General features: G+C 60.5%; 46 protein-coding genes and 1 pseudogene (1 of these 47 running past the window's edge). 33 read left to right on the top strand and 14 right to left on the bottom strand.

Annotated features, from left to right (window positions below; translation table 11 throughout):
• The 3 genes from HOC_RS13975 to HOC_RS13965 all read right to left on the bottom strand — a co-directional run.
• Window positions 1-503, bottom strand: the 5' portion of a protein-coding gene (locus HOC_RS13975) for an enoyl-CoA hydratase/isomerase family protein (protein WP_035539602.1). The gene continues 286 nt to the left of window position 1, outside the view; the window shows 503 of its 789 coding nt (coding positions 1-503); it begins with the start codon at window positions 501-503; its stop codon lies off the left edge, out of view.
• Between the two features lie 21 nt (window positions 504-524).
• The gene (locus HOC_RS13970) at window positions 525-1,763 is read right to left on the bottom strand and encodes an acetyl-CoA C-acetyltransferase (RefSeq protein ID WP_035539600.1); all 1,239 of its coding nucleotides are present in this window, start codon (window positions 1,761-1,763) and stop codon (window positions 525-527) included.
• Between the two features lie 90 nt (window positions 1,764-1,853).
• Complete coding sequence (locus HOC_RS13965) at window positions 1,854-2,648, bottom strand: enoyl-CoA hydratase/isomerase family protein (protein ID WP_035539599.1); 795 nt, start codon at window positions 2,646-2,648, stop codon at window positions 1,854-1,856.
• A gap of 126 nt (window positions 2,649-2,774) precedes the next feature.
• On the opposite strand from HOC_RS13965, the gene HOC_RS13960 reads away from it, so the two are divergent.
• The 7 genes from HOC_RS13960 to HOC_RS21360 all read left to right on the top strand — a co-directional run bounded on the left by HOC_RS13960 (window position 2,775) and on the right by HOC_RS21360 (window position 11,076).
• Window positions 2,775-3,887, top strand: coding sequence for an acyl-CoA dehydrogenase family protein (locus HOC_RS13960; RefSeq protein WP_035539597.1), 1,113 nt, complete (start codon window positions 2,775-2,777; stop codon window positions 3,885-3,887).
• Window positions 3,888-3,891: 4 nt separating this feature from the next.
• On the top strand, window positions 3,892-5,097 hold the full coding sequence (locus HOC_RS13955) for an acyl-CoA dehydrogenase family protein (protein ID WP_035539595.1): 1,206 nt from the start codon (window positions 3,892-3,894) through the stop codon (window positions 5,095-5,097).
• Window positions 5,098-5,190: 93 nt separating this feature from the next.
• Window positions 5,191-6,714: a class I adenylate-forming enzyme family protein gene (locus HOC_RS13950; protein ID WP_035539593.1), complete on the top strand. Its 1,524-nt coding sequence runs from the start codon at window positions 5,191-5,193 to the stop codon at window positions 6,712-6,714.
• A gap of 25 nt (window positions 6,715-6,739) precedes the next feature.
• On the top strand, window positions 6,740-8,023 hold the full coding sequence (locus HOC_RS13945) for an FAS1-like dehydratase domain-containing protein (protein ID WP_035539592.1): 1,284 nt from the start codon (window positions 6,740-6,742) through the stop codon (window positions 8,021-8,023).
• Entirely contained in the window at window positions 8,020-8,808 is a 789-nt protein-coding gene (locus tag HOC_RS13940; RefSeq protein WP_035539590.1) for an enoyl-CoA hydratase-related protein, read from the top strand. The genes HOC_RS13945 and HOC_RS13940 overlap by 4 nt, the downstream gene beginning before the upstream one ends.
• 4 nt (window positions 8,809-8,812) lie before the next feature.
• Window positions 8,813-10,009, top strand: a complete 1,197-nt coding sequence (locus HOC_RS13935; protein ID WP_035539589.1) for an acyl-CoA dehydrogenase family protein — start codon at window positions 8,813-8,815, stop codon at window positions 10,007-10,009.
• The gene (locus HOC_RS21360) at window positions 10,006-11,076 is read left to right on the top strand and encodes an acyl-CoA dehydrogenase family protein (protein WP_051624905.1); all 1,071 of its coding nucleotides are present in this window, start codon (window positions 10,006-10,008) and stop codon (window positions 11,074-11,076) included. The genes HOC_RS13935 and HOC_RS21360 overlap by 4 nt, the downstream gene beginning before the upstream one ends.
• Before the next feature lie 238 nt (window positions 11,077-11,314).
• On the opposite strand, the gene HOC_RS13925 is transcribed toward HOC_RS21360, so the two are convergent.
• Entirely contained in the window at window positions 11,315-12,286 is a 972-nt protein-coding gene (locus tag HOC_RS13925; protein WP_051624904.1) for an NAD(P)H-dependent flavin oxidoreductase, read from the bottom strand.
• A 51-nt stretch (window positions 12,287-12,337) separates the two neighbouring features.
• Between HOC_RS13925 and HOC_RS13920 the strand changes: the two genes are divergently transcribed.
• A complete protein-coding gene (locus HOC_RS13920) occupies window positions 12,338-13,324 on the top strand; it encodes an NAD(P)H-dependent flavin oxidoreductase (RefSeq protein WP_035539587.1) in 987 nt (328 codons plus the stop codon).
• A 165-nt stretch (window positions 13,325-13,489) separates the two neighbouring features.
• Complete coding sequence (locus HOC_RS13915; protein ID WP_035539586.1) at window positions 13,490-14,695, top strand: amidohydrolase family protein; 1,206 nt, start codon at window positions 13,490-13,492, stop codon at window positions 14,693-14,695.
• 71 nt (window positions 14,696-14,766) lie between these two features.
• Here the strand turns inward: HOC_RS13915 and HOC_RS13910 are convergent, their stop codons facing one another.
• Together HOC_RS13910 and HOC_RS13905 are read right to left on the bottom strand one after the other, a co-directional pair.
• Window positions 14,767-15,594, bottom strand: a complete 828-nt coding sequence (locus HOC_RS13910) for an SDR family NAD(P)-dependent oxidoreductase (RefSeq protein WP_035539584.1) — start codon at window positions 15,592-15,594, stop codon at window positions 14,767-14,769.
• 27 nt (window positions 15,595-15,621) lie between these two features.
• A complete protein-coding gene (locus HOC_RS13905) occupies window positions 15,622-17,169 on the bottom strand; it encodes an acyl-CoA synthetase (RefSeq protein WP_035539583.1) in 1,548 nt (515 codons plus the stop codon).
• 136 nt (window positions 17,170-17,305) lie between these two features.
• Between HOC_RS13905 and HOC_RS13900 the strand changes: the two genes are divergently transcribed.
• Window positions 17,306-18,118 carry a FadR/GntR family transcriptional regulator gene (locus tag HOC_RS13900; protein WP_051624903.1) on the top strand — a complete coding sequence of 271 codons (813 nt, stop codon included), beginning with the start codon at window positions 17,306-17,308 and terminating at the stop codon, window positions 18,116-18,118.
• Between the two features lie 14 nt (window positions 18,119-18,132).
• Here the strand turns inward: HOC_RS13900 and HOC_RS13895 are convergent, their stop codons facing one another.
• Together HOC_RS13895 and HOC_RS13890 are read right to left on the bottom strand one after the other, a co-directional pair.
• Window positions 18,133-19,473 (bottom strand): MFS transporter, encoded by a 1,341-nt coding sequence (locus HOC_RS13895; RefSeq protein WP_035539581.1) that lies wholly within the window; start codon window positions 19,471-19,473, stop codon window positions 18,133-18,135.
• 96 nt (window positions 19,474-19,569) lie between these two features.
• Window positions 19,570-21,852, bottom strand: a complete 2,283-nt coding sequence (locus tag HOC_RS13890; RefSeq protein ID WP_035539580.1) for a TonB-dependent receptor — start codon at window positions 21,850-21,852, stop codon at window positions 19,570-19,572.
• A gap of 209 nt (window positions 21,853-22,061) precedes the next feature.
• Between HOC_RS13890 and HOC_RS13885 the strand changes: the two genes are divergently transcribed.
• Window positions 22,062-23,585 (top strand): class I adenylate-forming enzyme family protein, encoded by a 1,524-nt coding sequence (locus HOC_RS13885; protein WP_051624902.1) that lies wholly within the window; start codon window positions 22,062-22,064, stop codon window positions 23,583-23,585.
• A gap of 78 nt (window positions 23,586-23,663) precedes the next feature.
• Entirely contained in the window at window positions 23,664-24,827 is a 1,164-nt protein-coding gene (locus HOC_RS13880) for an acyl-CoA dehydrogenase family protein (protein WP_035539578.1), read from the top strand.
• Here HOC_RS13880 and HOC_RS13875 read toward each other — a convergent pair.
• A complete protein-coding gene (locus HOC_RS13875) occupies window positions 24,824-25,297 on the bottom strand; it encodes a nuclear transport factor 2 family protein (protein WP_051624901.1) in 474 nt (157 codons plus the stop codon). The genes HOC_RS13880 and HOC_RS13875 overlap by 4 nt on opposite strands.
• Before the next feature lie 47 nt (window positions 25,298-25,344).
• Here HOC_RS13875 and HOC_RS13870 point away from each other — a divergent pair, with 47 nt between their 5' ends.
• Genes HOC_RS13870 through HOC_RS13855 form a run of 4 tightly spaced genes read left to right on the top strand, consistent with a single transcriptional unit; the run spans window position 25,345 to window position 28,316 of the window.
• Entirely contained in the window at window positions 25,345-26,226 is an 882-nt protein-coding gene (locus HOC_RS13870; RefSeq protein WP_051624900.1) for an SDR family oxidoreductase, read from the top strand.
• Window positions 26,223-26,849: an SDR family oxidoreductase gene (locus HOC_RS13865; protein WP_035539577.1), complete on the top strand. Its 627-nt coding sequence runs from the start codon at window positions 26,223-26,225 to the stop codon at window positions 26,847-26,849. Before HOC_RS13870 ends, HOC_RS13865 begins: the two co-directional genes overlap by 4 nt.
• A gap of 10 nt (window positions 26,850-26,859) precedes the next feature.
• A complete protein-coding gene (locus HOC_RS13860; protein WP_162174859.1) occupies window positions 26,860-27,705 on the top strand; it encodes an SDR family NAD(P)-dependent oxidoreductase in 846 nt (281 codons plus the stop codon).
• On the top strand, window positions 27,705-28,316 hold the full coding sequence (locus HOC_RS13855; RefSeq protein WP_035539575.1) for a cysteine hydrolase family protein: 612 nt from the start codon (window positions 27,705-27,707) through the stop codon (window positions 28,314-28,316). Before HOC_RS13860 ends, HOC_RS13855 begins: the two co-directional genes overlap by 1 nt.
• A 457-nt stretch (window positions 28,317-28,773) precedes the next feature.
• Here the strand turns inward: HOC_RS13855 and HOC_RS13845 are convergent, their stop codons facing one another.
• Genes HOC_RS13845 through HOC_RS13835 form a run of 3 tightly spaced genes read right to left on the bottom strand, consistent with a single transcriptional unit; the run spans window position 28,774 to window position 32,251 of the window.
• Window positions 28,774-29,559: an SDR family oxidoreductase gene (locus HOC_RS13845; protein WP_035539573.1), complete on the bottom strand. Its 786-nt coding sequence runs from the start codon at window positions 29,557-29,559 to the stop codon at window positions 28,774-28,776.
• 18 nt (window positions 29,560-29,577) lie between these two features.
• Complete coding sequence (locus HOC_RS13840) at window positions 29,578-31,032, bottom strand: aldehyde dehydrogenase family protein (protein WP_035539572.1); 1,455 nt, start codon at window positions 31,030-31,032, stop codon at window positions 29,578-29,580.
• Window positions 31,033-31,051: 19 nt separating this feature from the next.
• Window positions 31,052-32,251, bottom strand: coding sequence for a cytochrome P450 (locus HOC_RS13835; RefSeq protein ID WP_035539571.1), 1,200 nt, complete (start codon window positions 32,249-32,251; stop codon window positions 31,052-31,054).
• A gap of 75 nt (window positions 32,252-32,326) precedes the next feature.
• Here HOC_RS13835 and HOC_RS13830 point away from each other — a divergent pair, with 75 nt between their 5' ends.
• The 7 genes from HOC_RS13830 to HOC_RS13800 all read left to right on the top strand — a co-directional run bounded on the left by HOC_RS13830 (window position 32,327) and on the right by HOC_RS13800 (window position 41,355).
• Window positions 32,327-32,893: a TetR/AcrR family transcriptional regulator gene (locus HOC_RS13830; RefSeq protein ID WP_035539570.1), complete on the top strand. Its 567-nt coding sequence runs from the start codon at window positions 32,327-32,329 to the stop codon at window positions 32,891-32,893.
• Window positions 32,894-32,988: 95 nt separating this feature from the next.
• Complete coding sequence (locus HOC_RS13825) at window positions 32,989-34,494, top strand: class I adenylate-forming enzyme family protein (protein ID WP_035539569.1); 1,506 nt, start codon at window positions 32,989-32,991, stop codon at window positions 34,492-34,494.
• A gap of 28 nt (window positions 34,495-34,522) precedes the next feature.
• Window positions 34,523-35,305 (top strand): SDR family NAD(P)-dependent oxidoreductase, encoded by a 783-nt coding sequence (locus tag HOC_RS13820; RefSeq protein ID WP_035539568.1) that lies wholly within the window; start codon window positions 34,523-34,525, stop codon window positions 35,303-35,305.
• A 13-nt stretch (window positions 35,306-35,318) separates the two neighbouring features.
• On the top strand, window positions 35,319-36,329 hold the full coding sequence (locus HOC_RS13815) for a DUF2889 domain-containing protein (RefSeq protein ID WP_035539566.1): 1,011 nt from the start codon (window positions 35,319-35,321) through the stop codon (window positions 36,327-36,329).
• A 104-nt stretch (window positions 36,330-36,433) separates the two neighbouring features.
• The gene (locus HOC_RS13810; protein WP_035539565.1) at window positions 36,434-38,797 is read left to right on the top strand and encodes a TonB-dependent receptor; all 2,364 of its coding nucleotides are present in this window, start codon (window positions 36,434-36,436) and stop codon (window positions 38,795-38,797) included.
• A gap of 78 nt (window positions 38,798-38,875) precedes the next feature.
• Window positions 38,876-40,069 (top strand): phosphotransferase, encoded by a 1,194-nt coding sequence (locus HOC_RS13805; RefSeq protein WP_051624898.1) that lies wholly within the window; start codon window positions 38,876-38,878, stop codon window positions 40,067-40,069.
• On the top strand, window positions 40,066-41,355 hold the full coding sequence (locus tag HOC_RS13800; RefSeq protein WP_162174858.1) for an MFS transporter: 1,290 nt from the start codon (window positions 40,066-40,068) through the stop codon (window positions 41,353-41,355). Before HOC_RS13805 ends, HOC_RS13800 begins: the two co-directional genes overlap by 4 nt.
• A gap of 35 nt (window positions 41,356-41,390) precedes the next feature.
• Here the strand turns inward: HOC_RS13800 and HOC_RS13795 are convergent, their stop codons facing one another.
• A complete protein-coding gene (locus tag HOC_RS13795; RefSeq protein ID WP_035539563.1) occupies window positions 41,391-42,497 on the bottom strand; it encodes an amidohydrolase family protein in 1,107 nt (368 codons plus the stop codon).
• Window positions 42,498-42,632: 135 nt separating this feature from the next.
• On the opposite strand from HOC_RS13795, the gene HOC_RS21355 reads away from it, so the two are divergent.
• The 7 genes from HOC_RS21355 to HOC_RS21350 all read left to right on the top strand — a co-directional run bounded on the left by HOC_RS21355 (window position 42,633) and on the right by HOC_RS21350 (window position 49,926).
• Window positions 42,633-43,349, top strand: coding sequence for a FadR/GntR family transcriptional regulator (locus HOC_RS21355; protein ID WP_051624897.1), 717 nt, complete (start codon window positions 42,633-42,635; stop codon window positions 43,347-43,349).
• A 23-nt stretch (window positions 43,350-43,372) separates the two neighbouring features.
• Window positions 43,373-44,599 carry an alpha/beta fold hydrolase gene (locus HOC_RS13785; protein WP_035539562.1) on the top strand — a complete coding sequence of 409 codons (1,227 nt, stop codon included), beginning with the start codon at window positions 43,373-43,375 and terminating at the stop codon, window positions 44,597-44,599.
• Window positions 44,600-44,711: 112 nt separating this feature from the next.
• Entirely contained in the window at window positions 44,712-45,908 is a 1,197-nt protein-coding gene (locus HOC_RS13780) for a thiolase C-terminal domain-containing protein (protein ID WP_035539561.1), read from the top strand.
• Complete coding sequence (locus HOC_RS13775) at window positions 45,908-46,348, top strand: Zn-ribbon domain-containing OB-fold protein (protein WP_035539560.1); 441 nt, start codon at window positions 45,908-45,910, stop codon at window positions 46,346-46,348. The genes HOC_RS13780 and HOC_RS13775 overlap by 1 nt, the downstream gene beginning before the upstream one ends.
• Before the next feature lie 4 nt (window positions 46,349-46,352).
• Window positions 46,353-47,909 (top strand): AMP-binding protein, encoded by a 1,557-nt coding sequence (locus tag HOC_RS13770; protein ID WP_051624896.1) that lies wholly within the window; start codon window positions 46,353-46,355, stop codon window positions 47,907-47,909.
• 29 nt (window positions 47,910-47,938) lie between these two features.
• The gene (locus HOC_RS13765) at window positions 47,939-49,255 is read left to right on the top strand and encodes a phenylacetate--CoA ligase family protein (protein ID WP_051624895.1); all 1,317 of its coding nucleotides are present in this window, start codon (window positions 47,939-47,941) and stop codon (window positions 49,253-49,255) included.
• Window positions 49,252-49,926, top strand: a complete 675-nt coding sequence (locus HOC_RS21350) for a hypothetical protein (RefSeq protein WP_051624894.1) — start codon at window positions 49,252-49,254, stop codon at window positions 49,924-49,926. The genes HOC_RS13765 and HOC_RS21350 overlap by 4 nt, the downstream gene beginning before the upstream one ends.
• A gap of 477 nt (window positions 49,927-50,403) precedes the next feature.
• On the opposite strand, the gene HOC_RS13755 is transcribed toward HOC_RS21350, so the two are convergent.
• Complete coding sequence (locus HOC_RS13755; protein WP_162174857.1) at window positions 50,404-54,660, bottom strand: trypsin-like serine peptidase; 4,257 nt, start codon at window positions 54,658-54,660, stop codon at window positions 50,404-50,406.
• A 274-nt stretch (window positions 54,661-54,934) separates the two neighbouring features.
• Here HOC_RS13755 and HOC_RS13750 point away from each other — a divergent pair, with 274 nt between their 5' ends.
• The 3 genes and pseudogenes from HOC_RS13750 to HOC_RS22715 form a co-directional block, all read left to right on the top strand.
• The gene (locus HOC_RS13750; RefSeq protein ID WP_156950492.1) at window positions 54,935-56,224 is read left to right on the top strand and encodes a S1 family peptidase; all 1,290 of its coding nucleotides are present in this window, start codon (window positions 54,935-54,937) and stop codon (window positions 56,222-56,224) included.
• A 22-nt stretch (window positions 56,225-56,246) separates the two neighbouring features.
• The gene (locus tag HOC_RS13745) at window positions 56,247-57,233 is read left to right on the top strand and encodes a trypsin-like serine peptidase (RefSeq protein WP_035539557.1); all 987 of its coding nucleotides are present in this window, start codon (window positions 56,247-56,249) and stop codon (window positions 57,231-57,233) included.
• 311 nt (window positions 57,234-57,544) lie between these two features.
• Window positions 57,545-57,671 (top strand): annotated as a pseudogene (locus tag HOC_RS22715) (IS3 family transposase); the annotation flags it as partial.

Here is a 57,671-nt window from a genome sequence, read left to right as displayed (position 1 = left end):
CGGTTGGTGAGCATCAGCTCGCGCGTGCGGGCGGGGCCAATGCGGCGAGGCAAGGCCCAGGTGCTGGACCCGTCAGGCGAGAGGCCGGCAGCCGTATAGGCAATTGTGAAGTTGGCCGTGTCCGCCGCGATGACATGGTCGCAGGCCGCAGCGAGCGCCATGCCCGCGCCAGCAGCGGGGCCATTGACGGCGGCGATGACCGGCTGGCGCATGCGGGCGATGCGGGAGACAGCGGCATGCAGGTGAAACGTCAGCTGCTTCAGGAGGAAGGACAGGCGGTCAAGGTCGCCTGCAAAGGCGGCAAGGTCTCCGCCAGCGGAAAAGAAGCGGCCATTTCCGGTGAGGATCACCGCACGCACGTCGGGCGACTCGTCGCACTCGAGAAGCGCCTCTGCGAGTTCCCGGAGCAGGTCCAGGTTCATCGCATTGGCCGCATCCGGCCGGTTCAGGGTGAGGTGGGCCACGCCGCCGGACATATCGAGCAGCACATTTTCATACGGCATGGCCGGACTCTCTTTTCAGAATTACATGCGTTCAATGATGATGGCCGGGGCCATACCACCTGCTGCGCACATGGTCACGAGGCCGTAGCGACCACCGGTCCGCTCGAGCTCGTCGAGGGCCGTGCCGATCAGCATGGCTCCGGTGGCGCCGATCGGGTGGCCGAGGGCCATGGCGCCGCCATTCACGTTGACCTTCTCGCGATCGAGATTGAGGTCGCGGATGAACTTCTCGGCGACAACGGCGAAGGCCTCGTTGATTTCCCAGACGTCGATATCGGCCGTTGTGAGGCCGGCCTTCTCGAGCACTTTCTTCGCGGCGGGAACGGGTGCGTTGAGCATCAGGGTCGGGCAGTCGCCCATGTTGGCGACGGCGACGATCCGGGCGCGTGGCTTCCAGCCCTGCTTCTTCGCATATTCGGGAGAGGCGAGCAGGATGGCAGCGGAGCCGTCGACCACGCCGGAGGAATTGCCGGCATGGTGGATGTGCTCGATCTTGACGTCCGGGTAGACCTTGTTGACCAGCGAGCGGTAGGTGATGCCGTCTTCATTGATGGGCAGGTCGGCCAGCATGGCGAAGGAGGGCTTCAGCGCTGCGAGGCTTTCGGCTGTGGTCTGGGGGCGCGGGAATTCCTCATGGTCGAGCGCGACCGTTCCGTCCTCGTTATAGACTGTCACGAGCGACTTCGAGAACCGGCCTTCAGAGATGGCGCGAGCGGCGCGGCGCTGGCTCTCGACGGCGAGGGCTTCTGTGGCCTCGCGGGATATACCTTCGATTGAGGCGATGGCGTCGGCGCACACGCCCTGGTTCGATTGCGGGTGGATTTCGCGCAGGGCCGGGTTGTCGCGGTCCATGAGGGGCAGTGTCTTGCCGTCGCCGAGCGTGGACGTGTAGCTCATCATGTCCGTTCCGCCGGCAATCACCAGGTCTTCCATGCCGGACATGATCTGGCCCGCAGCGAAAGCGGTGGTGGTGATGCCGGAGCCGCAGAAGCGGTCGAGCGTCACGCCGGACGCCTTGACGTCATAGCCTGCCAGGAGGGCCGACATGCGGCCAAGGTCGGCGCCCTGCTTGCCTGCCTGCGTGGCGCAGCCCCAGATGATGTCGTCGACTTCCCCGGTCTTGATATTGTTGCGCTCCTGCAGGGCGCGCAGGACGGTTGCACCGAGGTGCTGGGGATGGAGGTGGGCAAGGGCGCCCTTGCCGACCTTGCCGATGCCGCGGGGCGTGCGAACGGTGTCGATGATATAGGCGTCAGCCATTCTGTATCTCCTGATGTAAAAGGGGACGGCCGCGCGCAGCGGCGTAATTATATCACCTAGTTACATAAGTTAGCGCTTTTCGCAAGCGCCCTACCGGACGGTGTAGCCCTGCTTCGTGCCCATGAGCGCGGCACGATCGACCTGTGCGGTACCGACGGGATTGCCGATCTGGCAATATTTGAGGGCCGTCCGCAGGGCGACGGAGCGTGGCATGTCGAGGGATTCCCAGATCGCCTTGACCGTGCCGGCTGTTGCGGCGGGCGGCTTGGCGGCGACGATTTCGGCCAGGGCCTGGGCCCGGTCCCAAAGGGCCTCGTTGGGGGTGATCTCGGTGACAAGGCCAAGGCGCAGGGCGGTCATCGCGGAAATGCGTTCGTCATTGCCTAGCAGGGCCATACGCAGCACGTCGCCGAGGGGCATGCGGTAGGTGGCGCCGATGGGCTCAAGGGCAGCGGTCATGCCATAGGTGACGTGGGGGTCGAAGAAGGTGGCGTCCTCGGAACAGATCACGATGTCGGCTTCATTGATCCAGTAGAAAGCCCCGCCGGCGGCCATCCCGTTCACGGCGCAGATCACGGGCTTCCAGCAGCGATTCGACTTGGGGCCCAGCTTTTCGCCCGGATCTTCGGCCGTCCAGATATTGTCATGCATGACCGAGCCGCCCGGCTGCATGGCGGCCTTCACGTCAACACCGGTCGAGAAGGCCCGGCCCGGAGCCGCGCGGAGGACGGCGCAATGGATATCGTCGGTCTCAGCGATGTGGCGCCAGGCGTGCGCGCATTCGTCCATCATCTTCCGTGTGAAGGAGTTCATGGCGTCGGGGCGGTTCAATGTGATCGTCGCTATATGGCCCGAGATGTCGAGGGTGATGGTCTCGTATGTCATGGGTTTCCTTCCGGGTGGTGCTAGTGTTTCGGGCATCCTACTTGGCGCAACGGCATGTCACCAGTGCTAATTGACCTAGTTATATAAGTAGATATTGTGGACAAAAGAAATACGGGCGAGGAATTCATGAATTTCGATCTTTCTGACGAGCAGAAAATGCTGGCCGAACAGGCGCGGGGCCTGCTGGCCGAGCGCGCACCCTACGACCGGTTGCGCGAACTTGTCGATGCAGGGGCCGAATGGGACGAACCATTGTGGCGCGAGCTGGCGGAAATGGGATTCCTTGGAGCACGCATTCCGGAAGCATATGGCGGACTGGGACTGGCCGATCTCGACCTTGGCGTCATCAGTGAGGAGCTTGGCCGGGCGAATTGCGCCTTGCCGTTCTTCTCGTCGATCGTGTGCGCTGCCGATGCGCTGGCAGTTGCGGGGAGCGAGGCGCAAAAGGCGGTATGGCTGCCTTTGCTGGCCAGCGGTGAGGTTGTTGCTGCGTTTGCCAACGCGGAAGGAAAAACGGGCTGGCGACCGGCGAAGCCGGGCGTGCGGTTTGCCGGTGGCGAGCTGATCGGGACGAAGACGCCGGTGGCGGATGCGGGGATTGCGGGCGTCGCCATTGTCGTGTGCGCACACAACGGGCGCGAGACGCTGGCGCTGGTCAAGCTGGACCAGGCAGGGGTGACGCGGACCAGGCTCGACAGTTTTGATGCGTTGCGCGCGCATTACCGGATCGATTTTGACGGCGCCAAGGCCGAACTGCTGGACGGCGCGGACAGCGACGTGATTGACGGCGTGCTGAACCGCGCGGCCGTGCAGGCAGCGTTCGAGGCGGTGGGTGCGGCAGAGGCGTGTGTCCACATGGGCCGGGATTATACCATGGAGCGCCAGATGTTTGGCAGGCCGCTCGCAAGCTACCAGGCCATCAAGCACAAGCTGGCGGATATCCTGATGGCAACGGAGCTCGCCCGGTCGAATGCCTATTATGCGGGCTGGGCCGCAAATGAGGCGCCGGACGACCTGCCGCTGGCCGCAGCGGCGGCGCGGCTGAGTTCGCTTGAGGCCTTCGGTGCAGCGGCGCGGGAGAACCTGCAGGTGCATGGCGGCATCGGTTACACGTTCGAGGCCAATTGCCATTTTTACTACCGGCGCGAACGGACGCTGGCGCTGACCCTTGGGCCGAAAGGCTATTGGGCGGACCAGCTGGTCACTGCGGTGCGGGCACAAGACGGCGAGGCGGCTTAGGATCATGGATTTCAACGACACCAAAGACGAAGCGGCCTTCCGCGCCGAAGTGAGAGCCTGGCTGGCGGCGCAAGCGCCGAAACATGCCATCGCGCCGGGGCAGGTATTGTCCGATGCTGAACAGGTTGCGCGCGGCAAGGCGTGGCAGCGCGAGAAATATGATGGCGGCTATGCCGGGATCACGCTGCCCAAGACGCTTGGCGGGCGTGGCGGCACGATCATCGAGGCGGTCGTCTTCGACGAGGAAGAGGGCCGCTACCACTTGCCGAAAGGGCCTTATATCGGGATCGGGTTGGGCATGGCGCTGCCGGTGATCGGCAAGCATGGTACGCCGAAACAGATCGAAAGGTTCGTGGATGCCACCCTCAAGGGCGAGCTGACCTGGTGCCAACTGTTCTCCGAACCCTCGGCAGGCTCCGACCTTGCGGCTGTGCGGACGCGGGCGGTGAAGGATGGCGACGACTGGGTGGTCAACGGGCAGAAGGTCTGGTCGAGTTGGGCGCATCATTCCGACTGGGGCATCCTCGTGGTGCGCACCGATCCGGGCGTGGTGAAGCACAAGGGGCTGACCTTCTTCGTGGTCGACATGAAGTCGCCCGGCATAGAGGTGCGGCCGATCCGGCAGATTTCCGGCGCGTCGGATTTCAACGAGACATTCCTGACCGACGTGCGCATTCCCGAAACCGACATGATCGGCGGCGTCGGCGAGGGCTGGGCCTGTTGCATGACCGTGCTGATGGGGGAGCGCTTGAATCAGGGCGAAGAGGGCAAGATCGCGAGCCTGATGGACTATGCCGCCGACACGCCGGCAGGTGCGGGAACGCAGCTGGACGATGCGTCGGTCAAGCTGGCGCTGGCGACAGCCTATGCCGAGGAGCAGGCGCAGAACTACCTGCAGGCGCGGCTGCGGACCATGGTGTCGCGCGGGGAGAGTCCCGGCGCACTCGCAGCGATGATGAAGCTGTCCTATGCGAGCCGCCTTCAGAAGACATCTGCCCTGGCGATGGAGATCCGCGGCGCCGGCGCGCTGGCGATCGAAGCCGATGATTCCGTCACAGGCGAGATCTGGCACGATTATATCTGGGCGTCCGCCTTACGGATCGCCGGGGGCGCCGACGAGGTGTTGCGCAACCAGATCGCCGAGCGCGTGCTGGGCATGCCGGGTGAAATGCGGGCCGACAAGGGCGTGCCTTTCAGCGAACTGAAGTAGGCAAATCGCGCATCCGCTCTTTCCAGATATACAACTTAGTTGTATAAGATAGAAAATTGCAGCGACGCGCTGCAGCTGCAGGGAGCCTTACGCATGTCCTTTCTCTCCGACCTTCTGAACGGTGTGCTGGAAATCGATCCATCGGCTGATGTGATCGATTTTCATGACACATGGTCGACATGGGGGGATTTGAAGCGGTCCATCGACGCCATAAAGGCCGCCCTGACGGAGCTTGGCCTGGGTGAAGGGGCGCGGATAGGCGTCATGATCCGCAACCATCCGGACGTGGTCGCGGCAATTCTGAGCGCGGTGAGCGTCGATGGCACAATGGTGTCGATCAATCATATGCTGCCGGAAGACAAGCTGCGCGCCGACCTTGAACGGCTCGACCTGCCAGTCGTGATCGGAATCGACGAGGATTTCGCGCGGCCCGGCCTGCTCGACACGTTGAAGGCAGCCGGCACGGCGGTTATCGAGACGCAGCCGGTATTGAAGGGCGCGCGCCTGCGTCCCGGCTTCGAGAAAATCACCGGTGCAAACATTCGCCGCGAGCAGCCGGGCGTCATCATCGAGATGCTGACCAGCGGTACGACGGGTACGCCGAAGCGTATTCCGCTGCAGCGCGACGCTTTCCTGCAGAGCTTCAAGTCGGCGATGTCCTATGAATCCGACCGCAGCCCGGACGATCCGCCGCGCCTGCGCAGCGGCGTGCAATTGCTGGGCGGGCCCATGGCCCATATCGGCGGACTCTGGCATGCGCTGTCGACCATCCTGGCGGGTCGCAAGGCGTGCATTATCGAGAAGTTTTCAGTCGACGTCTGGCGCGATGCGATCGTGCGCCACCGGCCGAAAGTAGCCGGGGCGGTGCCGACAGGCCTGCGCATGATCCTCGACGCGAATTTGCCACGTGAAGACCTGGCGAGCCTCGTGGCCCTGCGGACCGGGGCCCAGCCGCTGGACCCGGCGATCACGCAGGAATTCCTCGACCGCTATGACCTGCCGGTTCTGCAGAACTATGGCGCAACGGAGTTTTCCGGAGCGGTGGCAGGATGGTCGCTTGGAGATTTCCGCAAATACTATGCGTCCAAGCCTGGCAGCGTCGGCAAGTTCCAGACGGGCGTAAAAGGCCGTGTCGTCAATGCAGAGACCGGGGAAGAACTGCCGCGCGGCGAAGAGGGCGTTCTGGAAATGCAGGCGCGCCAGTTCGGCAATGAGGGTGCTTGGTTGCGGACGACCGACCGGGCAGTGATTGATGAGGACGACTTCCTGTTCATCAAGGGGCGGGCGGACAATGCCATCCTGCGCGGCGGGTTCAAGGTTCATCCGGATGATGTCAACAAGGTGCTGGAAGGCCATCCGGCCGTGCGTGAAGCGGTCGTGGTTGGCATTCCCGATCGACGCCTCGGCGCGGTGCCTGTCGCGGCGATCATGTTGAAGAGCGGCGTTGCGAAGCCGGATGCCGGCGAACTCAAAGCCTATGCGCGCGAGCATCTCATTGCCTACCAGGTGCCCGTGAAGTTCATGTTTGTCGACGACGTGCCGCGCACCCCGTCGCTGAAACCGGCGCTCGCCGATGTGCGCGCCCTGTTCGAAGACCCAATTCAAGCCACCGCCTGAGCGCGGATCCAAAGGAGAGCACATTATGGCCGAGGCCAAGGACGACATTCTCGAGAGCGACGAGTGGAAGAAAGCAGTCGACTACGCCATTACGGACGAAGACATCGAACGGCAGATGAAGCTGCTGGGGCATATGTCGCCGTCCAAGCATCGCGAATACAACCAGACTGCAACCGAGGACAATATCCGCAACTGGTCGCACGGCTGCGGTGACGATAATCCGCTGTTCTGCGATCCGGATTATGCCGCTGGCACCCGCTGGGGCGGCGTGATTGCCCCCGGTATGATGATCGGCTCCGTCAATTCGCCGATGCTGGGCGATCCGACGCCTGACGAGATCAAGAAGCTGCGCAAATCGCTGTTCCGCGGGATCCATGTGTTCGTGTCGGGATCGACCTGGGACTTCTACCGTCCGATGCGTCCGGGCGACACGATCTATTCTTATAATGGCGACGAGACCTGCGACGTGAAATCGTCCGAGTTTGGTGGCCGGTCCGTGATCTGCACCCGCAAGGACGTCAAGGTGAACCAGCGCGGCGAAGTGGTCGCCGTCTACCGCATCCTGCGCATCCTGACCGAGCGCAAGACCGCCGCCAAGAAGGGCAAGTATTCTGCCATCCAGCCGGCGACCTATACAGACGAGGAATTTGAAAAGATTGAGGCGGTATATGCTGCCGAGACCGTGCGCGGCGCCGAGACGCGCTATTTCGACGACGTCAAGGTCGGCGAGTCGCTGGGTAACATGGCCAAGGGGCCGCTGACGGTCACCGACGTGATCTGTTTCCATTCGGGCGGTTATGGTTTTGTGCCCTATGCGCCGACCGTGGGGCGCCTGGCGCACAAGAACCGCAAGCGCATTGCGCCCTTCTACGTGAAGAACGAGCAGGGCATTCCGGACGTTGCGCAACGCCTTCACTGGGACCCGAAATGGGCCCAGGCCATCGGCAACCCAATGGCCTATGATTATGGGGTAATGCGCGAAAATTACCTGTTCCACTACCTGCAGGACTGGGCCGGCGATGACGGCATCGTCACCCACGTGCATGATGAAATCCGCAAGTTCAACTATATGGGCGACACCCAGTTCGTGACCGGCGAAGTAGTCGCCAAGCGCGAGGAGAACGGCCAGTACCTGGTCGATGTCATGGTCCAGTTCATGAACCAGCGCGATGAAGTGACGGTGAAAGGGACGGCGACCATAGCCCTGCCGAAAAAGGGGCGTTTGGCGATGTATCCCGAAGTGCCGGCTGAGCTCGCCGAGGAAGCAGCGCGCATGATGGCGCGTCACTGGGAACTCTCGAAGAAATGAGCGAGGAAGCGACCGTCCTTGTCGAGGATACAGGTGGTGTCCGGATCATCACGCTGAACCGGCCGGACCGGCTGAATGCCCTCAATGATTCCATCATGGCACCGCTCGCGGTGGCCGTGGCGGATGCGGCGAAGGATGCGACGGTCGGCTGCGTCGTCGTGACGGGCGCGGGCCGGGGTTTCTGCTCTGGCGGTGACCTGAAAGGCAATCGCGCCCCCGCAGAGGTAACGCCGGAAGTGGGCGGACCGACCGAGCAGGGTCATGTGCGGCTCAGGTCTCACATGGAAACAGCGCGTCTGTTGCACGAGATGGGCAAGCCGACCATAGCGATGGTCAACGGGCCGGTGGCAGGTGCGGGCATTGGTATTGCCGGGGCATGCGACCTGCGGCTGGCTGGCGAATCCGCAACCTTCCTGTCGGCCTTTGACCGGATTGGCGGCAGCGGTGATTTCGGGTCGACCTGGTTCTGGACGAAAATCCTCGGCACGGCCAAGGCGCGCGAATTGTTCTTCATGGGCGAAAAGCTGGATGCGGAAGCAGCGCTGGCGTTCGGGCTGTATACGCGCCTGTTCCCTGACGAGACATTGCGGGACGAGACGCTGAAAGTGGCGAAACGCCTCGCGGCGGGGCCGCGCATGGGCTGGCGCTACATGAAAGCCAATCTCAACAATGCCGAGGATGGAATGTTCGAACAGCACCTCGACCAGGAGAGCCTTTACATGGGCCTATCCACGCAGGCCGCAGGCCGCATCTACAAGGCGACGAAAGAAATGGGCGAGGGCTGAGCGGATGGACCTGACTTATGGCGCAGAGGCGGAAGCCTTCCGCAAGCATGTGCGGGCCTTCCTGAAAGAGAACTGGGCGCCGAAGGGCGTCGAACGCGGAGCCATGGGGGCCTATGTCTCGGCATTCCGTCTGAAGGCGACTGAAGCGGGCTATCTCTATCGCGGTATCCCGAAGGAATTCGGCGGTTCGGAGCAGGCGCCAGACGTGATCACGGCGCAGGTGATCCGCGAGGAATTCGCCCGCGCCTATGCGCCGATGGAAGTGGCTGGCAATGGCATGAACATGCTGGTGCCGACCCTGCTGGAGCGCGGGACACAGAAGCAGAAAGACCTGTTCATCCGGCCGACCATGGCGGGTGAATATGTCTGGGGGCAGGGTTATTCCGAACCAGGTACGGGCTCTGACCTCGCTTCGGTGCGCACCAGGGGCGAACTGGTTGACGGCAAGTGGATCATTAACGGCCAGAAGATCTGGACGAGCCAGGGCGGCAAGGCGACGCACATGTTCGCTCTGATCCGCACCGAGCCGGACGCCGGCAAGCATGACGGTATTTCCTACCTGCTGATCGACCTGGACCAGCCGGGAATCACGCGCCGCCCGATCCGCCAGATGACGGGTGAGAGCGGCTTCTTCGAATTCTTCTTCGACAATGCCGAAACGCCGGCCGACTGGATTGTCGGTGAACGCGGCGAAGGCTGGAATGTCTCGCGCACGACGCTGAAGCATGAGCGGGCGAGCATCGGTTCGGCCGCAGGACTCGGCAGCCAGTTCGAAAAACTGGTCGAACTGGCCAGGGACGTTCAGCGCAATGGCAGGCCGGCCATCGAAGACCCGCTGATCCGTGAGGCGCTCGGCAAGATCGAGGGCTGGGTGATGGCGCACCGCTATTCCAGTTACCGGATCATGTCGAATGCCATTGCGGGGGAATCGCCGGGAATGATCAGCCTCATGATGAAGTTGCTGCTGACTGAAATTGGTCATGACATGGCCCTGACGGCGCAGGATATTCTCGGCGACGAGGCGCTGGTCGAGCCGGCCCCGGCAGGCACGCGTGGGCGCGGGCCCGAGAAATGGCTGGACCAGATCATGGGCTCGCTTGGCAATTCGATCGCTGGGGGTACGACGAATATCCAGCGCAATATCATTGCGGAACGGGGCCTTGGCCTGCCGCGCGACCTGGCCATGGAGAAGGGCAAATGAGGTTCCATCTCGATAGCGACCAGATTGCCATTCAGGATACCGTGCAGGGCGCGCTGCAGGCTGCATTGCCGCGCGAGGCGTTGATGGCCTTCCTGGATGATGAAAGCGATTTCGAGCCGAAGAGCTGGAACGCCCTGATGGAGCTTGGCCTGGCCGGGCTTATGCTCGACGAGGAAGCCGGAGGCAGCGGTCTTGGCCTTCTGGAAGCGGCGATTTCGGTCGAGGCTCTCGGGCGCGGTGCAGCGCCGGGACCGGTGATCGGGCAGATGCTGACGGCGCTGGCCCTGTCGAAGACAGGCAATATGGCGGCGCGCGAGGCGCTGCTGCCGGGCGTGGCGAGCGGTGAGACGGTGGCGAGCTTTGCCTTTGGTGGCGACTGGCTGCCGGAGAGCTGGACAGTCGAAATCAAGGACGGAAAAGCCAATGGTGAGGTTCGGTTCGCGCCGTCTGCGGGGAGTGTGGGAGCGCTTCTCGTTGGTTTGAAAGGCGGCGCGCTGGCGCTGGTGCAACCTGGCGACGGGGTGGAGGTGACTCCAATTGCCTCCACCGACCGGACACGTCCGGCCTCCAGCGTCCTGTTCAAGGACGCGAAAGCGGACATCCTGTTCGAGGCAGAAGACCCGATGGTGCAGCGCATCTTCGATGCGGCGCTTGTACTGGTCGCAGCCGATGCCCTGGGCGGGGCGCAGTATTGTACCGACCTGTCGGTCGCCTATGCGCAGGAGCGCCAGCAATTCGGCCAGCAGATCGCAAGGTTCCAGGCGCTGAAGCACCAGCTGGCGACGATGGCATTGAGTGTGGAGCCGTCGCGCGGCCTGCTGTGGTATGCGGCCTATGCGTGGGACAGCGAACTACCGGACGCTTCGCGGGCCGCAGCGATCGCCAAGGCGCATATCTGCGACCGGTTCACGCAAGTTGCGCGCGATGCGATCGCGGCCCATGGCGGTATTGGGTATACGTGGGAGTACGGATTGAACATCTGGTTCCGACGGTCGGTGTTCGATCGCGCCGTACTGGGCAGCCCGGCGGTACACCGTGCACGGGCAGCTGACATGGGCGGCTGGTAGGTGTGCTGTATCCGGATTTCGGGATGAACGACATTTTCCAGCATCAAAATCCGCAAAAGTGGAGCCTGTCGGCTGTTGCGAGATCTGATTTGAAGAGCGCCTGTACAGTGCCTCTCCTGCGATATCTTCAATGAGGCTCAAGTGATCACAGGCTAGCCTGAGGGGCCTCGTGGGGAGTGCGCGCCCGCCGATCCAGTCGAAGACGCCTGTACCCATGGCGGCCACGCGGAAGGCAAGTTTATCGCGTCCGGCTTTGCCGGGCGGACAGATAGCCCCGTTCCAGCTCTTCCACGAGCGCGACGACAGTCGGAATGGTGTCGATGAGTGCGGCGCTGTGTCCGCCGGACCAGACCATGCTCCAGGGTTTTACGCCGGGGGGCAGAGTGGGGCGGCCGGTGTGGGAGAGGGGTGGAAGGTGGTCGGGGTCGAGCTGATTGGCGGCGATGGAGGGGCGCAGGAAATTGGCACTGATGCCGCAGATGGCGTCGGTCCAGAGCACATCGCTCATCGACACTTCCGTGAGCATTCGCTTGTGGCCGGGGACCACGCCTGACTCCTCGGTGGCGATGAATCGGGTGCCCATGCAGACCATGTCGGCGCCGAGCAATTCAGCCGCCGCGATGCCTTCGCCAGTGGCGACGCCGCCCGCGAGCTGGATGATGCCGTCAAAGAAGCGACGCACCCTGGGCACGAAGGCGAAGGGGCTGAGCAGGCCGCCGAGACCACCGGCGCCGGCGCAGACCAGCATAAGGCCATCGACCCCGGCGGCGACGGCCTTCTCTGCCTGCTCGACGGTGGTGGCGTCATGTATGACCAGGCCGCCCCAGTCGTGAACCTGTTTGACGAGTTCCGAAGGATCGCCGGCATTTGTCGTGATGAGGGGGAGGCGCGCGGCGCGACAGGCGGCGATTTCGCCCGCCAGGGATTCCGCCGGCTTGTGGCGGGAGACGTTGATGTTGACGGCGAAGGGGGCCGGGTCGCCGCCGTGATCGGCGTGCTTGTGGCGGGCGGTCTCGATCCGGTCGATCCAGCTGGCGAGCCCGCCATCACGGGCGGCATTATGGGTGGGGAAGCAGCCGATGATGCCGGCGCGGGAGCAGGCGCTGACGAGGGCCACGTTCGAGGCGATGGACATGGGCGCCGCCATGAGGGGCAGCCGGAGGCTGAAACGGTCGATCCTGGTTGACAAGGGCTCGCCTCTCTCGCACATCAAGTATATAACCTAGTATAATAACTAGTCCGGACGAAAAGGGAAGCGACCATGGCCTTCAAGACACGTATCACCGAATTGCTGGATATCGAGCATCCGATCGTTCAGGGCGGCATGCAGAGCGTTGGCGTTGCCGAGCTGGCCTCGGCTGTGTCGAATGCAGGCGGCCTCGGCCTGCTGACGGCCCTGACGCAGCCCTCGCCGCAGGCGCTGCGCGAGGAGATCGAGCGCTGCCGCAGCATGACGGACAAGCCGTTCGGCGTGAACCTGACCGTGTTCCCGACCATGAATTCGCCGGACTATGCCGGATATGTCAAAGCGATCATCGATGGCGGCATCACGATTGTCGAAACGGCCGGAACGTCGGCCGTGGCCGAATTCTGGGAGATGATGAAGCCGCACGGCATTCGCATCCTGCACAAGTGCACTTCGGTGCGCCATTCTGTGTCGGCCGAGCGCAAGGGCGTCGATGCGATCTCGATTGACGGGTTCGAATGCGCTGGACACCCGGGCGAGGACGACGTTCCGGGACTGGTCCTTATCCCTTGCGCGGCGGACCAGGTGAAGATTCCGATGATTGCCTCGGGCGGCTTCGGTGACGGGCGCGGCCTTGTTGCGGCGCTGGCGCTGGGCGCGGAGGGCATCAATATGGGCACGCGCTTCTGCGCCACGCAGGAAGCGCAGATCCACCCCAATGTGAAACAGGCCTATGTCGACAATGACGAGCGCGGCACGCACCTGATCTTCCGCAATTTCAAGAATACGGCGCGGGTGGGCAAGAGCGAGGTCTCCGACGAGGTCGCGCGGCGGCTGGCCCAGCCGGACGCGAAGTTCAGGGACGTGGCAGAGCTGGTGGCGGGCACGGCGGGACGCGAATTGCTGCAGACGGGCGACCTGACCAAGGGTGTGTTCTGGGCCAGCATGGTGCAGGGCCTGATCCACGATATTCCGACTGTGAAGGAACTGATCGACCGGATCATCGGCGAAGCCGACGCGATCCTCGACAAGCGGCTGGCGGGTATGCACAGGAATGCATAAAGGGTTCCTGTTAAAAGATTAAAATGCTCAAAACAGCAGATATTATCTGACGTTACTCATTATAAAGGTATCTATTAAGTAGTCTTCCGGATAGTTTTAGCAGGTTCCCACCTGTAGCGTCATGCTTGGATAGACATCCATCAGGACGCATTCAGGGAGCACACAATGAAACCATTTCTCTTCAGCTGCGACGCCCATATCGCGGAACCCGCAGACCTTTTTTTCAAGAACATGCCGGAGCATCTCAGCCAGTTCGTCATTCATGGTGAAAAGGACGGCGACTACCGGATCACGCGGATCGGCGACCAGGTGATCCTGAAGGTAAAGGCCAATTTCCATGCGCACAAGACAGGGCAGAAGGATGCATCCTTCTCGGCTCAATCGGAGACGGCGGACGACAGATCCTGCACGGACGCCAGGGACAATTTCGTGAGCGATTGCGCGGTGGATACGCGGCGCCTTGGCGCGCGCGACCTTGCGCTGCGCTTCCAGGACATGGACCGCGACGGTGTGGACGCCGAACTCGTCTTCCCGTCGCTGGGCCTGATGCTGCCGCGCATTGCCGATCGTGAAGGCCAGCGCGTGGCCTGCCAGATTTATAACGACTGGGCGTGGGACTATTGCAAAGCGTCCGAGGGGCGCCTGGTGCCCGCAGCCATGATCCCCTGTATCGATTTCGAGGATGCGCTGGCCGAGTGCAAGCGGACGGCAGCGATGGGCTATGCGGCCTTCTGCCTGTGGGAAGGGCTCAACAATTACAATGACGAACGCTGGGACCCGATCTTTGCCTTTGCGGGCGAAAACAATATCCCGCTCGTGTTCCATACAGGCGTCGGCGACGTGAACATTCGCGCCCTGAAGGGGCCGGGCTCGGGCATGTTCAACTATACCCGTCAGATGAACGATGCGGTGGACATCATCACGCAGCTGGTCGGCGGCGGCGTTCTGGACCGCAATCCGAAGGCGCACATCCTGTTTGCCGAACATTCGGCCGGCTGGCTGTGGGGGCTCGCCGAGCGGATGGACGAGATTTATCATGGCCATGCGCCGGTTATCCACCCTAAGCTGTCACGCCTGCCGAGCCAGATCGTCCGCGATCAGGTTCACTGTGCCCTGCAGAATGACGTCGGCTCTGTTGCCACGCGCAAGGGTGTGGGCATCGGCGCGCTGTTGTTTGCGACGGACTATCCGCACTCGGAAGGGACGTTCCCGTTCTCGGGCAAGGTGGTGGACCGTATGATGGCAGAGAATGCCGATGCCACGATGGAAGATTTCATCGCGGTGCTCGGCGGGAATGCGGCGAAGCTGTTCAAGCGCGCGAACCTCGAGGCGAAGGTGGCCGAACGGGCGCGCGCGCTGGTTGACGCCTGAGGAACAAGCCCAACACAGATATCAGGATACGCCACGCCCGCCACTTGTGCGGGCGTGTGCGTTTGGGGCAGTCAGTCCACCATGAAGGCGTCGAACGCATCCTTATAGTCCGGGTGCCAGCGTGACAGGGCGGGGCGGTTCTCTATGATGTCGCCGGCGTTCCAGAGGATGCGTTTCTCGTCTGTTTCGCGCGGCGTGTCATTGTCGGGGCAGAGGATGTAGAAGTCGCCGCGGTCAAGCGATTGCATCATGAAATCAACGACTTGCTCCGAAGACCACGCGCCGGGCGGCTGGGTGGGGATGTGCCGGGCGATCATGCCCGTATAAGTGAAGCCGGGGATCAGGAGGTGAGCAGTGATGCGGCTGCCGGTCTTGTCCCGCAGCGTGTGGGCGAGGCCCTCGGTCAGGGCTTTCACGCCGGACTTGCTGACATTGTAGGCGGTGTTGCCGGGCGGCTGGGTAATGCCCTGCTTGGAGCCTGTGTTGATGATGAGGCCGGGTTGGTCGCCCGCCAGCATGGCCGGCAGGAACGCCTTCAGGCCATAGACCATGCCCATGAGATTGGTGGCGATGACGGCCTCCCACGCATCGATGTCTGCGAGTATGTCGCCGCCGCCGCCGATGCCGGCATTGTTCATCAGGACGGCGGGCGGGCCATGTTCCGCAATGAGGGATGCCGCGAGCGCGCTGACGGATCGCGCGTCTGAAATGTCCTGTTCGTGGACGATGAAACCGTGCCCTTCGATGTCGAGGGACGAGAGATTGCGATCGAGGATACAGACCGTGAGGCCAAGATCCTTGAACCGGTGGGCGGCGGGAAGGCCGATGCCGCTGGCGCCGCCGGTAACGATTGCCAAGCGGCCTGCGGTGAGGGCGGGGTGGATGGGTGTGTCTGTCATGGGCGTGTGTCTCCTGAGGTCAGGGTATCAGGTGTCGGTACGGGCTGGCCAGTAGCGGTCACGGATCTGGCGCTTGTAGAGCTTGCCATTGTCGCCGCGAGGCAAGTCCGGGTCGAAGTCCACGCTTTTGGGGCATTTGACTGGCGAGAGCTTTGCCCGGCACCAGGCCATGAGTTCGGCGGCAAATTCGGGTGTGGCATCCTTTGGGTCGACCGGCTGGACGACGGCCTTGACCTGTTCACCCATTTCCGGGTCGGGCACACCTATCACGGCGGCATCCATAACTGCAGGGTGCGAGACGAGTGCGTTCTCGGCCTCCTGGGGGTAGATGTTCACGCCGCCGGAAATGATCATGAAGCTCTTGCGGTCTGTGAGAAAGAGATAACCGTCCGTATCAAGATAACCGATATCTCCGAGCGTTGACCAGTTGGCGTGATCCGGATGGCGGGACTTGCGCGTCTTTTCAGGATCATTGTGGTAGTGGAAATCGGAAGCGCCCTCGAAATAGACAATACCTGGTTTGCCCGGGGTGAGCTCGCGGCCGTCTTCATCGCAGATATGCAGGATGCCGACGCTGGCGCGGCCGACGGAGCCCGGCTTCTCCAGCCATTCTTCGGATGTGATATTAGTGGCGCCATTTCCTTCCGAGCCGCCGTAATATTCAAGCAGGATGGGACCGAGCCAGTCGATCATCTGGTGCTTGATATCGACCGGGCAGGGCGCGGCGGCATGGATCAGGGTTTTCAGGCTCGAGATGTCATAACCGAGGCGTATGACCTCCGGCAGGCGGAGGAGCCGCACGAACATGGTGGGGACCATCTGGCTGATCGTGACTTTGTACGTCTCGATGGTCTTCAGGGCGCGTTGGGGATCAAACTTCTGCATCATCACGACGGTGGCGCCGAGGCGGTGGCATGAGGTCGAGAAGGCGAGGGGCGCGGTATGGTAGAGGGGCGCCGGGGAGAGGTAGACGCTGGTCTCGTCCATGCCGTAGGCGGCGCGCATGCGCTCGGCGAGGGGATGGGGATCTGTCGCCGCGCCGGTGGCGAGCGGCTGGCGGATGCCCTTGGGCCGCCCGGTCGTGCCGGAAGAATAGACCATGTGGAAGCCGGGTGCCTCGTCAGCGATGTGTGTGGCGGGTTCTTGTGCGATGGCCGTGTTCCAGTCGGCGAGACCTGCCAGGCCCGCGCCAAGCTGATAGGCATGCGCGACGGAGGACGGAAGGTGGCTGGCCAGAAGGTCGGCTGCGCCCTTAACGGCCTCATGCGTGACCAGGAGCTGTGCGCCGCTGTCGGAGAGGATATAGGCGGCCTCCTCGGCGGTGAGCGCGGTTGCCACGGGGGCGATGTAGAGCCCTGCGCGCTGGGCGGCCCAGTAGAGGGTGAAGTAGGCCGGGATGTTCGGCAGCCAGAGGGCGATCGTATCGCCTGACTGCAGCCCGAGACGGCGCAGGAGATGGGCGCCCTGGTTTGCCGAGCGTTCCAAATCGCCATAAGAGAGAAATTCGCCGGTTTCGGCGACGATCACAGCGGGCTTGTCCGGCGCGACACTTGCATGGAGTCTTGGGTGAGACATTTGTAATTCCGTCAATATTGTACAGGATTGGTTGATCTGGCAGAGTTTTGCCTGAGATGTTACACTAGGTAAACTATTATAGGTTACTGGGCGATACAAAGCGCCTGGTTCAGGGCGCGACAGAAAGTTGGACGAAATGACAACGAAATCGACGATGACACGTGAAGACCTGCGGCCGAACGGTGGTGCGCAACAGCGTATCCGGACGCCAAAAACCTCCGAAGTCGTTGCCGACAAGATCCGTGGCCAGATCGTACGCGGCGAGTTGACTGAGGGCGACACGCTGCCGCCGGAAGGTCAGCTGATGGAAACACTCGGTGTCTCGCGCCCGACCCTGCGTGAAGCCTATCGCATCCTCGAAGCCGAGAACCTTATCTCCGTGACACGCGGATCGCGCTCCGGGGCGCAGGTGCACCGCCCACGCGCCGAAGTGGCGTCCCGCTATGCCGGGTATGTCCTGCAATCGCAGGGAACGACGATTGCCGATCTGTATGCGTCGCAGATGGCGCTTGAGCCATACGTCGTGCGCACACTGTGCCAGATGCGCAACAACACGGATGCGGTAGCGGCCCTGAGCGAGCATCTTGAGTACCTATTGTCGCTTGTCGACGGGTCGCGCATCGAGGCTTTCACCCGCGGCGTTGCAGATTTCCACCTGCTGCTGGTCAAGCTGGCCGGCAACCAGACGCTTACCTTCATCAACCAGATGCTCCTGGACCTGATGGCCAATCACAAGACTGACGTCATGCGCCGCGATCCGATCGATCCCGAGACCCGAAAGAAACGTCTCCTGGGTGGTATGAAGTCGTATCGCAAGCTGATTCAGCTGATCGAAGCGCACGAAGAAGAAGCTGCCGTTGCGCACTGGCGCTTGCACCTCAAGAACGCCCATGCGCGTTGGGCGGGTCCCGGCGAAGGTGAGCGGGTTGTCGACGCGCTGAACGTTTAGTTCGACGCCCGGAGTCATCGCGCCGTTTCAACCGGCGTGAAGCTCCGGAACGGTTTCATCCCGAAAAAAAAGAACGCCGCGCCAAGTGGTGCGAACACGATATAAGTCGCTGCGAGAGATTTCTTCACGGCCAGTTGATCTTGAAATACGAAGTCTGTCAGGAATGCTGGAAATGACGGACCGATCGTCAGCCCGGCAATCGAGATCGATGCGATAAATACAGCCGACATGCGACCGCGCAACTCTGCGGGAGTTGCGATCTGTAGCGCTGCAGCAGACACGCCGATGAAGTTGCCCAAAATCTTGACGGGCGCCATGGCAAGCAGGAAACCCAATGCGCCAAAAGGCATAATGAGAATGACTGGTGCTGCGAATGCGATGATTCCCATGCCATAGACATAGTAACGCAGGTGCGCATCACGAACGCCCCGCGTGTAAAGCAAGTCCACCAATGCCCCATTCATCAGCAAGCCAAATACACCGAGCACGGCGGACCAGGCCCCGAGCGACATGCCGACTGTTGCGATCGACCAGCCGTAGACGCGGTGAAGGATGACGGCGGTCCAGGACATTCCGGCATAGGCACACACCATCATGCAGGCAGAGCCGCCGATCAGGCAGATGATGAAGCGGGCATGAGCCCCCATGAAAGCGAACACGGCCTTTAGCGGCGCCGCTTCTGCCGCCAACAGGTGTCGGCGCTTCGGTTCCGGCATGGCAAAGACGAGAAAAGCAATCAGAATGCCCGGAAAGCCCGTTACCACGAAGGCAATCTGCCATATTTCAAGATCCGGCAAGAGCGGCAAGGTGCCGCCATGGGCAGCCCAGGTAACAACCGCGCCACCAATCGCATAAGCAACCGATGCTCCGAGCAGCGACCCGATCGAGTAGACCGAGAGTGCCAGCGCGAGGCGTTTTTTCGGGAACAGGTCACTCAGTATCGAATAGGCCGCTGGCCCTAGCGCGGCCTCGCCCAATCCAACCCCTATCCGTGCTGCGAGCAATGTGCCGTACGTTTCTGAAAGCCCGCAGAGCATGGCACATATCGACCAGGCCATCACGCCCCAAAAAATGACCCAGCGACGGGAATATCGATCAACAGCGTACCCAAGCGGCAATCCTGCCGTTGCATATAAAATTCCGAATGCCAGACCCTGCAGCAAGCTTACCTGGAAATCGGAAACCCCTAGGTCCAACTTGATGGAGTCCACCAGGAGCGCGATTATCTGACGGTCCAGAAACGCCATGAGTCCCATGATGAGCAGGACTGCAACGCTGAGCCATGCCAGCGTTGCGGGAGGAAAAGCGTACTCAGTCTGTTCGTCTGTATTCCGGACATGCGTCTTTTCGACCATATCTGCCTCCATCCAAGATCTGGTGTACGGGCCACCTACCGCGCAACCACCTGATTATTGTGGCGCGCGGTGATGACATACCTGCGATTATCGGGTTCAGAACTTGTAGCCGAGCCGCACGCCCCAGGTCCGGGGAAGGTTTCGCTGGGCAAAGACCACATCGAAAAGGCCAGGCGAATAGAACTTGTTCGTGTAGTATGTTTCGTCCGTCAGGTTCTCGAGAAATACTTGGCCGTTGAGTCCGCCATCAGACGATGTCCACATAAGTCTCAGATTGGCGATTCCGTAGGCACCCTGAATTTCGTAAGGGTTAGCGTCGATATTCAGGCTTGTTTCCGTCTGATACCGTCCATCGAGTTGCAGGTCGAACTCGCCAACACTGGTGCGCGGGAGGGTGTAACGAATCAAGGCGTTCGCATTCAATTCTGGAGCGCCTGGCAGGCTGTTGCCGTTCACCACGCTGCCGTCAAAAATAAGATCTGACTTGATCTCGGAATCAAGCAGTCCAACGCCCAATGAGAGATACAGGGAGTCAGTGGGAACCGCCGTGATCTCCAATTCCGCACCGGTAACCGTGGCATCACCGGCATTGAGGAAGTCGACGACAATATTTCCCTGTTGATCAGACGTGCCGGCATTCGCCTGTAGGCCTTCGAAATCATACAGGAAGACCGCTCCGTTTATGCGCAACCGGTCGCCGAACAGGTCCGACTTGAGTCCCGCCTCCCAGGCCGTGAGATTCTCCGCCGTAGCCGGACCACGGGCGGCCAGACTGGTGGCGTTTGCGGCGAAGCCACCGCTCTTGAATCCGCGAGACAGTTTGGCATAGGTCAGGATATTGTCGCTGGGCTTGTAGTTGAGGGTGATGTCGCCGGAGAAATTGCTGAACGATGTTGATTCCGGAGCCGCGATCGAATCGCCGCCGCGTGTCATCATTTCCTCGAGTGTCCGCTCTTCATCGGTGTAGCGTCCGCCGACAACCAGTGACAATTTTTCAGTCAATTCGTTATCAACCTGGGCGAATACAGCCCAGGCATTGGTATCGACCTGACCATTGCCGCTGCCAAGGCTCAGCTCGTTGCCCGGAAAATTCGATGACACGAATGCCGTCGTGTTCTCAATCTTGCGTTCGTCCTTGTAGGCATATGCACCCACGACCCATTTGGCATTTTCGTTTGCACCATTGAGCCTGAATTCCTGACTGAGCGCTTCTGTGTCGGCAGTGAAGAATGGCGCAAGATAGGAGGCCCCTCCGGTTGAGAGATAGGCACCTGGAGTTGTGGCGTAACGCGTTACGGTGTCGTATTGTTCATAGCTCGTGATGGACGTGAAATCCGCCCATCCGAAATCCCAGCGCACCCGCGCGGAAACGCCGGATTTGTTGTAATTCATCGGCAGCGGGAATTCGGCATACGCATCTTCGAAGTCTTGAGTGGGAATCTGCAATCCAAGCCGGGTGTAGCAGTTGCCTGCCTCAACATTGCCGACGGCACAATTCGTGACGCCATCCTGCTCGAGGATTCCGAAGAAGACGGGGCTTGTGGTGGTGCCGCGTGATTGCGTGTGATTGGCGCGGATCGTAAGATCCGCATCTGGCGTCAGATCTGCCATGAGGGTACCGCGAAGGGCGATAACTTCCGACTCGCCGAATCCTCCCTGTCCTGTGATCGGATTGGTCTGCAGTTCCCCATTTTCGCTATAACGGGCAGACAGGCGCATTTTCAGTCCGTCCGTGACGGGGCCGCCGATGGCGCCTTCAAGAACGCGCTTGTCAAATTCACCGACCTCGGCACTGACATACCCATTGAGTGTGTCGCCCGGGTCGCGCGAGATGAAGTGGACCAGACCCGCAGTCGTATTGCGGCCGAACAGGGTTCCCTGCGGACCCTTCAGGACCTCAACCCTCTCCACGTCGAATAGTTGGCTCAGTGCGGCGCCCTGCGCGGGCTGGAAAACTTCGTCGATATACAGCGCGACGGGTCCATCATTGACGTTCGAGAAGTCAACGAAGCTGATACCGCGGAGGCTGAGCCAAGCATTCGTCGATCCGCCTCCACCTTCACCCTGAAGCCCGGTGACCGTAAAATTCGGAGTCTGCCATGCGACCTGATTGATCTGATCAAAACCAAGCTTCTCGATTGAGTCGGCGGAGAAGGCTGTTACGGCGATTGGAACGTCCTGAAGGTTTTCCTCGCGTTTTTGCGCGGTAATCACAATCGTGCCAAGGCGATTGACCCGGTCTGTCGTTTCATCAATCGGCGCAAGGACCTCCTCCGCTGTATCTTGAGCGTTCGCCGCAGATATGGCGATAGCCGATGCCGTGCCGAGCATGATCAAAAACCGCGATGCGGATGCGACAGTCCTATGGCCACGTAACATGTTTTGTTTCTCCCCTGTGAATATTCGGGACACCCGGAATTCCGAGCGACCCGCCGTCAATTTTTAGTTGTTAAACCTAGTGTACTAACTAAACATAGTATAGCAAGTCCTGTCGACGATCTATTTTGAGGTCAAGATGGATTCATCAGGCTTGTCCGGGCTCGCGCATTGTGAAACGCCTGCGACTGAAAATTCGATCGGGAGACGACATGGCATTTCATTCAAGTTTGCATGATGCGTTTGTGCTGGCGGCCAGAGCACAGCCGGAGGCGCGCCTTGTCGTGCATTCCGATGTGCGTCCTGAAATCACAACGCTGGCCGATTTGTTTCAGCGTGGCGAGGCGGTAGGTGCGCGTTTCCGGGAATTGGGCATTGGCAAAGGCGATGTCGTGGCGGTCATGCTGCCGGCCTGGGCCGAATGGCTGACAGCGCTGGTCGGTGCGGCCTATGCGGGCGCCGTATTCCTGCCGATCGTGACAATCTACAAGGCGAAGGATCTGGCTTTCGTGCTGCGCCAGTCGCGCGCAAAAGCGATCGTCACGCCGGATGAATTTCGGGGCACGGATTATGCGGCGTTGCTGGCGGCGTGTGGCGACCTGCCGGACCTGAAACATCACTTTGTTGCGGGCGACAGCTATGCCGTGCTCGAAGCCGGTGAACCAGGCGGCGACCCTGCGCGCGTGGCGCCGGAAGCTTTTTCCTTCCTGGTCTATACGTCTGGCACGACGGCGGATCCGAAAGGCGTGATGCATTCCGGCGCGACGCTGCTGGCGGAGCTGGATTCGCAGGCGGAGGCGCGCGGTCCGGTAGAGGAGGAGACTTTCCTGTCACCCTGGCCGCCGGGACATGTCGCGGGGGCATTGCAGTTGCTGCGCTTTGTGGCGCACGGTACGCCGGTTGTGGCGATGGACCAGTGGAATGCACAAGAGGCGGCGCGGCTAGTGGACACGTACAAGATCACCGCATCGTCCGGCACGCCGTTTCACATGAGCGGCCTGCTGGATGCGGCGGCCGAAGACGGGCGCGACCTGTCGAGCCTGCAGAATTATGTGCTCGGAGCCGCGCCAGTGCCGGCTGCGCTGGTGCAGCGTTGCGTCGATCTCGGGATCAGTGTCGTGCACGCGTATGGCTCGAGCGAGCATCCGACGGTGACGATGGGCAAGGCGGAGGATTCGCTGGAGTCGCGGCTGAATACCGAAGGACGTGTGATGCCGGGGTCGGAAATCCTGATCGTGGATGAAGACGACAAGGTGCTGGAGACGGGTGACGGTGAGATCGTGACGCGCGGACCGGAACTGTTTCTCGGCTACTTTGACACGCGCCTGAACCAGAAAGCGTTCCTGCCGGGTGGATGGTATCGCACTGGCGATGTCGGGCATGTGGATGCTGACGGGTACCTGCACATCACCGACCGAAAGAAGGACATCATCATCCGCGGCGGTGAGAACATTTCCTCGCGCGAAGTGGAAGATGCGATGCGGCGCATGTCAGGCATTGTTGACGCAGCCGCGGTGGCCATGCCGGACGAGCGGCTGGGTGAGCGGGTGAAAGTCTATGTGGAAATGACCGATGGCGCTGCCCCCTCGCTCGAAGACGTGAAGGCGCATTTCGCGGCGCTCGGCATCGCGAAGCAGAAGACGCCGGAAGTGGTAGAGCTGATTGCGGCGTTGCCACGCAACGCGACAGGCAAGGTATTGAAGGCGGACTTGAGGACGCGTGCCGCCGGGCATTGAGTTATATAACTAGGTGTGCTTTTAAGGATCATGGCCCGCCTGCGGGCATTGACCCTTTGACCGCGAGGTTTGCCGCCCATGTCCACGCTCACGCTGCCCCTACCCGACTTCATGCAGGACGAGGAATTGCGCATGTTCGCCGATGCGGCGCAGCGCTTCTTTTCACGGGCCGCGCCGCCCGAACGGATTCAGAAATGGGTCGATGACGGGCAGGTCGAGCGCGAGTTCTGGACCGAAGTTGGCGAGGCCGGATTCCTGGGCGTCAGCCTGCCGGAGGAATATGGCGGGCCGGGCGGGGATTTCCGGCACGATATCGTCCTGTGCGAGACGTGCGCGCGGCTGGGTCTCGACGGCTTTGCCATCACGCTGCACAATGTGATCGTGTCGCCCTATATCCAGCTGCACGGCACCGAGGAACAGAAGCAGCGCTGGCTGCCGAAACTGGTATCGGGCGAACGTGTGTGCGCGATTGCGATGAGCGAGCCGGGCGCAGGGTCCGACCTGCAGGCGATCCGCACGACGGCGCTGAAGGATGGTGATGGCTATCGCATCAACGGGTCGAAGACATTCATCTCCAACGGACAGATTGCCGACTTTATTGTCGTCGTCGCTAAGACCGATCCGAGCAAGGGCGCGCGGGGCGTGTCGCTTCTGGTCGTGGAGACAGACAAGGTCGAGGGCTTCCGGCGGGGAAACAAGCTCGACAAGATCGGGCACGAGGCGCAGGACACGTCGGAACTCTTCTTCGATGACGTCTATATCCCGGCTGAGAACCTGCTGGGCGGCGTCGAGGGAAAGGGCTTCTTCCAGCTGATGGCGGAGCTGCCGCGCGAGCGCCTGATCATCGCAGTCAATTCCGTGATCGCGATGGAGAAGGCGATCAACTGGACGCTCGATTATACCAAGGACCGCAAGGCGTTCGGCCAGTCAGTCTTCGAATTCCAGAACACGCAGTTCCAGCTCGCCGCCTGCAAGGCGAAAGCCGTCGTGGCGCGTACGTTCGTCAATGACTGTATCGAGAAGGCCTGCAATGGCACGCTGGATAATGACACATCAGCGATCGCCAAGATGTGGGTGACCGACACCGAATGGGAGATCATGGACGCCTGCCTGCAATTGCATGGCGGCTATGGCTACGTGAACGAGTTCCCGATTGCCAAGCAGTGGAAGAACTCGCGGATCCAGCGGATCTATGGCGGGTCGAACGAGATCATGAAAGTGCTGATCGCACGGGGGCTCTAGTGGCGCGTCTCGAACTTTCGGAACAGGGAGTCCGGCGACTGCCAGTCGATGCGGACCTGGCGGTGGTGGAAATACCAGCCCCCGGGGAGGCGGACGAAACGATCGACATAGACACCGGCATGGTCCAGGCCGATATTCGAAAAGACCTGGAAATAGGTGCGGCCTGTGGCGCCGGACGACCCGCCGAGTTCGACCAGGGACGACGTGAGATGGTGGCGTACGAGGCTGAGGGCGGGATCACGTGTGCCGCTGGTAAGCGCCTTGACAATGTTATCCGGGCCTTCGGCGCGCGCACCCGGGAATTCCAGCACGCCGTCGTGTGCAAAACAGGCGGCGAGGCCTTTGACGTCGCCCCGGTCGCCGTTGATCGTGTAGCGCGCCATGAGCTGGGTAATGGCGGCCCGTTCAGCTTGTTCGGAGTGGGGCATGGATGTGGTCGCTTCGATTACCAGGTTACAGATCAATGGCATGATGTCCACAGACGGCGCAAGATACGTAAAATCGAGGGAGGCGCCTGATGGCGACCAAGAGACCTAACCGGATCGTGGAGCCGCCCTTTGCGGAGCGATCCTTCCTGCCGGAGGCGGTGTTCTCCGAGGATGTCGTGATGGTGACTGGCGGCAGCTCAGGCATGGGGCGTGGCATGGCGCTGGCCTTTGCGCAGGGTGGTGCCAAGCTGGCGATTGTCGGCCGAGACCTTGAAAAGGCGCAAGCCGTGGTGGCCGAGATCGAGGCCATGGGTGAGACGGCGCTGGCGGTGAGCGCTGATGTGCGTGACCCGGTAGCGGTGAGCGCGGCGTTCGATACGGCGGAAGCGGCGCTGGGGCCGGTGAGCATCCTGGCGAACAATGCGGGCGGGAATTTCCCCGCGCTGGCAGAGGCCCTGTCGACGAATGCGTGGAACGCGATCACGCGGATCGCGATTGATGGCACCTTCCTGTGCTCGACGGAGTTTGCCCGGCGGCGCTTGGCGCTGGGTGCGCGGGGCGCGATCGTCAACAATAGCGCGCAATATATCTGGACCGGGTTTCCGGGTGATGCGCACTCGGCTGCGGCGAAGACGGCCGTGGCGACGATGACACGAGCCTTCGCGAGGGATTGGAAGGACAGCGGTATCCGCGTGAACTGCGTGGCGGCGGGCTTCTTCCCGCATGGCGCCTCAACGAATGGCGATGACCCGGACGTGGTGGAAAACCTCGGTCGGATGATCCCGGCCGGGCGCACGGGGCGGATGCAGGAATTCGGCTGGGCGGCGGCTTTCCTCTGTTCGCCGTTTGCATCGGCCATAACGGGGCAGGTGATGATGATTGACGGGGGCGAGAGCCTGAGGCGGGCGCTGATGTCGCCGGACTTTGTGCCGCCGAACCAGCGATCGAATGTCTGGGGGTATACCGCATGAGCCGCACAGTGCCGAGCTGGCTAGAAGACCCGGTGGCGATTGTCATTGGTGAGGGCGAGGGCGTGGAAGCCGTGGCGCATGAACTAGCGGCGGCCGGCGCGACGATTGCGCGTGGGCCGGTAGCGGGCAGCCATGCGGTGGCGGCTGAAGCGATAGTGGCGGCAAGCGCAGCGGCGCGCGACCCGGTGACTCTGCTGGTGCATGCGGGCGGGCCGGTGTCGACTATGCGTGCGGAGAAGCTTGACCTTGCAGCGTGGCGCGCGGGCATGCAAGCCGGGCTGGACAGCCGGTTCTTCTATGCGGCGGAGCTGGCGAAAAGCCTGATCGCGCAGGGGCTGACGGGATCGATCCTGTTCCTTGACCTGCCCGAAGACGGCGGCGGGACGGTGCAGGCGGCCGCGTCCGGCGGTTTGGGCAACCTGACCAAGACGCTGGCGGTGGAATGGGCGCGGGACGGCATTCGCGTGAACACGATTGCCAGCCGTGTCGTTGGCGGAGGTACGAAGCAGGAGTTGCGTTCACTCGGCGCGCTGGCGTCCTATCTCGTCAGCGATTTTGCGGCCTATGTGACCGGTAGCATTACCGGTATCGACGTCGATGACTTCCTCCTGCCCGGCGCATGAGGCGCGCAAAGTGAGCCTCTTCGATCTTACAGGCAAGACAGCCGTGGTAACAGGGTCGACCCAGGGGATCGGCCGTGGCATTGCGGAACAGCTGGTCAGGCAGGGTGCCAATGTGATCGTGTCGAGCCGTAATGCGGAACGCTGCGAAGACGCCGCCGAGGCGATCAACCGGACACCGGGCCGACCAGGCGAGAGGGTTGCCAGGGCCGTGCCGTTCGACCTCGATGACCGGGCTGGGATCAATCAGTTTGCCGAGAAAGCAACGGCCTGTTTTGGTAGGGTGGATATCCTTGTCTGCAATGCGGCGGCCCTGTCTTTCATCGGGCCGGCAGCGAGCACACCGCCGGAGCGCTTCGACCGGCTGCTGCAGACCAATATTCACAACAATTTCCGGCTCTGCCAGGCCTTCAGGCCGGTGATCGCGAAACAGGGGGGTGGCAGCATGATCCTCATCGGCTCGCTGGCGGGACATTCGGTCAATGCCGGGATGCTGGCCTATTCGGTCTCGAAGGCGGGTGTCGCGCACATGAGCCGGATACTGGCCGATGAGTTCGCGGTCGACGGCATTCGCGTGAACTGTGTCTCGCCGGGCTTCATCCGGAGCAAGTCGTCTAGACCTGTCTTCGATCGGCCTGAAGCGCTGGCGCAGATCGTGAGCGGCATTCCCCTGCAGCGGCCGGGTGAGCCGGAGGATGTGGCGGGGGCGGTGGTGTTCCTCGCATCCCGGGCGGGGTCCTATGTGACAGGCGAGACGATCCTGGTGGATGGCGGGCGGGTAAACCTCAACCCGCCGCGACCCAGAGGCGAGAACCCAAATGCGGCGCTGAGGTCAGTTGTGGAAGAGGACAAGGGGTGATGGGCGTTCGGGGACTGGAACCGGGCAGGCGGCCAGCGCTGCTCATTTCGGAAATCCAGAATGGCATCGCGAATGGGGCCTATACCCAGTCGCCGCTTGTGGAGCAGGTGGCCGAACGTGGGATCGTACCGAGGATCAACGCTCTCGCTGACGGCTTCCGGATAGCCGGCCATCCGGTCATACATTGCATCGTGACGATGCGGCCGCAGGGTTTGGGATGGAACCGCAATTGCGTGCTGGCCGCGCGCATCGAGAAGGGCGGTTACCTGATGAAGGGCACACCATCGGCGGCCATTCATGAGGATGTGCGTGTTGGTGCGGGCGATATTGTCAGCGAACGCCACCATGGCATGACCGCTTTTACCGGGACGGACCTGGACGCGACATTGCGCGGGCTCGATGTGGACACAGTCGTATTCGCGGGCGTCTCGACAAATGTCGCCTTGATGGGCGGATCGTGCGAAGCGGTCGGGAACGGGTATCATGTGGTGATCGCTGAAGACTGTACGGCTGGCGGGACGGCGGAGACGCACAGGATTCAGGTGACGATGCACCTGCCGCTCGTCGCCACGATGAGCGACAGCGCGTCTGTGCTTGGATCGATCGCCTGACCGAGTCGCTTCAGCGAGGTGATATGGGTCGAGAGACACCATCCCATCACCAGCCAGCCGGCGCCGAAGACAGCAAAGCCAGTCCGGGATCCGAAGGGCCGGACTCAGGTCACAGGAGCGCCAACGCGACGGTGAAATTGAACACGCCCCCGATTGCGTTCAACCATGCGGGCGAAATGACGCGCCCGGGTGGTTTGCGAAAGATGTCGGGAATGCTTTCCCGGCCAGCCCATGCCTGTATGCGGAAGGCCCCCGCGAAGAACCAGGCGATGTATATGGACCGGTGTATGGAAACCTCGTGGAACTGCCCTTCTCATGCTGCTGATCGGCGCGGTCCCGGAAGGCGTTTTGCAGCGCCGAGACCGGTAACCTCCCGGACGCTGACGAAGACCATGGCAGGCCAGGCGGCCAGCAGGACGGCGCGGAGGATCCATATCGTCCTGGTGTTCCTTGAGGACTAAGGCCGGATAATCCAGCCGCCATCGACATGGAGAACCTGTCCGGTCATCCAGGCGCCTGCCGGCGAGCAGAGGAGGAGGAGCGGGCCGACCAGTTCGTCAGGTTCGCCGCGCATGCGCATGGCGATGCTTGCTTCGAGTGCCTTGATGAAAGGCGAGTCAGGCGGTGTCAGCATGGCGCCGGCATCGGACATCGTGTTGCCGGGGGCGATGGCGTTGACGTTAATGTTCTGGCTGCCGAGCTCGCGGGCGAGCGTGGTGGTCAGGCCGACAAGGGCGATCTTAGTTATGCCGTAGACGGTGGAGGGCGGATAGGCGCCGCCGGAGACCTGGTTGATGATCTTGCCGCCGCCACGCTTGGCCATCAGCGGCACGACGGCCTGCGAACAGTTCAGGGCGCCGGTGACGTTGACCGCGAAGGCACGGTTCCATTGCTCGGTCGTGTGCTGGATGGCGGGGGTAGCCACGATCTCGACCATCAGGGCCGCATTGTTGACGAGGATGTCGACACCGCCGAACGCCTTCTCGGCTGCAGCGACCATGGCAGCGACTGAGGCCGGGTCCGTGATGTCGGTGCGCACGCCGAGCGCCTTGCCGCCTGCGGCGGTGATTTCTGTGGCGACGGCCTTGGCGCCCTCTTCATTGATGTCGGCAACGACGACGGAGGCGCCAGCGGCCGCTAGGCCCATGGCGTAGGCGCGACCGATGGAATTGCCGCGCCCACCGGCGCCGGTGACGATGGCCACTTTGCCGTCAAGGCGGAACTGGTCGATTGAGAATGTCATGTCATGTGTCCTTGAAGCTTAAGCGATCGCGACGGTCTTATAGCGCAGGAATTCGTCGATGCCGGCGCGGCCGCCCTCCTTGCCGAAGCCGGAGAGACCAAGGCCGCCAAACGGCGTGTGCGGATTGATCTGGACGGCGCCATTGACGTAGACGCCGCCTGCTTTCAGGCGCTCGGCCACGCGGTGGATGCGTTTGATGTCGTTCGACTGGATATAGGCGGCGAGGCCGTATTCCGTGTCATTGGCGAGGGCGACGGCTTCGTCTTCGGTTTCGAACTTGAAGACAAGGAGGACGGGGCCGAAGATTTCGATCTGGGCGATCTCGCTCCTGGGATCGACGTCGGCGATGATCGTCGGCTCGACGAAATTGCCATTGGCGAGCTTGCCGCCGCAATGATTGCCGCCCATCAGGATGCGGCCTGACTTTTCAGCCTTGGCGCGGTCGAGCATGCCGACAATCCGGTCGCAGGCGGCGCGGTTAATGACCGGGCCGACGGTAACGCCTTCCTCGAACGGATCGCCGACCTTGTATTGCGAGGCGATGGCGACGAGCTTTTCGCAGACTTCCGCATAGATGTCCTTGTGGACGAGAAGGCGGGTCGGCAGGGCACACCCCTGACCGGCCATGACGCCGATGCTCCACTGGATGGCGCGGGCGCAAGCGGCGTCGATGTCGGCGTCGGGGAACATGAGGCTGGCCGACTTGCCGCCGAGTTCCATGACGGAGGGTTTGATGTTCTCGGCGCAGGCGGCCATGATCTTGCGGGCCGCGATGGGACCGCCGGTGAAGCTGAGCTTCTCGATCTTCGGGTGCGTGACGAGGGCTTCGCCGGCTTCAATGCCACCGGGGATGATCGAGAGGACTCCATCCGGAATGCCGGCCTTTTTTGCGAGGCGGGCATAGAGGTCCGGCGCGAAGGGCGTGATCTCGGCAGGCTTCACGACGACGCAATTACCGGCTGCGAGCGCGGGAGCGACCTTCATTGAAAGCGAGATGAGCGGGCCGTTCCAGGTGATGATGATGCCGACGACGCCGAGCGGCTCGGGCACCGAATAGGCGAACTCGCCGCGCGTATCATAGGTGGAATAGAGATCGCCATCGAGCTTGTCGCACCAGCCGGCATAATACTTGGTCCACTGCACCGAGAGCATGGCCATGCCCATGCCGCCCATCAGGGGTGTGCCGCCATCCTTGGCAGCAAGGGCGGCGAACTCGTCCTTGTGCTGGTCGATCAGTTCGGCAAACTTGTTGAGGATGTCGCGGCGTTGCTCGGGCCGGGTCATGCGCCAGGTCTTGAACGCTTCAGCAGCCGTTTCGACGGCCTGGTCGACCTCAGCCTTGCCGGCGAGCGGAATGTCGGCCTGTTTCTCACCGGTCACCGGGTTGAGGTGGGCGTGGGTGCCGCCGGATCCGCTGCTGAGGCCCTTGTGGCCGATCCATATCTTCACGTCGGGCAGAGTTGTCTCGGCCATATTCTTATTCTCCCAGGGTTCAAGCGTTCAGGCGGAGCCAGAGCTCCGGTATGCCCATGACTGCGCCGCCGCGCGGGGTGGCGGGGGCATGTGTCGGATCGATTTCAAAATCCGGAAAGTCTTCCAGCCAGCGGCGGTAGAGCGTTTCCAGTTCCATCTTGGCGAGGTGACGGCCGAGGCAGGTGTGGCCGCCGGTGCCGAAGCCGAAATGCGTGCGCTTGTCACGGTCGAGATCGACCTTGAGTGCGTCGGGGTTGAGGTCTTCGTCGATGCCGACCAGGGCGATCAGGCAAAGCACCATGTCACCGGCCTTCATGGTCACGCCGCCGAATTCCATGTCTTCGGTGACCTGGCGCGGAAGGGTCGGGAAGGTGTAGCGGCGCATCAGTTCCTCGACAGCCTCCGGAACACGCTCGGGATTGGCGGTGAGCTTGCGGCGGAAGTCCACATCGCGGGCCATGTGGCGAATGCCGAAGGTCATGGCATTGGTGACCGTGTCGAGGCCGGCGATAAACATGAGGAAGCCGATGGACATCAGTTCCTCGAAGGTGAGCTTGCGGCCCTGAAAATCGGCCTGGATCAGTTTGCTGAGGATGTCTTCCCCTGGGCTCTCCATCTTGGCGGAGATGACCTGCTGCAGCTCTCCCATGATGCGCATGGCGTATTCCTGGCGCTTTATGGGATCAGTGGAGCGGAACATGCCTTCGACAAGGCCCCGAAAATCTTCCGCGCGGTCCAGCGGGAAGCCGGCGAACTCCATGAAGACATAGATGGGCAGGCGGGACGCGACAGCATCGACGAATTCGCAGCCGGGCTTGTCCTTCAGTTCGCTGAGGACGAGGTCGGTCCAGTGGTCGACGCGGGCCTGGAGGTGGGCAATGCGGGAGCGTTCGAAATACTCCATCATCAGGCGGCGATAGAGCAGGTGCTCAGGCGGATCGAGCGATTCCGGGATCATGCGGGGCGCGTCATCGCGTGGCGGAATCTGCAGCTGCTTGCTGGAGAAGAGCGCCGGTGTCTTCAGGATTTTGGATATGAGGTCAGAATCCGAGACGACCCAGTGTCCGCCATTGGCGGGCGTCCAGAAGATACCGGGCGCCTCGGTCTTGAGGGCGAGGAGGCCGTCATGGATATCCGCAGCAAGGCGGGGATCATCGAGATAGTCGAATTCGACGATCCGGTCTGGCGAGATGTGATCTGGGGCTGCGACGGCTGACATATGTTTGCTCTCCCGGCTATTTTTGTTAAGTAAATCACGATTTACAAAACTGTCAATACATATATAACCAAGTGCATGAACGAAGTTCAGGACATCCGAAAAAGGGACGCGGCGCGCACGCGCGAGGCAATCCTTGTGGCGGCGCAGCAGGTCTTCTCGACGCGGCCCTATGGCGAAGCATCACTGAAGGAGATCACGGCGCAGGCCGGGGCGAACCCGGCTCTGGTGAGCCGTTACTTCGGATCGAAGGAAAAACTGTTCGAGGAAGCGCTGAGTGAAGTGCTCGATTCCGGCTTGCTGACAGGCGTGCCGCGCAAGGATTTTGGTGATGCCGTGGCGCGACTGTTCACGTCGGATCCCGAAGGGCGGATCAATCCCCTGCCCATGCTCGTCTTCGCGGCGGCCGACAAAGGCACGCAGGCCATTGCTGTACGTCTCCTGCGTGAATCGACGCTCAAGCCGCTTGAGGCGTGGATCGGGGGCCATGATGCTGAAGCGCGGGCCGCGCAGATCATGGCGATTGCGACGGGATTTTTCACCTACCGGCTTGTGTTGCCGCTAGCTCCCTTCGAAGGACAGGTTTCCCCTGGGGTCCGAACCTGGCTTGCACGATCACTGCAGATGATCATCGACGCGGACTGACGTCGCGTCGCGTATTGCATTGCGTATCTCTCAGAGTATAACCTAGTTATATAAGTGGCGCGTGAGCGCTGCTCTGAATTCCGGGAGGCGGCGCCATGGCCATCATCACAGACACACTGCGCGCCGTCATGGCACTCGACGAGGCAGCGCCGGTCATTGATCACAAGGATGTCTGGTATACTTGGGGCGAACTGAACGCGCAGGTCGATGCGATCAGCGATTTGTTGACCGCGCTGGACATTCCTGCGGGTGGGCGCGTCGGCGTGCTGCTGCACAACCGGCCGGGTCACGTGGCGGCGATCCTGTCCGTGCTCGCATCGGACCGGTGCCTCGTCACATTGAACCCGCTCTATCCCGACGAGACGCTCGCAGGCGATATCGCCAGCCTCGCTGTGCCTGTCGTCGTCGGTGAGGCGTCGGACCTCGCCCGTCCCGGGATACGGACGGCGCTTGAAGCGTCCGGCGCGGCCATCATCGAGATTGACCCCTTGCTGGGCGCAACGGTTCTGAAGACGAAGGGCCGCGGTGAGCTGCCGAATGAGGCCGGGTCTCAGGCCATCGCCATCGAAATGCTGACAAGCGGCACGACAGGCAAGCCCAAGCGCGTGCCGCTGACACGCGCCGCGTTTGATGCCAGCTTTGCGGCCGTGGCGAAGTACGAAAAGTCACGTGAGCTGACGCCGCAAGTGAAGCTGCGGGACAATACGACCCTGATCATCAATCCCGTGACGCATATTGGCGGGATCTACGGTGTCATTGGCGCGCTGATGGCGGGACGCCGGATATGCCTTGTCGAGCGGTTCTCGGTGGAGAACTGGGCGCATGCGGTTGTCCGGCACAGGCCCAAGGTCGCGCCAGGCGTACCTGCCGCGCTGCGCATGATACTGGAAGCGAATCTGCCGGCGGATACGTTCTCGAGCCTGTCGGCGATTATCAGCGGCACGGCTCCGCTGGACCCCGCCATCGTCGACGAATTCCTCACGCGCTACGACCTGCCGATCCTGGGCAATTACGGCGCGACCGAGTTCGCCGGAGCGATCGCAGGCTGGTCCCTGAAGGATTTCCGTCTGCACTGGAGTGACAAGCGCGGCGCTGCGGGGCGGTTGCATCACGATGTGACAGCGCGGATCGTGGACGCGGAGTCGGGCGAGCCGGTGGCGGCAGGCGTCGAGGGCTTGCTGGAGCTGAAGGCGCCGCAGCTTGGCGATGCAGACTCATGGCGCCGCACGACTGACCGGGCCGTGCTGGATGCGGACCGGTTCCTGTTCATCAAGGGGCGGGCCGATAATGCCATTGTGCGTGGCGGCTTCAAGATTCATCCGGACGATGTTGTGCGCGTGATGGAGCAGCATCCTGCGATCCGTGAAGCGGCGGTGGTCGGCGTACCCGACTCGCGTCTCGGCGAAGTGCCAGTCGCTGCGATCATTCTCGCCGATGGCGCGACGCTGCCACCAGTTGCAGACCTCAAAGCCTACCTGAAGGACAAATTGTTGCCCTACCAGACACCGGTGCGGTTCCTGGCGGTGCGTGACCTGCCGCGCACGGCGTCAATGAAGCCGGCCGTGGTGCAGATCCGCAAGCTTTTCGAGACATCCCCCTAACATCACCGAACCTGAGACGGAGACAAGTATGATAATCACCAAGGACACGGCCGCCATCGTAACGGGCGGCGCGAGCGGGCTGGGCAACGCGACAGCGCGCGCTTTGGCGGACGCCGGTGCGAAAGTGTCGATTTTCGACATCAACGCCGAAAAGGGCGAGGCGGCGGCCAGGGAAATTGGCGCCGTGTTTTGCCAGGTCAACGTGATGGATGAAGAGAGCTGCGAGGCCGGCTTCGCCAAGGCGCGCGCGGCCAATGGTCAGGAACGAATTTTCGTTGGTTGCGCCGGCGGCGGCAGCGCGAGCAAGATCGTCTCGCGCAACCGGGAGACCGGCGCGATCAAGCGCTATCCGACAAAGGAATTCGACAGGATTGTGCAGCTGAACCTTGTGGCATCCTACAGGTGTTCCGCGATGACGGCCGAAGGCATGTTGTCGCTCGATCCACTGGAAGATGGTGAACGCGGCGTGATTACACTAACGGCTTCCGTCGCCGCGCAGGACGGCCAGATCGGCCAGGTGGCGTATGGCTCATCCAAGGCCGGGATCAATGGGCTAGTCCTGCCGATCGCGCGCGACCTGATGAACGAAGGTATCCGCATCAACTCGATCATGCCTGGAATTTTTGCGACGCCGCCGATGATGGGCGTGCCGGAAAAGGTGCTTGAAAGCCTTGCTGCTTCGGTACCGTTCCCGAAGCGGCTCGGCAAGCCGACGGAGTTTGCCTCGCTCGTGCTTGAGTTCGTGCGTAACATCTACTTCAATGGGCAGAATATCCGGCTCGACGGCGCCATCAGGATGCCGCCCCGGTGACAGGATATTCTTGATGGCCGATCCCGATCACGCACCCAACACGTCCGCCGGACCCGCACCTGTGCGGCGAACGAACTCCGTACGCCGTACCAGCACGATCGACTCGTCCTGGCCCGAAGGCCGAAGCGGACCGATGATCATGTCGGGCAACGCGCGCGATGCCTTGACGGGGCGAGATCTTGCAGATTGTTCGACCGTTGCCACGGGGGCGTTCGAAATCGTCGCGACGATGGGCCGGGAGATCAGGGCGATTGAGACAATACCGCGTCTTCCAGATGCTGCGAGCCTGGTCGGGGTGCGAGGAGGGGGCCAGTCGCGGACTGCAATCGCAGCTCAACTCGGCGCCATGCAAGCGATCGCGACACCGCTGCACCTGCTGCTCGACGATTTTGCCGGTGCAAGCCTGGTTGCCGGCTGGGCCTGGTCACGCTGGCGCGATGACTGGGCCAGCCCCGAGGGTGTGAGCGAATCGGCGCGTCGCAACTTTCCCAAAATGGAAGGCATCTGTGCCGGGTTCCGACCGGGTGCCACATCGCTGGATGAGCTCGGGCGGCCCCGCCACGACATCCAGTCGAGCGCACGGGTGGGGTCTCTGGTCAATCCGGACGACCCGGCCGGGTGGCACCCGCTTGCAGCGCAGGAAGGTGTGGGCATGCGCCGGGGGCGCTGGATCGACATTTGGCAGGATGCGGGCCTGATCCGGATTGAAGCCGGCTTTCAGGACAGTTCCACAGCGCCGCATGGCGGGAGGGACGCCGTTCACGAATACCGGGTATCGGCAACGGCCGATCTGAACGGGATGGCATTGCTTTCGGTCGCGGCGGACCCGCGAGTCCTGCCATACCGCGAGTGCCCTGCTGCGGCTGCGAACATCGACCGGCTGATCGGGACGCCCTTAAAAGATTTCCGGAATGAAGTTCTTGACCAATTGCCCGGGACACTCGGCTGCACGCACCTCAATGATGTCCTGCGGGCACTGGCTGATGTTCCGCATCTCGCACTGATGCTCGAAAGTCACAGTTGAGCCAACGTGGATTACCGGATTCCCTAAAGTCTTGTCATTCACAGTGCACCTAGTTATACAAGTAAAACAGAGCCCCATGACGTGGGTTCGTGGGAGGAAATAATATGACAAAGAGATTCAATACGAACCACAGCTCCGTCCAGTCGCCATCCGGCGCGCAGGCTTGTAAATTCAATATTCTCGGTGTCTCGGCGGCGGCTCTGGGTGCCGCGATCATCGGTTTACCGGCTGTCGCGCAAGATGCGGCTGATGCAGAAGCGACCGCACGCCGGCTTGGAATCGTGACCGTCACGGCACGGAAGGTTGAGGAAAACCTCCAGGATGTTCCTGTTGCTGTCACTGCCTTCACAGGCGCCGAACTGGTAGAAAAAGGCGTCGTGCAGGTCAACGACCTGGCAGCCTTCACGCCCGGCCTGACAATCCGCGAAGGGAGCTCCAATCCTACGGCCTCGATCTTCTCGATGCGCGGCCAGGTCCAGAACGACGTTCTTGCGACGCTCGATCCGTCTGTCGGAACCTATGTTGATGGTTATTACTGGGCGCGTGCCTATGGCCTCAATATTGATCTTCTTGATATCGAAGGCGTGCAGGTTTTGAAGGGCCCGCAGGGGACCCTGTTTGGCCGTAACACGACCGGCGGTGCTATTCTCATCACAACGGCCGATCCGAATTTTGACGGCATGTCGGGGACACTGGAAGCAAGCCTGGGAAATCTCAGTGCACAAACCTATAAGGGGATATTCAACGCCCCGATCATCAATGATGTTCTTGCGGTTCGCGGTGCGATCCAAATGAGCTCACGTGATGGTTACATCAACGACCTTGTGACCGGTGAAGACTACAACAATCGCGATATCAGCAACGCGCGCGCCAAGATTCTTTATACGCCGACAGATTCGATCCGACTCGTCCTTTCGGGCGAATGGTTCGACCAGAACATGAATGGTCCGGGTAGTGGCACGATCTATGCTGCCGGACTGACGGGGGCTTTTCTTGCAGGGATCAACCCTCTGGCGGCGCCCGGAACGACGTTCCCAGTCGTTATTCCCGACTATGTAAATGTGGTGAAAGGCTCGGATGGTGACGATGTTGCCCTTGATGCGAACCCATTTCTGCGGGCAAGCAGCCAGACGTATAATGGTACACTGACATGGGACGTTGAGGGCGGCCAGTTCAAGCTGATTGCCGGCCAGCGCAAAGTGAAATCGGCGGGCGTTCTCGACCTTGATGGCGGCTCGCTTGGTGGCACTGATGTGACATCGATGCATGCAACCGGTTCAGGCATCAGCCTCGAACAATCGTCCATCGAAGGCCAGTATGCTGGCAGCCTGCTAGAAGACCGGTTGAGCTATGTTGTCGGGGCGACCTATTTCGAGGAGACCGGGTTCGACAAGACCAATACACGGACGCTGCTTTTCGCTGTCCCGGGGGCTGGTCCGTTTGAACTCAACTATCGCGGCGACATCGACAATACGAGTGTCGGTGTCTACGCGCAGGGCACGTATGACGTGACGGACAAGCTCGCGGTGACGGCTGGTGTCCGTTATTCTGAAGACGAAAAGGGCGTCACGACGAACAATTCGCGTTCCTTCGTTCCGAGCGGCGTTGTGTTCTTTTGCCTTGGCGGCCAGACGCCGCCGAACTGTCAGGAAACCTATTCGGATACGTTCGACGACGTGTCCTATACGCTCGGGGTCGATTACAAGCTGACTGACAATGTTCTCGTCTATACCAAGTATAGCCGCGGCTATCGCTCGGGTGGCCAGAATCTGCGCCTGAATGGGACTGGCGACCTGGATTTCGATCCGGAGATCGTGAAAGAGATCGAAGCCGGCTTCAAGGGAGATCTTCTGGACAACCGGCTGCGCCTGAACGTGGCAGCGTTTACCAACGAGATCGACGATGCCCAGCGCTCCGTCATCATTGCTGTCGGCGGCGCCAATGCGACGGTCGTCCAGAATGCGGCGAAGGTGAAGAATACCGGCGTCGAAGTAGAACTGACGGCCATCCTGAATGATTATTTCAGCGTACAGGCTGGCGCATCGGTCATTGATTCCGAGTATGATGAATACTTGGATGCAGGCGTTGACGTCTCAGACCGGCACTTCATTGCCATTCCGGAATCCGAATTCAACCTGGCCGCAATCTACAGCGCGCCTATCGAACTCGGCCAACTCACCGGACGGCTCGACTACGCCTGGCGTGACGAATACTTCAACAGCGAAGTGTCGACAGGGTCGGACGCGCTACAGGACGCGATTGCCTCGCCAGCCAGCGGTGCCCTCAACGCCCGGGTCGGGATCGATTTCGGGAACGGTTTCGAACTCGCCGTATGGGGTCGTAACGTACTCGACAATCGTGACAACCGGACGAGCCTGTACATCTCGAACTTCGGCTATGTGAGTGGCCAGAGCCGTGAGCCAGCGACATACGGGATCACGGGCACCTACCGTTTCGGCGCCAAATAATGCGGACGTCCCGCGTTTGAAACCATTCCTGGAGGGCGAGACTGAAAGGTCTCGCCCTTCCTGTTTGAGGATTTGATCATGACAATGAGTATCAACACAGCGCTCGCCGAATATGCCCTCGATGCGCTTGAAGCAGCCGACATGGCCCTTGCGCATGCCGAAGGCCTGAAGATCGAGGCGCCGCATAGGGCCGCAGATGTCACGCCGGAATGGCTCGGCGAGCTCATCGGGGCAGGCGTGCCCGGGGCCAAACTGGAGCATGCCGAAATCATCGACGGGCATGACGGCATGACCGACCGGCGCCGCTGGAAACTGACATGGAACGATGCGGGGCTTGCTGCGGGCCTGCCGCCGTCGGTATTCGCCAAGGCAACGCCGCACGGCCCCTACCTGCGCGAAACGCTGGCCATGCTGCACATGGCCGAGAACGAGATGCGCTTCTATTCCCAGCTCCAGCCCGAAGTCTCCATGATCGCGCCGAAGGCCTTCCATGCGGAGTTCTACCCGGGTGGGCGGTTCCTTCTGATCATGGAGGACCTGGAGGCAAAGGGGCTGACTCCGTACTGGGCGCATCATGAGTGTTCGGTTGAGCATGCCGGGGCCGTCGTCGATGCGCTGGCGCACCTGCACGCGACGTATTGGAACTCAGACCGGTTCGCGGGCGATCTCGCCTGGTTGCGCCCGCGCCTGCAGAAGTTCGGGCGGAAATGGCATCGGAAATCGTACATAGAAGCGCGCAGGAAATATCCGGAAACAGAACTCGGCGCGGCGCAGCCTGAAGCCATTCGTAAGCTGCTGAAATACTGGAGCGAGAACGATGAGGCCGTCTATCGCTACTGGGCGACGCTGACGCCGACGGTTCTTCACGGCGACTCGCATCTTGGAAACACATACAGCGCGCCGGATGGTACAGCCGGCCTGTTTGACTGGCAGGTCATGTTCCGCGGGCACGGCCTGCGTGACCTTGCCTATTTTCTCAACTCGGCGATCCCGAATGAGATGCGCCAGTCTCACGGGCGAGGACTCTTTGACCGCTATGTCGCAGGGCTCGGTGCGGGAGGCGTTACGGTGGATCCGGAACAGGCGTGGCGCGACTATGGCCTGTTCATTCTCGAACAGTGGGATGCCCACATGAAGGGCTATGTCTTCGGCGGATACGGCCACATGCCGGAAAGCCGGCTGCGGTCCAGCCAGACGCTCGCGGGCGCGCTAATCGACCATGATGTTGCCGGCCTCATTTCCCAGATCGTCCGCAAAGGATCGCTCGATTGACACCTTCTATTTCGGCAGGACGTCGCTACGCCGCGCTTGGCCTACTGGGTCTTGTGTCAGTGCTGAACTATGTCGATCGGCAGGCGTTTTCAGTTGTCCAGGATGACATCAAGGCGGAGTTCGCGCTTTCCGACACGATGCTCAGCCTGCTGGCAGGACCCGGATTTGCGATTGTATTCGCATTGTCTGCACTGCCGATTGCGCGTTATGCCGATGGGTCGGATCGACCGCGTGTCATCGGGCTGAGTCTTGGCCTTTGGAGTCTGGCCACGGCAGCGTGCGGCCTGGTTGGCAACGCCTGGCAAATGCTGGCGGCGCGCATGACACTCGCCGTCGGTGAAAGTGGTGCCGGCCCGGCTGCATTCAGCCTTTTGACCGACATCTTCCCTGTGGAACAACGTACGCGCGTTATCGGCTTCATGCAGGCTGCAAGCGCGACAGGGCTTTCCCTCGGTGTCATACTGGCAGGCCTGTTGTCAGCCCGAATGGAATGGCGCCATGTGTTCATCACTCTGGGCTTGCCGGGCATCGCATTGGCTTTGGTCGTCTGGCTGTTTGTCGCTGAGCCAAGGCGCGCGCGCGAGGGGGTGGCGGGCGTTGCACCTGCCGTGTTCGTCCCTTTGTCGCAGGTCTTCAGGATTGTTGCGGAGCGTCCGACCCTTGGCTGGGTCGCGCTGATCTGCGTCTCCGTCCCGATCACCGGATTTGGCCTGTTGATGTGGGGCGCGTCATTCCTGCTCCGCGTGCATCATTTCGAGAAGGCGGACCTTCAATACCTCGGTTATGCGATCCTTGCCGGACTTGTAACGGGCAATCTTGTGGCAGGCTGGCTGGGTGACAAGTTCGGGACGCACGACCTGCGCTTCAATGCGCGGCTTGCAGGCTGGAGCCTGCTGACGGCCTTTCCGTTTACGCTGGCCTTTGTATTTCTGCCAGGTGCCGTGGGGGCACTTATCAGCTTTGTCCTGCTCAAGTTTCTGATGACACTCTGGATCGCGCCAGTCACGACCATGGCATTTGCCATCGTGCCGACGGGCATGAGGGCGACAGTCAGTGCGTTGATCAACCTGCTGATCATTCTGAGTGGTATCGGTTTTGGAACATTTCTGGCAGGCGCCTTGAGCGATGCTTATACCGGGGCGTTCGGAGAACAGTCCATACGGTATGCATTGGCAACGATCACGGTCGGCCTGCTGGTTGGCGCGTTCGGGGCTTTCATGGCTGCAAGAACGGTTGGTCGCGACGAAGCAGCACAAAAAGAAACCCTCCCAGCCATTGCGGGCTGAGAGGGTCAAGGTGTTCCAGTTGGAGGACCGGAGTATCAGGCCGTAACGAGATCCGCGACGGCAGGATTGTCGAGGCGGAACAGACGTGCAGCATTGCCGCCGAGGATCAGGCGCTTGTCCGTCTCTGAAATATCGACACCGGCGAAGAGGCCTTCGACGATATCTTTCGATTTCGGGAACGTGCCTTCGGCGTGGGGGTAATCAGATGCCCACATATAGTTCTCGACGCCAATCTCGTTGCGGTGGAGGATACAGGCGCGATCGTGCTGAAACGATACGAACACCTGGCGTTTGATGACCTCGCTCGGCATCATCGAGAGTTTCGGGCGTACGAACATGTGGTGGGCGACATAGACTTCGTCCATGCGCTCGGCGATGGCGGAGAGCCAGCTTGCCCCACTTTCGATGAAAGCGACCTTGGCTTTCGGGTTGCGATCGAGCACGCCGCCAGCCACGAGATACTGGCAGGAGTTGATGGCGTCGCCCATCTGGTTGGAATAGTTGATGACGGCCGCGCCCGGGCCGCGTTCATGAACGACGGTTTCAAGACCCGTGCCGGTGTGCAGGACAAAGACGATGCCAAGATTGCCGCCGAGGGCAAAGATCGGGTCCCAGGCCTCGTCATTGTATTTCGGAATGCCCGGGGGAGTGACGGCCGGCAGCATGGCGGCGGTGAAGCCGAGCTTGGCGAGGCGTTTGATTTCCTCAAGCGTATTGGAGAAGTCCTGAACGGGCAGGACGCCGCAACGCACGAACGTGTCGAGATTGCCGCTGAAGTAATTGTTATTCCAGTCATTGTAGACCTTGCACGAGGCCGCTTCGGCTTCGGCATCGTCGAGGCAGTAGAGCCACAGGCCGAGCGAAGGGAAGACGATCTCTGCATTGATGCCGTCCAGCTCCATGTCCAGCAAGCGTCCCGGGATTTCCCTCACGCCGCGGCGCTCGCGGTCACCGAGTTCCTTGTCGCCCTTGGCACCCACGCGCAGCCGGTAGATCGTCTTGTCCTTGGTTCCGGTGATCAGGTAGTCGCCCTCCTTGCGGGCATGGATGGCATGATCCTTCAGCGAGGCGGGAAGGCCGTCGAGGAATAGCGTGGGCGGTTCGACCACATGGGCGTCGGCACTGAAAACAAAGTTCTGCATGGAGTGTCTCCCGATTGCATTGCGTGTCATTTTGGACTTCTAATAGGTAACTAATAATTCAAAAATGCGAGTTATACAACTAGGTTATTGACCAAAATCGCCAAAATAGGTAACCAATTTGATCAGGAGTGCGCCATGCCTTACGAAACAGTCGAGTCGGGAGTTTCCCCACGCAGCCGCGTATCGGAGACGGCGCGACGGCTGGCCGACCTTTCACTCGCTGCGAATGAAGGCGACCATCTCGGCGCCGAAGTCGAACTGCTGGAGCGTCTCGGCGTCAGCCGCCCAACCCTGCGCCAGGCGGCCAAGATCGTGGAAAGTGACCGGCTGATTTCCGTTCGCAAGGGGCAGGGTGGCGGCTTCTTTGCGACACGGCCTTCGGCGGCCGACGTGATCCGCGCCCCCGCCAGATACCTGCGACTCAACGGTGCCACACTCATGGATGTGCATGTGGTCACGCGCCTGATCGCAACTGAGGCGGCGGCTCTTGCCGCTGCGTGCAAGGAGGACGGACTGCGAGAGGCGCTTCGCGCACACCGGGACGCGCTGGCCGCGATAACCGGAGCGGATGACACGCCGGAATCAACGATCCTACAGGAGACCCGTCTCGCGCGCCTCCTGTCCGAGATGAGCGGCAACCCCGCGATCGGCCTCTTCATGGAGATTGGCTACACGTTCGGCCGTGAAGAGCAGAGCATCCGGTTTTACCAGCAGGCGGAAGACCGGGAGCGCTCGCGCGTCCTCCAGGTTCAGCTTTGTGATGCGATTCTCGCAGGCGATCCCGAGATCGCCCGCCTGTTGATGGCGCGCCGCACCGCCATGATCGTCGAGTGGCTGACCAAAGAATCATAAGATGACCGAGGGAGGAATGGCCGATGGCCGAACAGGAATTTAAGGGCTTTGGTGGCATTACGCTTCGCGCTGAAGTCAGCGGCTCTCCCGACGACCCGGCCGTTCTCCTGCTTCATGGCGGTGGCCAGACACGGCAAGTCTGGGGCGATGTGGCAGCGTCGCTGGTTACGGCTGGTCGGCAGGTCATCAATCTCGACCTGCGTGGACACGGGACCAGTGAATGGCCGCCGGATGCCAGGTACGATCTCGACGCATTCGTTGAGGACCTGAAATGTGTGCTGGCACAATTGCCGTCGCGACCCGTTATTGTTGCGGCCTCTCTCGGTGGCTGGATAGCAGCTGCGGCGATTGGCGAGGATGGTGGGCATCTTGCTGCCGGACTGGTTCTCGTCGATGCGCCACCCGAAATAGACGCCGCCGCAGCGCACAAGGTCAGCGAATCCTTGCGCAAGTATGCCGAGCGTACAGACACGAAGAAAGATTGGGATCCGAAATTCCTGAAGGGCATGGATCTTGAGGCAGCGACGCGCCGGGTGTCCGCAGCAGCCGAAAACATCAAGCTGCCGGTCCTGTTCGTGCGGGGGGCGCTGAGCGAACTCACGCCAGCAGATGCTGCCGGGCGCTATGTGAAGAAGTTCGAGAATGCCGAGTTCGCGGAGATCAGAGAGGCTGGCCATATGGTTGCCTTCGACCGGTCTGACCTGTTCAACGCCACGCTGCTTGATTTCCTCGAGCGACGGGTGCCGCGCTTCATGCCCGATTACAGGTCAGGCTCGGATGCGCGTACCCTGCGCGATGCGCTCGGATGCTTTGCGACGGGTGTGACGATTGTGACGGCGATGAGCCCCAAGGGCGAGCCTGTCGGCCTCACCGCCAACTCGTTCACATCGGTGTCGCTCGACCCGCCCTTGCTCCTGGTCTGCATCGCCAAGACATCCGGCAGCCTGAAAGTGATCGAGGAAGCCGAGCATTTCGGGGTGAACGTGCTTCACATCGGTCAGCAGCCTGTGTCGAATGCATTCGCGCGGCCGGGTGAGGACCGCTTCGCCAAGACGCCTTGGCAGCGCGGCCAGAAGAATGTTCCGCTGATCGGGGGGGCGCTGGTGAATTTTGAGTGTTCGCGACATGCCCTGCACGACGGCGGTGATCACGTCATCCTTGTCGGAAAAGTGGAGCGCGCGAAATACGAACCGCGTCGCGACCCGTTGCTCTATTTCAAAGGCAAGTACCGTCGCCTTCACTTTGCCTGAGTATCAGGTTGCCATTTGTTTTCCACAGACAGGTCTGGACACTGGCGAAAGAAGCGCATTATAACCTAGTTATATATCTGGTGCATAGCGCCAGAGGAACAGGAGGACTGTTTTGGTCTGGGTCAATCAGGACAAATGCGCCATCGCTGGCGTCGGCGCGACGGACTATTACATCCGGGGCAAAAGCTATCCGCGAACCATCAATGAAATGGTCGGCGAAGCCATCCTCAAGGCGTGCGACGATGCGGGGATCAACGTCAAGCAGATTGACGGGTTTGCATATTATTCGGGCGCGCAGATGGGCTATGGCGACAAGGTCGACACGGCCTCGCTCATGGAAATGCTGGGAATCGAAGAGGTCGGCTTTACAGCTGCGCTAACGAGCGGCGGCGGCGGCGCGGCCGGTGCGGTCGGGCTGGCGACGGCGGCCATCCAGAACGAGGACGCGAACTATGTCGTCACGGTCATGGCACTCCAGCAGTATCGCCAGCGGCTCGGAACAGTATTCGGCGCGTCTGCGCCCAGCCCTGAAAATTCATTTTTGCAACCATCAGGCCTGGTCGGCCCGGGCCACCTGATGAGCGTTTTGGCTCGGCGTCACATGCATCTCTATGGAACACGCCGCGAAGCATTTGCTGAAGTGGTCATCAGCCAGCGCCTCAATGCGATGAACCGGCCGCAGGCCATTCGAAGGAACGAGCTGACGCTCGACGAATATTTCGCCAGTCCAATGCTGGCCGACCCGTTGTGCCGGCTCGACTTCTGTCTCGAAACCGATGGTGCTGTGGCGTGGATCACGACCTCGACCGAGCGTGCCAGAGACCTGAAACAAAAGCCGGTTCTAATACACGCTGCTGCCCATGGCGGCACACGCAACTGGGGCAGGGCGTTTGCCTGGATGGGCATGCCGGATCCGGACTTCGGATCGTCGGGGCACAAGCCGATTGGCGATCGCTTGTGGCAACAATCCGGCTTGGCGCCGTCGGATATCGACGTGGCGCTTATCTACGACCATTTCAGCGCCATGGTCGTTATGCAGCTTGAGGATTATGGCTTCTGCAAGAAGGGCGAAGGCGGGGAGTACGTAGAGAGCGGGGCCATACGGTACAAGGGCGGTTCGACCCCTGTGAACACGCACGGTGGCCAGTTGTCGGAAGCGTATATCATAGGTGCAACACATACACGCGAAGCCGTTGAGCAGCTGCGCGGCGTTGCCATCAACCAAGTGAAAGACGCAGAATTTGCGCTCGTCACCGGCGGGCCAGCCTCACTGCCTGTGTCGGGCTGTATTCTTCGGAGGGATTCGTGATGTCGGGAATCAAGTATGGCGTGGCGCAGGCCGTTCCGGGCGATCATATCCAGATAACGACAGACACCTGGACCGAGCCGTATTGGCAGGCGGCCAAGGAAGAGCGCCTGACCGCATGCCAATGCGGGAAGTGCGGACATTTCCGCATGCCACCCACCGCGTTCTGTCCGGGATGCCAGAGCCAGGATGTGAAGTGGCCGACACTGCCGGGAACAGCCACAGTCTTCAGTTTTGCGATCTGCACGCGTTCCCCGTTCCCGGATGTGCCGGACTTCGTCTATGTCCCGATCGTCGTGGACCTCGATGGGGCACCTGGGGCGAGGCTCGTTTCAAATCTTGTCGGCATGCCAGCCGAAGACGTCACGATCGGCATGAAAGTGGCAGTCGAGTGGAACGATATCCAGGACGGCTGGAAACTGCCGATCTTTCACAAGGCCTGATACGATGAAACTACACGATGCACTCGCCCCCTATCTCGGTGTCCACGCCTATGGTCTTGGCGACCTGCTGCATGAGCAGGCGCGTAGCCGTCCGAAAATGCCGTCCGTTATCGATGGTGATCACAGGTTCACCTATGCGCAGCTCGATGAACGTGTGAACCGGTTGGCCGCCGTATTGCGTGCGCGCGGCGTGGAACGGGGCGATCGTATTCTTTGGCTCGGGCAGAACAGTTTCCGGGTGCTGGAGACGTTGCTCGCGTGTGCGCGTGTCGGCGCAATTCTGTGCCCTGCGAACTGGCGCTGGTCACCGGATGAGATCGCGTTCGCGCTGGATGATTTCGACCCCAAAGTGGTTTTCTGGCAGGAAGCGGAAATCGGTGAGATCAACCGCGGTGCACGCAAGGCGTGGCGCCCGGATTCCAACTGGATATGTCACGATGGCTGCGCGGATGGCGACAATTATGAGGGCCTGATCGCGTCAGTTGACCCTGAGACAGATTTTGCGCCTGTGGAACCGTCGACACCGCTGCTGGCGATCTATACGGCAGGATTCAGCGGTCGACCGGGAGCGGCCTTGCTCAGTCATGAGTCCCTGTTGATCGTTGCGTGGCTCAGTCAGGTTGCGCAGGGCGTCACGGAAAAATCCGGCTACCTCGTTTCGGGCCCGATGTTCCATCTTGGCGTGCTGATGGGCACGCTGGCGACGTTCATGGCAGGCGGACGAAATGCTTTCGTTTCGCGCGTCGATGCGCAGCAGTTGCTTGAAATGATCTCTGCCGAGAAACTGACGCATGCGTTCATCGCCGCGCCGACGATTGCGCAGATGCGGGAACTGAACGCCGACGGCAAGTACGACACGTCCAGCCTGTTTGCGGATCCGGGCATGTCGGACTATCGCATGCCCATGGTAATGCCTGCCGCGTCGCCGATGATGCAGGCGCCAGGCGGCTACGGTCAGACGGAGATTGGCGGCCTCACCATTGCAACCTGGATGGGGGGCGTGGCGGCCGGACGTCCATCGCCGTTCCTTCAGGTCAAGGTCGCCGGAGAAGACGGAATCGAGCTACCTGTCGGTGAAGCCGGAGAGATCCATGCCCGCGGCCCGCTGGTCATGTGCGGCTACTGGAACCGACCTGAAGAGAATGCCCGCCGCGTTGTTGATGGCTGGCACCGCACCAATGACCTCGGCAAACGCCTGGAGGATGGATCGCTCGTCTTCGTTGGCCCGAAAACCACGATGATCAAGTCGGGGGTCGAGAACATCTATCCGGCCGAAGTGGAGGCGTGTCTGCGCCAGCACGAGGGTGTCGCAGACGTCTGTGTCATCGGTGTTCCCGATCCAACATGGGACCAGAACGTCAAGGCAGTGGTTGTTCGCAAACCGGGCGCCAGTGTCGACCCTGAACAACTGATCGAACATTGCCGGGCCCAGCTCGCATCCTACAAGAAGCCGAAGATCGTTGAGTTCGCCGAATCCCTGCCGCGCAGTGCGGTGGGGTTTGTCGACCGGGAAGCCGTCGACAAGTTGTTCGGTGGCGGAGGATATCCAAGCGTCGGTTAGCCGGCCAGTCAGGGAGGAGACGACCAAAAATGGCGTCAAATGCAATTATCTATCCGGATGTGCTCGATCCGATCGAGTCAGCCAGCCGTGAATACCTTGATCGCCACCAGGAAGCCTCGCTTGCCGTGATGTGCGAATACGCGGTCGCGAATGCACCGCTGATCAGGAAGGTATGGGCGGACGCAGGCGTGAAGCCGGGCGACATAAAATCCGTGGCAGACTTTCGCGAGAAGGCGCCTTTCCTGACCAAGGACGATATCCGCGCTTACCGCGATGCGCACAATGATCCCACGGGCGGGATGAGTGTTGACAGCCCGGGACAAACTGTTTCGGTTGGCACGACATCCGGTACGACGGGCGACCCCACGCCGGTGCCGAACTGGCGCCGTACGCCAGCTGAGGAGACCTATGCGCGCGACCATTGGCACATTGGCGTCCGGCCCGGTGACCATGTCTGCCACATGCTGTTCACGTTCCGGGGTGGGCACCGGCGCCGCAGCTTGAGTGAACTCGGCATTGCCGAAATATGCTTCAGCATCTCACCCTTCGAAATTCCGCGGATCGTGGACGCGTCAAAACGCTTCCGTCCGACGTCGATGAGCATCTTCCCGAATCCGCTGATCAATGCGTTCGAGCAGTATTTCGAGAAGACAGGTGAAGACCCTGTCGACGTTTTCAAGTCGTACAAGGGCGCGATCTTCGGCGGCGAACCGCTGGGCGACCGCCAGAAGGCGCTAACCAGGTCCTGGGGACTTGAATTGTTTGAGACGACCAGCCTGGGTGATGTCGCGGGAGCATGTGAGTGCCGGGAGCACAATGGCTTTCACGCCTATGAAGATATCGCTTTTATTGAAGCTGTTGATCCGATCACGGCGGAGCCGGTTGCCGATGGCGATATCGGTGAACTCGTTGTGACAAGCTTGGTGGATCGCCTCAGCCCGCTCGTGCGCTATCGTACGGGAGACCTTGTGTCGATTGACCGTTCGCCTTGCGGATGCGGGCGCACCCATGCGCGGTTCAAGCTGCTCGGCAGGGCGACAGATCAGATTTTGGTCAAGGGCCGCAGTATCCTGCCGCGCGAGATCATGGGTCTGGTCGAGAAACATGACGAGACGCGCGCCAACCTGTTCCAGATTATTCGTGCTGACCGGGAGATGGACGAACTCAAACTGCGCATCGGGTACGATGTAACTCGACTCAAGGATTCTGAGGACGCCCTCAAACTACGCCTGTACGAGCGGATATCCGTCGCGATCGAGGTGCCACTCGTGCTGGAACTGGTCGACGAGCAGGAACTCCTGAAGCTCGGACCGCCTCACAAGATTCCAAGGGTGACAAAGACATGACGACATCTCATCCAGACCAGATTGGTTGTTATACCGTACACGGAAAGACGCAGTTCTATTCCGTCAAACGCACCGAGCTTGACCGTGCCGGCGTTCAGATGGCACGCACGCTCCGCAGTTTTGCGTTCAAGCCTGGTGCATATGTCCTGACGGTGTCGGTTGTACAGGAAGTGGTTCAGTTCGCACCTTTTGAGTTCGCGCTGCAATTGCTGGGACTCTATGGCACAAATGCCGATCTCAGCCCGTTCGATGCAGGACGTGTGGAATCGCTCGCGCGCCAGTTTGATCCGGTCGCTATCTGCGGCGTCGGGAACGAAGTGCTGGAGGGGCTCAAAATGATGGGCCATGACGCAGCAGCTGTGTTCAAAGGCCGCACGGTCTGGGCGCGGCCAGATGCCTATGATGCCGTAAGGGCAATGCCGGGCGTGGCGGCACGACGAGTCGTCCTTATTGGACCTGCGCTCGCGCTGGAATGCGCCAAGGGGGGGCTGCATATCGACGGTCGTGAATGGGAGGTGGTGGTGGACAATGAGGAGCTGGTTCTTTCATCGCGCCAGCACCGGATCGATCCTGTCAGTGGTTTGAAAACCGGATTTTCAGGTCGCCTGACCGATATGCCCTGCGCGTGCGGAAGCCCGGATCCGCACATCAGCCTCGACGGAGCCATCTGAGATCCGGAAAGCGCGTTCTACCCAACATCTGGTCTCAAAGATCCTGAACGCCGACATTGGCGAGCCGCGCTTCGAAAAGCAGATAATCGCGACGCGCTGCAGGTCGCCGCTAGAAGCCATCGGCGCCGGAGTCCATCCTGCCCGCTGCGCTGACACTGCCTTACCATGCAGAGATCGCAGCATGACAGCCTCCACGAGGCTCGCAGCATTATCGAAGCCCGGCGGATCGATTAAAATGCCGTCCGCTCACACACATCCCTCGGCGGCCTCGCTGCGGCGACGTTCGGTGATAATGTCAGGCGGGCCCGGCCCGCTTCGCCTGAGCTACGCAAGAGCTCCGATCAGCGGGCTTTGACCACCACCACCTAACCAAAAAAAGGTGAATGGAGTCTCCAAATAAGCGGCCTGGATCAGGGGCTGGGTCCGACGTGCCGGCTCGCTCAAGTGGGTGCACGATTAGCAACAAGATTCACGGGCTTACGGCAGGCCTTTGAGCAGATCACTTCGAGCCTGCAGCTTTTCCAGCAAATCCTGGCCCGCATCGTAACCAAAGGCGCTTTCACTAAGCGAAGTCAGCTTCATCGTAGCGCGATCAAACATGATATCCCTAGGGTACTTTCCCGAACCAAGACCTGTCACTTCAGCACCCGTGCTCAAGTCAAATACCCTGGGCCGGTCTCCACCTGATGACCTGATCGTGACAAAGCGCTGTTCGGCGACGTCGGTTATGGCTGTGTACCCAAGAACTTTCGCAAGTCCAGGGGAGCTAATGGATTTACCCGTAAGAGCAGATGGAGCTTGTCCCTCGCTGTTTCCAATTTCCGGGTCGAGGAAACTCACCTGTCCATCATACTGAACAACAAACAGCTCGTCGCCATTACCGGTTTCCGCGACCCCAACGCTTCGGCTGCGGATGGGCAATCTGACGGATCGCTTTTTGAGAGTAAGTGGGTCGACCAAATCAATATTGCACCCACATGTTTGGTCTGCCTCGATCCTGGAGATGCTGTCGCCAAATATGGCAATACGGTTCTGCTGGCGGAGCGCCGCCAAGCGGATTGGAAATTCATACTCGAGGGTGTCAATCTCAACGCCTCGCTCATCCATAATGCGAACGGCGTATACTTCTGTCTCATCAGCGAGAAGCAATATTCCATTTACAAACCAGCGACCTGACAGGAAGACCGCGCCGAGAGGCTCGAACCTGTTGGCTGGGTCCTGAAAGTCGGCAATGTTGTGCACTTGAGTCTCGTCTTTTGCGAAAGACAGGAGTGCCGTGCCACTCCAACCGTTGTCATCGTAACAGGAGACCATGGCGCTGCGGGCATTGCTGGCGAAGTCACTTTCGAGTGAAACGATCATTCTTTCAGACTGTTCCGCAACGGCGCGTGTAGCGTTTGGTTCGTGTTCTGAGGTCGACTGGGACCGACACTGCCGACTAAGATAGATATCTTCTGTCGGCTCGAAATTCTGCTGAGGGTCGAACTCCAAACGGTGTACGCGGGCCAGATCATCATTGGTCGGTTCCCAAAACAATAATCGCGTGTCGGTAAGATGAAATTTGCGAAGCTGACAGGGAACATCGTGGCTGCGTTCGCTCCGTAACGTTGCTCCGCCAAGGCCCATCTTCAAACGCGTGAATACGCAAACGTCTGAACCCAATCCCCGTCCCAGCCTCCATCCCTGTGTTTCTGACCTCCGAAAGAGGGTGCCACGATCAAGCGATGAAAAATAGGATTCCGAGTCGGTTCCTTCGACGTATTGGTGCAAGAAAGCGCCGCTGAGTGGCTCATTCGAGGGCGTGTAGACATCCCAGACAATCCTGTCCTCTTCAATGAATTTCTTGACGATCACATCGACCTGGCTTTGCATCGTTGCGGCGGAGTGCCAGACGGGAATATCCCCGCCAGACCGCATGGCGCTGAAAGAGATTGTTGGTCTCAGAGTTGCCATGGGGGAAAAGTTGGTGCGCGATTGTGTGCCAGGCGTTTTCGACAGGTTCGATACATCATAAAGTTCAATACGCCGAGATTCCCTGCTGGTAACGGAGATCCAGTTGCCAGATGGCGATGGAATAAGCTGATCGGAACGGGCAATCCTGAACTCTGGTTCCAGCCTGAACGGTACAAATTCCTTTGAATCCAAATTGGAGAAACTGGTATCTGTATCTCCGCGAATAAGAATGATCGGACTGTCTCCGACAAGGCTTATCTCAGGCGCTGAAAGGCGTCTGTTCGCGCCTGCCTTCAAGCTGTTTGGTGTTTCCCGTTTGACTGCCTCCCACACGAGCGTGAGTGCCGAAGACTTTTCGTCAGGTTGAACGTTCGCCAAATTGTTCGCAGACCAAATCAAGGTGCTCCCATCAGGCAGATTCAGCAAGCCCGCGTCCAGTATATCGCCTGCACCAATGACGTCTGAAACATCTTTGTAGCGCGCCAATATCGTTCCAGTTTTCAGATCGATCTTGATCAGGTCAAAGGCGGAAGTTGAGTTGCAGGGCAATGCGCATGGTTCTGTAGCAAGAGCCCAGGCCTCGTAAGCGCTATCACGAAAAACTGCAACGCCGCGATTACCATAGCGCGACATCGGAAAGTCTGGTCCGTCATAGTAGCCGCTTCCCGGACTCTGGCTACGTAGCATGACATCCGGACGATCGAACACGAAAACGCGCGCAAGCGTTTCGAGATTGAGTATTTCCACTTTATGGTCACTATCCGGAATATCGCGCGCGATATGCAATAGGTCTCGAGATACTGTGAGTGCAGCGGGATCGTCAGCCTGGATCACCTGCTGGCGCGATCCGTCTGCGGATATCCAATTCAAGCTTACGCGGTCTGAAGTTTCGTCGTCGCCCGCGACTGCTTCGGCAGCAAGCACACGCCCATCCCGCACGCCATAAATGCATTCAGCCTCCTTGCAGTTAAGCCGAACGACGCGCGGCCATTCCGGGCCGGTCAAGACCATGTAATTGTCGTATCCAAGCACGAAGTGGCCGTCGTCAAGATGTATCCGGAGAGGGTTATTCGAGCGGATCGCATCTTGATCGAAGTTGAAGCCGAACCCCTCAGATGCTGGAGGTTGACCGGCCGTGCCCACATCGGCTTCCTGCGCAGGTACATTTACCGAGAAGACTGGCGTCAAGGCAGGCACAGTGTATAATTTCAAGGCTGAGCCATGATTGGGTCCGGTGCTATTGGAGAAAACGATCAGGAATTTACCAGAGGGCGTGACCAGGTATTCTCTTTTGCTGGAAGTCCACAACGGGTCGGCTTTGTCGTTGAGTATAATTCGTGTGCGGCTGAGTTCCGATCCAAATTTGCCCGTTGACAGGTAGTTATCCGTTGCGCGTGTCCGAAGCTGAACAATTCGAGCGTCATCCCTGTCCTCGTCTTTGGCAATTTCAACCATGAATTTGCCCCCAGGAACGATTTCCGCCCATTGCGTGTTCGAACCGGAAGTCAACTTCACATCGGGAAGGGCTGGATTGTTGAGGACTTCGTTGGCGATTTTCTGGACGCTCTGAGTTTCGGCGTCTATGCGGTATTGCTGAGCCGGGTTGTCCGTCGCCTGCAATAGCGACATGGCTGCGTGTGCTCGCTCAAGTGCTGCGTGCGGGCTGGACTCCATGATAGCCTTCGCCTCCAATGACAGGCGTCGCGCTTCCCCTGCTCGCTCCAGATCGCGGACAGGAGCGACATCGTCGTCAAGAAGGTCAGAAATTTCGGTCGATAGGGCGGCCATAGCGGAGACCGTCATCGCATGATTGGAGGACTCCGCCGCGCTCGATGTGCGAACCTTCAGGTCTGAGCAGCAAGTGTGTATCGCAAGGATCGTATCGTGCCGGGGCGAAAAGATGGGTGCGCCGGAGCTTCCTGGCTGGGTTTCGCATGTATGCCTGAATACAGATGCGTTCAGCATGACGCCGCCCGATCGAGAAGGCTGAGGCCGACAATAGCGTCGCGTTAATAGCTGGATGCCTCCTGCCGGGTGATGAACCAGTTGCATATCCAGCCCCACGCTCGGATCGATGCGGGCCAGCTTTGCGACCGGAAATGCCTGTTCTACGTCTTCTGTGTATCCATCCTTTATTTTCAGAAGTGCAAAATCCGTCATGTCTAGGCATCCGCCACAGATTTCGAGGTCATCGTCTCCATCGGTGTGTCTCGACGTCATTCCAAGTTCTGAGCAGGCTCCTCCCGTAACCGTCTCCATGCGCGAACCTTTTCGAAAGGGTACAGCGTAGAATATGCGAGATAAGTCAGCTGCGTCCGGCACTTCAATCAACAGGGTGTTGCGGCGATCGCTATCCTGATCATACTTGTCATCCTCCTCAAGGTAGCCAAGCTCAAGCTCGATATGCTCAATATCGCTCCGCAGGACACCGGTCTCTGGATCGACCAGGCAATGCGCCGCGGTGAGGACATATTCTCTGGAAACGATCGTTCCGGTGCAAGGGTAGGTTTCCGTGTTTGTGGTCAAGTCGAGGCGACCGACGCTACGAGCGAGGCGCCGGGCGGGTGTCGAGACATCTATTCCATCGACGCGTTCGTAGTTGTTGCTCGTGCCTGTATATCGATTGAGACGTTCAAGATCGGAATAACGTGCTTTCTGAGTTTCCGTGAGTGCCTTTCGCCGGCTGGAGCAATCGTCGGCGTTTGCGCAGGGCGACTTCCGGTCAAAGGACAGTGTCACAAGACGATCATAGGCAACCGGCTCGGGTCCATCACTCTCCATGCTGTCATCATGACGTCCGTTCCCGGACATATCCCTGCCTGAGAGAGCCGCGAACAGAGCGCCAACCACAAAAGCGATTGTGATCGTGAAGACGACTAGAGTTCGCACGCTCTGCTCCCAGTCCTAGCCGGCGTCCTGTCGAAAAGGGACCGGAACGCGCCGACCCCACCGCCGACGGACGCCAAACTAAATGATTAACGAAATGTTGCCAAGCGGAGATACTTGAAATACGTTTCTATCTCAGCAGGATAATTCAACACGGCGGGGTAGCAGCGTGACGACCATTATGTTGAAGGCGGCTGTGGGTGCTATTCTGCTTTTATTCGTCTGCGCGTGCAATGCGGAACAACAAGCTGCGGATCCCACGGAGGTCCGATCGGACGCTGATGAAATTCAGATGTTGGAGCACGACATCACGACCGCCGAAGAGGGGTCCGGTACGACTGAGCTTGCGACAACGAACCTGCACTCACCTCAGACGCTTTCGACGGAAGCGTTTGAACTTGCAGACGACGGATCGGACGAAAGTGTGCGTGTGGGGGATCTGAAGGAGCCGCAGGTATCACTCAACCAGCTCAAGTCAGCAGGTTTGATCGACGCAAACCTGGACTGCGATGGAGCAGACTCAATATTCGCCGAGTGCAACCATCCCATGATGCACGGTATTGGGTTGGATAGTCGGATCCGCGACACGGTCGATGCGCTTCAGCCCGATGGTAGTGAAGGTGAGGTGTTTAATGGTATGCCTGCACTATCGCTTGCGGAATGGCCGCATACTGTCGTTCTGGTCTCATCATCTCGAAAGCGGCGACCAATCTGTACTGGCAACTTAGTCGGGCCTGCTGCTGTTCTGACGGCGCGCCATTGCGTCGGAAGCGGGAATGCAGTTGATATCAACAGTTACGTGATTTTTGGAAAATCCTTTCGAAAGGGTGAGTTTTCCCGCGTGCGCAGGGTCGCAGATATTGCGTATCCGCTGAACGCCACATCTGGCCTGGATCTTGCGCTCCTTCGGCTCTCGGAGCCCGTCGATGTCGAACCCGTCCGACTGGCGTCCGACGCTGATCTTGATGATGCTCGGGCTGGCCGCGTGGTTGGCTTCGGGTATCGAAGAGAATTTGACAGCGGCAATCCGGTGCTGAAATTTGGGGACAAGATGTTCACAGATGTGGTGATCGCATCGCGGGACTGCCGCGGGTTTTTTCCCGCAGACGGCCAATCCATACCCGATGCCACCCAGTATGGATGTCATCCGGGAATGCATATCGTCGCTGGCGCTGTGAAACCCGTCGCATCCTACGATTCCGACACATGTGACGGGGACAGCGGGGGTCCGCTATTTGTCCCGGTGGCTGGTACACACTACACGGTTGAGGGTTACTTTGGGGCAGTCGCCTATGACAGTGCCGACTTTCGGTTGGCTGGGGTGACCAGTTCGGCAGTCGAGACCCCGAATGTTCCGGCCGGCTCGCTGGGCTGCGGAAACGGCGGAAAGTATGTGCGCCTCTCTTCGGACATCAGGGAATCCATAGCCGATATCCAGCGGGGTTGGCTGCAGGACTAGAGGGGGACAAACTGTCAGAAACATGGTGATTTTTTCCAGACCACTGATATTGACTGGGTCCGCGGTAGTTGGCTTTTCCGTGGGATTCCTGCTGTTATCCGAATTCAAATCCGATGCACGACGGCTTGTTGGCGGCGGTGTCGAGAGCGTGTTGGCCATCGTAGCGACGTCGGAGCGGACCGAGGTCAAAGCGGACAATCTGGATCAGAAATCACTGTTTCATCCCGGGTGCTTTGGCAACGTCGACCTCAACTGCCCGGCCGGGTTCGGCAGCATCGTGGCAACGCCGCCTGAAAATGCAATTCCGACATTGGAAAAGGCCGCCGACTTCAATTCGACGTCACGTTTCGTAGAATGGGGTGAGAATGTCGTGAGGATCGATATCCTGTCCCAGTCGACGACGACGATCGTCGGAGAAAATCGGAAATCGCAAGATTCGAGACGGCTCAGCGTGTGTACGGGCCTGCGCATTTCAGATGACTATATCGTGAGTGCGGGTCATTGCTTTGCAGGCGCCTCGCTTGACGACCGTGGCGATGACCTTTCGCACGAGATTGGCGTCATATTCGGATACATGAATCACATGACCACGGCTGAGTGGCGTCCAGCGGAACTTTGCGGCTCGGCGTATGACTCTGGTATCGATCTCGCACTCCTCTCAGTGACCAGCTGTTCTGCTGACCGTGTAACTGGCATTTCGGCAGTATCTGATGCTGTCGAAGGACAGGAACTGCTTATCCTTCATCATCCAAACGGTTATCCGCTGCGTCTGTCGAGGATAAATTGCCGGTTGCTGTCGTCGGGTTTGGACCAGCTACCTGCCTATTTTCTCCATTCATGCGGGACTTTGGGCGGAAGCTCTGGGGCGCCAATTTTCGACGAATACACAGGTAACCTTATAGCATTTCATGTTGGCACCGATTCAAGCGTCGACCAACCGGTACAGCCTGCAGTCTCGGCGTCGTTGGGGCTGGGAGCGCTCGGAATAAATGTCAGTCCGGTGGATTGAACTGAACAATGTGCACGAAGGACATTCATATGCGGACTGTATTTACCGGGGTACTCGCGAGCAGCTTGCTGCTGTCAGGCTGCGGAACGCTTCGGCAGGCAGGCGCCGACGGCGAAGGTGTCCTGGGAGGGCCAAATGCAGACCTTCGCATCATACTGGACGATTGCGGCAATCAACGAGCAATCGATAGCGCAATCGCACTGAAATTTGGTGCCGGGCTGCTCAAGACAGTCGGCAAGACATCCTGCTCTGCCTCCCGCAAAGTGGTCCGTTATTTGAGTTAGTGCCGGCTCCGATTATGGAGTTGAGACATGGGCAAGAAAGCCAAGCCTGAAGAGATTATTGCGAAACTGCGGGAGGTGGAGGTTCGCCTCGCACGCGGTGAGACAGCTGCTTCGGCGGCGCGGGCCGTCGGTGTGACCGAACAGACCTACTACC

Source organism: Hyphomonas oceanitis SCH89 (assembly GCF_000685295.1).
GTDB classification, from domain to species: Bacteria; Pseudomonadota; Alphaproteobacteria; order Caulobacterales; family Hyphomonadaceae; genus Hyphomonas; species Hyphomonas oceanitis.
Note: the sequence above shows the minus strand (reverse complement) of the source record. Positions and strands in the feature narration are given on the sequence as shown.

Bases quoted from the DNA above. Each gene is read 5' to 3' on its own strand.
- HOC_RS13970 (WP_035539600.1), bottom strand. From the start codon at position 1,763: ATGGCTGACGCCTATATCATCGACACCGTTCGCACGCCCCGCGGCATC.
- HOC_RS13965 (WP_035539599.1), bottom strand. From the start codon at position 2,648: ATGACATACGAGACCATCACCCTCGACATCTCGGGCCATATAGCGACG.
- HOC_RS13960 (WP_035539597.1), top strand. From the start codon at position 2,775: ATGAATTTCGATCTTTCTGACGAGCAGAAAATGCTGGCCGAACAGGCG.
- HOC_RS13955 (WP_035539595.1), top strand. From the start codon at position 3,892: ATGGATTTCAACGACACCAAAGACGAAGCGGCCTTCCGCGCCGAAGTG.
- HOC_RS13950 (WP_035539593.1), top strand. From the start codon at position 5,191: ATGTCCTTTCTCTCCGACCTTCTGAACGGTGTGCTGGAAATCGATCCA.
- HOC_RS13945 (WP_035539592.1), top strand. From the start codon at position 6,740: ATGGCCGAGGCCAAGGACGACATTCTCGAGAGCGACGAGTGGAAGAAA.
- HOC_RS13940 (WP_035539590.1), top strand. From the start codon at position 8,020: ATGAGCGAGGAAGCGACCGTCCTTGTCGAGGATACAGGTGGTGTCCGG.
- HOC_RS13935 (WP_035539589.1), top strand. From the start codon at position 8,813: ATGGACCTGACTTATGGCGCAGAGGCGGAAGCCTTCCGCAAGCATGTG.
- HOC_RS21360 (WP_051624905.1), top strand. From the start codon at position 10,006: ATGAGGTTCCATCTCGATAGCGACCAGATTGCCATTCAGGATACCGTG.
- HOC_RS13925 (WP_051624904.1), bottom strand. From the start codon at position 12,286: ATGTGCGAGAGAGGCGAGCCCTTGTCAACCAGGATCGACCGTTTCAGC.
- HOC_RS13920 (WP_035539587.1), top strand. From the start codon at position 12,338: ATGGCCTTCAAGACACGTATCACCGAATTGCTGGATATCGAGCATCCG.
- HOC_RS13915 (WP_035539586.1), top strand. From the start codon at position 13,490: ATGAAACCATTTCTCTTCAGCTGCGACGCCCATATCGCGGAACCCGCA.
- HOC_RS13910 (WP_035539584.1), bottom strand. From the start codon at position 15,594: ATGACAGACACACCCATCCACCCCGCCCTCACCGCAGGCCGCTTGGCA.
- HOC_RS13905 (WP_035539583.1), bottom strand. From the start codon at position 17,169: ATGTCTCACCCAAGACTCCATGCAAGTGTCGCGCCGGACAAGCCCGCT.
- HOC_RS13900 (WP_051624903.1), top strand. From the start codon at position 17,306: ATGACAACGAAATCGACGATGACACGTGAAGACCTGCGGCCGAACGGT.
- HOC_RS13895 (WP_035539581.1), bottom strand. From the start codon at position 19,473: ATGGTCGAAAAGACGCATGTCCGGAATACAGACGAACAGACTGAGTAC.
- HOC_RS13890 (WP_035539580.1), bottom strand. From the start codon at position 21,852: ATGTTACGTGGCCATAGGACTGTCGCATCCGCATCGCGGTTTTTGATC.
- HOC_RS13885 (WP_051624902.1), top strand. From the start codon at position 22,062: ATGGCATTTCATTCAAGTTTGCATGATGCGTTTGTGCTGGCGGCCAGA.
- HOC_RS13880 (WP_035539578.1), top strand. From the start codon at position 23,664: ATGTCCACGCTCACGCTGCCCCTACCCGACTTCATGCAGGACGAGGAA.
- HOC_RS13875 (WP_051624901.1), bottom strand. From the start codon at position 25,297: ATGCCATTGATCTGTAACCTGGTAATCGAAGCGACCACATCCATGCCC.
- HOC_RS13870 (WP_051624900.1), top strand. From the start codon at position 25,345: ATGGCGACCAAGAGACCTAACCGGATCGTGGAGCCGCCCTTTGCGGAG.
- HOC_RS13865 (WP_035539577.1), top strand. From the start codon at position 26,223: ATGAGCCGCACAGTGCCGAGCTGGCTAGAAGACCCGGTGGCGATTGTC.
- HOC_RS13855 (WP_035539575.1), top strand. From the start codon at position 27,705: ATGGGCGTTCGGGGACTGGAACCGGGCAGGCGGCCAGCGCTGCTCATT.
- HOC_RS13845 (WP_035539573.1), bottom strand. From the start codon at position 29,559: ATGACATTCTCAATCGACCAGTTCCGCCTTGACGGCAAAGTGGCCATC.
- HOC_RS13840 (WP_035539572.1), bottom strand. From the start codon at position 31,032: ATGGCCGAGACAACTCTGCCCGACGTGAAGATATGGATCGGCCACAAG.
- HOC_RS13835 (WP_035539571.1), bottom strand. From the start codon at position 32,251: ATGTCAGCCGTCGCAGCCCCAGATCACATCTCGCCAGACCGGATCGTC.
- HOC_RS13830 (WP_035539570.1), top strand. From the start codon at position 32,327: ATGAACGAAGTTCAGGACATCCGAAAAAGGGACGCGGCGCGCACGCGC.
- HOC_RS13825 (WP_035539569.1), top strand. From the start codon at position 32,989: ATGGCCATCATCACAGACACACTGCGCGCCGTCATGGCACTCGACGAG.
- HOC_RS13820 (WP_035539568.1), top strand. From the start codon at position 34,523: ATGATAATCACCAAGGACACGGCCGCCATCGTAACGGGCGGCGCGAGC.
- HOC_RS13815 (WP_035539566.1), top strand. From the start codon at position 35,319: ATGGCCGATCCCGATCACGCACCCAACACGTCCGCCGGACCCGCACCT.
- HOC_RS13810 (WP_035539565.1), top strand. From the start codon at position 36,434: ATGACAAAGAGATTCAATACGAACCACAGCTCCGTCCAGTCGCCATCC.
- HOC_RS13805 (WP_051624898.1), top strand. From the start codon at position 38,876: ATGACAATGAGTATCAACACAGCGCTCGCCGAATATGCCCTCGATGCG.
- HOC_RS13795 (WP_035539563.1), bottom strand. From the start codon at position 42,497: ATGCAGAACTTTGTTTTCAGTGCCGACGCCCATGTGGTCGAACCGCCC.
- HOC_RS21355 (WP_051624897.1), top strand. From the start codon at position 42,633: ATGCCTTACGAAACAGTCGAGTCGGGAGTTTCCCCACGCAGCCGCGTA.
- HOC_RS13785 (WP_035539562.1), top strand. From the start codon at position 43,373: ATGGCCGAACAGGAATTTAAGGGCTTTGGTGGCATTACGCTTCGCGCT.
- HOC_RS13775 (WP_035539560.1), top strand. From the start codon at position 45,908: ATGTCGGGAATCAAGTATGGCGTGGCGCAGGCCGTTCCGGGCGATCAT.
- HOC_RS13770 (WP_051624896.1), top strand. From the start codon at position 46,353: ATGAAACTACACGATGCACTCGCCCCCTATCTCGGTGTCCACGCCTAT.
- HOC_RS13765 (WP_051624895.1), top strand. From the start codon at position 47,939: ATGGCGTCAAATGCAATTATCTATCCGGATGTGCTCGATCCGATCGAG.
- HOC_RS21350 (WP_051624894.1), top strand. From the start codon at position 49,252: ATGACGACATCTCATCCAGACCAGATTGGTTGTTATACCGTACACGGA.
- HOC_RS13755 (WP_162174857.1), bottom strand. From the start codon at position 54,660: ATGGAGAGTGATGGACCCGAGCCGGTTGCCTATGATCGTCTTGTGACA.
- HOC_RS13745 (WP_035539557.1), top strand. From the start codon at position 56,247: ATGGTGATTTTTTCCAGACCACTGATATTGACTGGGTCCGCGGTAGTT.